General features: G+C 70.6%; 55 protein-coding genes, 2 tRNA genes, 1 other RNA gene and 1 pseudogene (2 of these 59 only partly in view). 36 read left to right on the top strand and 23 right to left on the bottom strand.

Translation table 11 applies throughout. The annotated features are described in order from the left end of the window. The 8 genes from QFZ75_RS18990 to QFZ75_RS18955 all read left to right on the top strand — a co-directional run. Positions 1 to 300, top strand: partial view of an antibiotic biosynthesis monooxygenase gene (locus QFZ75_RS18990; protein WP_307538469.1) — the 3' portion only. 165 nt of this gene lie to the left of the window's left edge; 300 of the gene's 465 nt are visible here — the last part of the coding sequence; the start codon falls outside the window, past its left edge; it ends in the stop codon at positions 298 to 300. Between the two features lie 2 nt (positions 301 to 302). Next, entirely contained in the window at positions 303 to 1208 is a 906-nt protein-coding gene (locus tag QFZ75_RS18985; RefSeq protein WP_307538467.1) for an amidohydrolase family protein, read from the top strand. Between the two features lie 134 nt (positions 1209 to 1342). Continuing rightward, on the top strand, positions 1343 to 2083 hold the full coding sequence (locus QFZ75_RS18980; protein WP_307538465.1) for a response regulator transcription factor: 741 nt from the start codon (positions 1343 to 1345) through the stop codon (positions 2081 to 2083). Then, the gene (locus QFZ75_RS18975) at positions 2080 to 3729 is read left to right on the top strand and encodes a cell wall metabolism sensor histidine kinase WalK (protein ID WP_307538463.1); all 1650 of its coding nucleotides are present in this window, start codon (positions 2080 to 2082) and stop codon (positions 3727 to 3729) included. Before QFZ75_RS18980 ends, QFZ75_RS18975 begins: the two co-directional genes overlap by 4 nt. Before the next feature lie 14 nt (positions 3730 to 3743). Next, on the top strand, positions 3744 to 5273 hold the full coding sequence (locus QFZ75_RS18970; RefSeq protein WP_307538461.1) for a bifunctional glycosyltransferase family 2/GtrA family protein: 1530 nt from the start codon (positions 3744 to 3746) through the stop codon (positions 5271 to 5273). Next, positions 5270 to 7498, top strand: coding sequence for a glycosyltransferase family 39 protein (locus QFZ75_RS18965; protein ID WP_307538459.1), 2229 nt, complete (start codon positions 5270 to 5272; stop codon positions 7496 to 7498). The genes QFZ75_RS18970 and QFZ75_RS18965 overlap by 4 nt, the downstream gene beginning before the upstream one ends. Before the next feature lie 99 nt (positions 7499 to 7597). Further along, complete coding sequence (locus QFZ75_RS18960; protein ID WP_307538457.1) at positions 7598 to 9076, top strand: MFS transporter; 1479 nt, start codon at positions 7598 to 7600, stop codon at positions 9074 to 9076. Between the two features lie 128 nt (positions 9077 to 9204). Beyond that, on the top strand, positions 9205 to 9984 hold the full coding sequence (locus tag QFZ75_RS18955) for a TetR/AcrR family transcriptional regulator (protein WP_307538455.1): 780 nt from the start codon (positions 9205 to 9207) through the stop codon (positions 9982 to 9984). Between the two features lie 147 nt (positions 9985 to 10131). Here QFZ75_RS18955 and QFZ75_RS18950 read toward each other — a convergent pair whose 3' ends face one another. The 4 genes from QFZ75_RS18950 to QFZ75_RS18935 all read right to left on the bottom strand — a co-directional run bounded on the left by QFZ75_RS18950 (position 10132) and on the right by QFZ75_RS18935 (position 14860). After that, complete coding sequence (locus tag QFZ75_RS18950) at positions 10132 to 10593, bottom strand: PPOX class F420-dependent oxidoreductase (protein WP_307538453.1); 462 nt, start codon at positions 10591 to 10593, stop codon at positions 10132 to 10134. A gap of 48 nt (positions 10594 to 10641) precedes the next feature. Further along, positions 10642 to 11466 (bottom strand): YceI family protein, encoded by an 825-nt coding sequence (locus QFZ75_RS18945; protein ID WP_307538452.1) that lies wholly within the window; start codon positions 11464 to 11466, stop codon positions 10642 to 10644. Positions 11467 to 11618: 152 nt separating this feature from the next. Then, positions 11619 to 14240 carry a DHA2 family efflux MFS transporter permease subunit gene (locus QFZ75_RS18940; RefSeq protein ID WP_307538451.1) on the bottom strand — a complete coding sequence of 874 codons (2622 nt, stop codon included), beginning with the start codon at positions 14238 to 14240 and terminating at the stop codon, positions 11619 to 11621. Positions 14241 to 14263: 23 nt separating this feature from the next. Further along, on the bottom strand, positions 14264 to 14860 hold the full coding sequence (locus tag QFZ75_RS18935; RefSeq protein ID WP_307538449.1) for a MarR family winged helix-turn-helix transcriptional regulator: 597 nt from the start codon (positions 14858 to 14860) through the stop codon (positions 14264 to 14266). Between the two features lie 419 nt (positions 14861 to 15279). Between QFZ75_RS18935 and QFZ75_RS18930 the strand changes: the two genes are divergently transcribed. After that, a complete protein-coding gene (locus QFZ75_RS18930) occupies positions 15280 to 15477 on the top strand; it encodes a hypothetical protein (RefSeq protein ID WP_307538447.1) in 198 nt (65 codons plus the stop codon). A 313-nt stretch (positions 15478 to 15790) separates the two neighbouring features. Here QFZ75_RS18930 and QFZ75_RS18925 read toward each other — a convergent pair whose 3' ends face one another. From QFZ75_RS18925 to QFZ75_RS18890, 8 genes are all read right to left on the bottom strand, one after another. Next, positions 15791 to 16690 (bottom strand): RNA polymerase sigma factor SigF, encoded by a 900-nt coding sequence (locus QFZ75_RS18925; RefSeq protein WP_307538445.1) that lies wholly within the window; start codon positions 16688 to 16690, stop codon positions 15791 to 15793. Between the two features lie 244 nt (positions 16691 to 16934). Next, the gene (locus tag QFZ75_RS18920; protein ID WP_307538444.1) at positions 16935 to 17801 is read right to left on the bottom strand and encodes an RNA polymerase sigma factor SigF; all 867 of its coding nucleotides are present in this window, start codon (positions 17799 to 17801) and stop codon (positions 16935 to 16937) included. A gap of 262 nt (positions 17802 to 18063) precedes the next feature. Further along, positions 18064 to 18357, bottom strand: coding sequence for a Dabb family protein (locus tag QFZ75_RS18915; protein WP_307538442.1), 294 nt, complete (start codon positions 18355 to 18357; stop codon positions 18064 to 18066). A gap of 86 nt (positions 18358 to 18443) precedes the next feature. Further along, positions 18444 to 18623, bottom strand: coding sequence for a hypothetical protein (locus QFZ75_RS18910; protein WP_307538441.1), 180 nt, complete (start codon positions 18621 to 18623; stop codon positions 18444 to 18446). Between the two features lie 298 nt (positions 18624 to 18921). Then, a tRNA-Ser gene (locus tag QFZ75_RS18905) sits at positions 18922 to 19006 on the bottom strand. Positions 19007 to 19226: 220 nt separating this feature from the next. Continuing rightward, positions 19227 to 19658 carry a tRNA adenosine(34) deaminase TadA gene (tadA, locus tag QFZ75_RS18900; protein WP_307538439.1) on the bottom strand — a complete coding sequence of 144 codons (432 nt, stop codon included), beginning with the start codon at positions 19656 to 19658 and terminating at the stop codon, positions 19227 to 19229. Positions 19659 to 19714: 56 nt separating this feature from the next. Beyond that, positions 19715 to 20269: a hypothetical protein gene (locus QFZ75_RS18895; protein ID WP_307538437.1), complete on the bottom strand. Its 555-nt coding sequence runs from the start codon at positions 20267 to 20269 to the stop codon at positions 19715 to 19717. A gap of 444 nt (positions 20270 to 20713) precedes the next feature. Next, the gene (locus QFZ75_RS18890; protein ID WP_307538435.1) at positions 20714 to 20896 is read right to left on the bottom strand and encodes a hypothetical protein; all 183 of its coding nucleotides are present in this window, start codon (positions 20894 to 20896) and stop codon (positions 20714 to 20716) included. A 162-nt stretch (positions 20897 to 21058) separates the two neighbouring features. Here QFZ75_RS18890 and upp point away from each other — a divergent pair, with 162 nt between their 5' ends. Further along, positions 21059 to 21694, top strand: a complete 636-nt coding sequence (gene upp, locus QFZ75_RS18885) for a uracil phosphoribosyltransferase (RefSeq protein WP_307538433.1) — start codon at positions 21059 to 21061, stop codon at positions 21692 to 21694. A gap of 130 nt (positions 21695 to 21824) precedes the next feature. On the opposite strand, the gene QFZ75_RS18880 is transcribed toward upp, so the two are convergent. The 5 genes from QFZ75_RS18880 to QFZ75_RS18860 all read right to left on the bottom strand — a co-directional run bounded on the left by QFZ75_RS18880 (position 21825) and on the right by QFZ75_RS18860 (position 25121). Beyond that, positions 21825 to 22466 carry a LytR C-terminal domain-containing protein gene (locus tag QFZ75_RS18880; protein ID WP_307538432.1) on the bottom strand — a complete coding sequence of 214 codons (642 nt, stop codon included), beginning with the start codon at positions 22464 to 22466 and terminating at the stop codon, positions 21825 to 21827. Positions 22467 to 22553: 87 nt separating this feature from the next. Then, a complete protein-coding gene (locus QFZ75_RS18875) occupies positions 22554 to 22850 on the bottom strand; it encodes a type II toxin-antitoxin system VapB family antitoxin (RefSeq protein WP_003955420.1) in 297 nt (98 codons plus the stop codon). 481 nt (positions 22851 to 23331) lie between these two features. Continuing rightward, on the bottom strand, positions 23332 to 23481 hold the full coding sequence (locus tag QFZ75_RS18870; RefSeq protein WP_307538430.1) for a hypothetical protein: 150 nt from the start codon (positions 23479 to 23481) through the stop codon (positions 23332 to 23334). Positions 23482 to 23542: 61 nt separating this feature from the next. Beyond that, positions 23543 to 24025 (bottom strand): hypothetical protein, encoded by a 483-nt coding sequence (locus QFZ75_RS18865; protein WP_307538428.1) that lies wholly within the window; start codon positions 24023 to 24025, stop codon positions 23543 to 23545. A gap of 295 nt (positions 24026 to 24320) precedes the next feature. After that, complete coding sequence (locus QFZ75_RS18860; protein WP_307538426.1) at positions 24321 to 25121, bottom strand: siderophore-interacting protein; 801 nt, start codon at positions 25119 to 25121, stop codon at positions 24321 to 24323. A 76-nt stretch (positions 25122 to 25197) separates the two neighbouring features. On the opposite strand from QFZ75_RS18860, the gene QFZ75_RS18855 reads away from it, so the two are divergent. From QFZ75_RS18855 to QFZ75_RS18840, 4 genes are all read left to right on the top strand, one after another. Continuing rightward, positions 25198 to 28182 carry a GNAT family N-acetyltransferase gene (locus QFZ75_RS18855; protein WP_307538424.1) on the top strand — a complete coding sequence of 995 codons (2985 nt, stop codon included), beginning with the start codon at positions 25198 to 25200 and terminating at the stop codon, positions 28180 to 28182. Positions 28183 to 28203: 21 nt separating this feature from the next. Beyond that, positions 28204 to 28683 carry a cupin domain-containing protein gene (locus QFZ75_RS18850; RefSeq protein WP_307544592.1) on the top strand — a complete coding sequence of 160 codons (480 nt, stop codon included), beginning with the start codon at positions 28204 to 28206 and terminating at the stop codon, positions 28681 to 28683. After that, positions 28680 to 29543: an SDR family NAD(P)-dependent oxidoreductase gene (locus QFZ75_RS18845; protein WP_307538422.1), complete on the top strand. Its 864-nt coding sequence runs from the start codon at positions 28680 to 28682 to the stop codon at positions 29541 to 29543. Before QFZ75_RS18850 ends, QFZ75_RS18845 begins: the two co-directional genes overlap by 4 nt. A gap of 145 nt (positions 29544 to 29688) precedes the next feature. Beyond that, the gene (locus QFZ75_RS18840; RefSeq protein WP_307538421.1) at positions 29689 to 31848 is read left to right on the top strand and encodes a copper resistance CopC/CopD family protein; all 2160 of its coding nucleotides are present in this window, start codon (positions 29689 to 29691) and stop codon (positions 31846 to 31848) included. Positions 31849 to 31921: 73 nt separating this feature from the next. On the opposite strand, the gene QFZ75_RS18835 is transcribed toward QFZ75_RS18840, so the two are convergent. Continuing rightward, a complete protein-coding gene (locus tag QFZ75_RS18835) occupies positions 31922 to 32995 on the bottom strand; it encodes an aldo/keto reductase (protein ID WP_307538419.1) in 1074 nt (357 codons plus the stop codon). Between the two features lie 110 nt (positions 32996 to 33105). Here QFZ75_RS18835 and QFZ75_RS18830 point away from each other — a divergent pair, with 110 nt between their 5' ends. Beyond that, a complete protein-coding gene (locus QFZ75_RS18830) occupies positions 33106 to 34155 on the top strand; it encodes an AraC family transcriptional regulator (protein WP_307538417.1) in 1050 nt (349 codons plus the stop codon). A gap of 22 nt (positions 34156 to 34177) precedes the next feature. Here QFZ75_RS18830 and QFZ75_RS18825 read toward each other — a convergent pair whose 3' ends face one another. Continuing rightward, entirely contained in the window at positions 34178 to 34321 is a 144-nt protein-coding gene (locus tag QFZ75_RS18825; protein ID WP_307538415.1) for a hypothetical protein, read from the bottom strand. A gap of 171 nt (positions 34322 to 34492) precedes the next feature. After that, complete coding sequence (locus QFZ75_RS18820; protein ID WP_307538414.1) at positions 34493 to 34894, bottom strand: hypothetical protein; 402 nt, start codon at positions 34892 to 34894, stop codon at positions 34493 to 34495. Positions 34895 to 35311: 417 nt separating this feature from the next. Between QFZ75_RS18820 and QFZ75_RS18815 the strand changes: the two genes are divergently transcribed. From QFZ75_RS18815 to QFZ75_RS18800, 4 genes are all read left to right on the top strand, one after another. After that, positions 35312 to 36388, top strand: a complete 1077-nt coding sequence (locus QFZ75_RS18815; protein WP_307538411.1) for an MrcB family domain-containing protein — start codon at positions 35312 to 35314, stop codon at positions 36386 to 36388. 366 nt (positions 36389 to 36754) lie between these two features. Continuing rightward, a complete protein-coding gene (locus tag QFZ75_RS18810) occupies positions 36755 to 37093 on the top strand; it encodes a type II toxin-antitoxin system RelE/ParE family toxin (protein WP_307538409.1) in 339 nt (112 codons plus the stop codon). A gap of 30 nt (positions 37094 to 37123) precedes the next feature. Continuing rightward, the gene (locus QFZ75_RS18805; protein WP_307538407.1) at positions 37124 to 38236 is read left to right on the top strand and encodes an ImmA/IrrE family metallo-endopeptidase; all 1113 of its coding nucleotides are present in this window, start codon (positions 37124 to 37126) and stop codon (positions 38234 to 38236) included. Positions 38237 to 38643: 407 nt separating this feature from the next. Then, entirely contained in the window at positions 38644 to 39582 is a 939-nt protein-coding gene (locus tag QFZ75_RS18800; RefSeq protein WP_307538406.1) for a hypothetical protein, read from the top strand. Between the two features lie 140 nt (positions 39583 to 39722). Here the strand turns inward: QFZ75_RS18800 and QFZ75_RS18795 are convergent, their stop codons facing one another. Continuing rightward, positions 39723 to 40970 carry an XRE family transcriptional regulator gene (locus tag QFZ75_RS18795; RefSeq protein ID WP_307538404.1) on the bottom strand — a complete coding sequence of 416 codons (1248 nt, stop codon included), beginning with the start codon at positions 40968 to 40970 and terminating at the stop codon, positions 39723 to 39725. A 158-nt stretch (positions 40971 to 41128) separates the two neighbouring features. Further along, the gene (locus tag QFZ75_RS18790; RefSeq protein WP_307538403.1) at positions 41129 to 41464 is read right to left on the bottom strand and encodes a winged helix-turn-helix domain-containing protein; all 336 of its coding nucleotides are present in this window, start codon (positions 41462 to 41464) and stop codon (positions 41129 to 41131) included. 225 nt (positions 41465 to 41689) lie between these two features. Between QFZ75_RS18790 and QFZ75_RS18785 the strand changes: the two genes are divergently transcribed. The 14 genes from QFZ75_RS18785 (at position 41690) to QFZ75_RS18720 (ending at position 51785) form a co-directional block, all read left to right on the top strand. After that, positions 41690 to 41992, top strand: coding sequence for a hypothetical protein (locus QFZ75_RS18785; RefSeq protein ID WP_307538401.1), 303 nt, complete (start codon positions 41690 to 41692; stop codon positions 41990 to 41992). Continuing rightward, complete coding sequence (locus QFZ75_RS18780) at positions 41989 to 42156, top strand: hypothetical protein (protein WP_267028830.1); 168 nt, start codon at positions 41989 to 41991, stop codon at positions 42154 to 42156. Before QFZ75_RS18785 ends, QFZ75_RS18780 begins: the two co-directional genes overlap by 4 nt. Then, positions 42153 to 42482 carry a hypothetical protein gene (locus tag QFZ75_RS18775; protein WP_307538398.1) on the top strand — a complete coding sequence of 110 codons (330 nt, stop codon included), beginning with the start codon at positions 42153 to 42155 and terminating at the stop codon, positions 42480 to 42482. Before QFZ75_RS18780 ends, QFZ75_RS18775 begins: the two co-directional genes overlap by 4 nt. Next, a complete protein-coding gene (locus QFZ75_RS18770) occupies positions 42479 to 43357 on the top strand; it encodes a DUF2637 domain-containing protein (protein ID WP_307538396.1) in 879 nt (292 codons plus the stop codon). The genes QFZ75_RS18775 and QFZ75_RS18770 overlap by 4 nt, the downstream gene beginning before the upstream one ends. Positions 43358 to 43374: 17 nt before the next feature. Further along, the gene (locus QFZ75_RS18765) at positions 43375 to 43758 is read left to right on the top strand and encodes an RRQRL motif-containing zinc-binding protein (RefSeq protein ID WP_307538394.1); all 384 of its coding nucleotides are present in this window, start codon (positions 43375 to 43377) and stop codon (positions 43756 to 43758) included. Between the two features lie 30 nt (positions 43759 to 43788). Next, positions 43789 to 44292: a hypothetical protein gene (locus QFZ75_RS18760; protein ID WP_307538392.1), complete on the top strand. Its 504-nt coding sequence runs from the start codon at positions 43789 to 43791 to the stop codon at positions 44290 to 44292. A 17-nt stretch (positions 44293 to 44309) separates the two neighbouring features. Beyond that, complete coding sequence (traA, locus tag QFZ75_RS18755) at positions 44310 to 44861, top strand: plasmid transfer protein TraA (RefSeq protein WP_307538390.1); 552 nt, start codon at positions 44310 to 44312, stop codon at positions 44859 to 44861. 70 nt (positions 44862 to 44931) lie between these two features. Continuing rightward, positions 44932 to 46938: a plasmid transfer protein TraB gene (traB, locus tag QFZ75_RS18750; protein WP_307544590.1), complete on the top strand. Its 2007-nt coding sequence runs from the start codon at positions 44932 to 44934 to the stop codon at positions 46936 to 46938. A 181-nt stretch (positions 46939 to 47119) separates the two neighbouring features. After that, entirely contained in the window at positions 47120 to 47431 is a 312-nt protein-coding gene (locus QFZ75_RS18745) for a hypothetical protein (protein WP_307538389.1), read from the top strand. Positions 47432 to 47520: 89 nt separating this feature from the next. Continuing rightward, positions 47521 to 48438, top strand: a complete 918-nt coding sequence (locus tag QFZ75_RS18740; RefSeq protein ID WP_307538387.1) for a bifunctional DNA primase/polymerase — start codon at positions 47521 to 47523, stop codon at positions 48436 to 48438. An 85-nt stretch (positions 48439 to 48523) separates the two neighbouring features. Then, entirely contained in the window at positions 48524 to 48787 is a 264-nt protein-coding gene (locus QFZ75_RS18735) for a hypothetical protein (RefSeq protein ID WP_307538385.1), read from the top strand. Then, entirely contained in the window at positions 48784 to 50019 is a 1236-nt protein-coding gene (locus tag QFZ75_RS18730; RefSeq protein WP_307538384.1) for a DUF3631 domain-containing protein, read from the top strand. Before QFZ75_RS18735 ends, QFZ75_RS18730 begins: the two co-directional genes overlap by 4 nt. A 188-nt stretch (positions 50020 to 50207) precedes the next feature. After that, the gene (locus QFZ75_RS18725; protein WP_307538382.1) at positions 50208 to 50426 is read left to right on the top strand and encodes an excisionase family DNA-binding protein; all 219 of its coding nucleotides are present in this window, start codon (positions 50208 to 50210) and stop codon (positions 50424 to 50426) included. Between the two features lie 81 nt (positions 50427 to 50507). Next, positions 50508 to 51785 carry a site-specific integrase gene (locus QFZ75_RS18720; RefSeq protein ID WP_307538381.1) on the top strand — a complete coding sequence of 426 codons (1278 nt, stop codon included), beginning with the start codon at positions 50508 to 50510 and terminating at the stop codon, positions 51783 to 51785. Between the two features lie 62 nt (positions 51786 to 51847). Here QFZ75_RS18720 and QFZ75_RS18715 read toward each other — a convergent pair. Further along, positions 51848 to 51935 (bottom strand) — tRNA-Ser (locus QFZ75_RS18715). A gap of 71 nt (positions 51936 to 52006) precedes the next feature. Here QFZ75_RS18715 and ffs point away from each other — a divergent pair. The 3 genes and pseudogenes from ffs to purD all read left to right on the top strand — a co-directional run. After that, an RNA gene (gene ffs, locus QFZ75_RS18710) (signal recognition particle sRNA small type) lies at positions 52007 to 52105 on the top strand. A gap of 105 nt (positions 52106 to 52210) precedes the next feature. Next, positions 52211 to 54705: pseudogene (locus QFZ75_RS18705) on the top strand (DNA polymerase III subunit gamma and tau). Positions 54706 to 54766: 61 nt separating this feature from the next. After that, positions 54767 to 55403, top strand: partial view of a phosphoribosylamine--glycine ligase gene (purD, locus tag QFZ75_RS18700; RefSeq protein ID WP_307538379.1) — the 5' portion only. The gene runs 623 nt beyond the window's last position; only the first 637 of its 1260 coding nucleotides appear in the window; its start codon is at positions 54767 to 54769; its stop codon lies beyond the right edge, outside the window.

The raw sequence follows: 55403 nt of genomic DNA, 5'->3' as shown, positions 1-55403 counted from the left end.
ATGGAGGAGCGGGTCAAGGGGATACCGGGGTTCCTCGGGATGGACATCGCGGGGTCCCCGGGCGGGCTGACCGTCACCGTCGGGTACTTCCGGGACGCCGACGCGCTCGAGGCCTGGCGGAGCGATGCCGAGCACCGGGCGGCGCAGAAGCGGGGGCGCGCCGAGTGGTACGAGCGCTACACACTGCACGTCGCCAAGGTCGAGCGGAGCTACGGCTTCGAGCGTGGAGAGCAGGACGAGCACGGGAAAAGCATCGAGCCGGGAGCAGGAGCAGGGGCAGGGGCAGAGGCAGAGGGCTGAGCGTGGACGCGGTCGACGAGGTGGCGGGGGCGCCGGGCGAGGCCGGTGACGTACGGCGGTTCTGGGAGGGGCTCGGTCTTCCCGGCCTCGTCGACGTGCACACCCACTTCATGCCCGAGGCGGTCCTGAGGAAGGTCTGGGCGTACTTCGACGCGCTCGGGCCGCTCACCGGTGGTGTCGAGTGGCCGATCACCTACCGGGCCGGGGAAAGCGAACGGGTCGGTCTGCTGCGGGAGTTCGGTGTGCGGGCCTTCACCGCCATGCTCTACCCGCACAAGCCCGGCATGGCGCGGTGGCTCAACCAATGGGCCGTCGACTTCGCCCGGCGGACCCCCGACTGCCTCCATACGGCGACGCTGTTCCCGGAGCCGGGCGTGGCGGCGTACGTGCGGGAGGCGCTGGACGACGGGGCGCGGGTCTTCAAGGCGCACGTCCAGGTGGGGGCGTACGACCCGGCCTGCGAGCTTCTCGACGAGGCCTGGGGCGTGCTGGCCGAGGCGGGGACGCCCGTGGTGATCCACTGCGGCTCCGGGCCCTCGCCCGGCAAGCACACCGGGCCGGAGCCGGTCGCGCGGGTGCTGGCGCGGCATCCGCGGCTGCGGCTGGTGATCGCGCACATGGGGATGCCGGAGTACGAGGACTTCCTGGACCTCGCCGAGCGGTACGGGGAGGTGCGGCTGGACACGACGATGGCGTTCACCGACTTCAGCGAGGAGTTCGCCCCGTTCCCGCGGCGGGCGCTCCCCCGTCTCTCCGCACTCGGTGACCGGATCCTGCTCGGGACCGACTTCCCGAACATTCCCTATGTGTACATGCACCAGCTGCGGGCGCTGGAAGGGCTCGGGCTGGGGGAGGAGTGGCTGCGGGGAATCTGCCATGACAACGGGGCGCGGCTGTTCGGGCTGTGAGGACGGAGCCCGGCGGAGCCCGGCGGAGGCCCGCGGAGTCGTCAGGTGTTCCCTGAGAGGTACCTGTGTGTTTCTCAGGGGATTCACAGGTCGGGGAAAGCGTGCTCTCAGACCGGCCCAGCAATGTGTCCGCTATGACCACGACCTCGCCCCAGGGGCGCACCGAACTGCTGAGGCCGGACGGGAGCCCCGTCCGCGTGCTGGTGGTGGACGACGAGCTGTCGATCACCGAGCTGCTGTCCATGGCCCTCCGCTACGAAGGCTGGCAGATCCGCAGCGCGGCCGACGGGACCGGTGCGGTGCAGACCGCGCGCGAGTTCCGGCCCGACGCCGTCGTCCTCGACATGATGCTGCCGGACATGGACGGTCTCGCCGTCCTCGGCCGGCTGCGCCGGGAGATGCCCGACGTGCCCGTTCTCTTCCTGACCGCGAAGGACGCGGTCGAGGACCGGATCGCGGGCCTGACGGCCGGCGGCGACGACTACGTCACCAAGCCCTTCAGCCTCGAAGAGGTCGTGGCCCGGCTGCGGGGCCTCATCCGCCGTTCCGGTGCCACCGACCGCCGCTCCGACTCGGTGCTCGTCGTCGGGGACCTCACCCTGGACGAGGACAGCCACGAGGTGGAGCGGGCGGGTGACGGCATCCACCTCACCGCGACCGAGTTCGAGCTGCTGCGGTTCCTGATGCGCAACCCGCGCCGGGTGCTCAGCAAGGCGCAGATACTCGACCGCGTGTGGTCGTACGACTTCGGCGGACAGGCCAACGTCGTCGAGCTCTACATCTCCTACCTGCGCCGCAAGATAGACGCAGGCCGTGAGCCGATGATCCACACCCGGCGCGGCGCCGGATATCTGATCAAGCCCGCGACGTCGTGAGCGGGCGACGACGGCCGCGGTCGCAGGGACGCCGGCAGCCCCGGGCCCTGCGCACGCAGCGGCGCCGGCAGCCCCGCACCCTGCGGACGCGGCTCGTCGTCTCGGCGGTGGCGCTGATCGCGGTGGTGTGCGCGGTGATCGGCACGGTCACGACGATCGCGCTCCGCTCCCACCTGTACGAGCAGCTCGACGACACGCTGAAGGACGCCGCCATGAGGGCGGCGGGTCCCCTGGACCCGGGAGGCGTCCAGTCCGGTCCCCGTGGCGACGACAAGCCGAAGAGGACACTGTCGGTGTTCGTCACCCAGGGCCCGCAGCCCAGCGGCACGGTGGCCGCGGAGGTCACCGGCGGCAGCATCACCGAGGCCCAGGTCGGCAAGAAGACCAAGGGCGACTACGGGATACCGGATGTCGATCCCCAGCCGCTCACCGCGGCGCAGCAGGCCGTCCTCGCTGACGTGCCGCGGGACGGCAGACCGCACACGGTCACCCTGCCGGGCCTCGGCGAGTACCACGTCCAGTACCAGAAGGGCGACAACGGCTCGTTCTACGTGGGCATGCCCACCGAGGACGTCACGAACACGCTCAACACCCTCATCCTCGTCGAGGTCAGCGTCACGCTCGCCGGTCTCATCGCCGCCTCGTTCGCCGGGGCCACGATCGTCACCGTCGCCCTGCGCCCCCTCCGCAAGGTCGCCGCCACCGCCACCCGGGTCTCCGAACTCCCCCTCCACACCGGCGAGGTGACCCTCAACGAGCGTGTCGCCGAGTCCGAGACCGACCCCCACACCGAGGTCGGGCAGGTCGGGGCCGCGCTCAACCGGATGCTCGACCACGTCCACGGCGCCCTGCACGCGCGCCAGGAGAGCGAGACGCGCGTACGGCAGTTCGTGGCGGACGCCAGCCATGAGCTGCGTACGCCACTGGCGTCCATCCGCGGATACGCCGAGCTCACCAGACGCGGCCGCGAGGAGACCGGGCCCGACACCCGGCACGCGCTGGGCCGCATCGAGTCCGAGGCCGGGCGGATGACGGGCCTCGTCGAGGACCTGCTGCTGCTCGCCCGCCTCGACGCGGGACGGCCGCTGAGCTACGAGCACACCGACCTCTCCCCGCTGGTCGTGGACGCCGTGAGCGACGCCCGGGCGGCCGGGCGCGAGCACAACTGGCGGCTGGAGCTGCCCGACGAACCCGCACTCGTGCTGGCGGACGCCGCCCGTATCCAGCAGGTCATGGTCAACCTGTTCGCGAACGCGCGTACGCACACACCCGCGGGTACGACGGTGACCGCGCGCGTGCGCCGCCAGGGGACCTGGGTGTGCGTGGACGTCCAGGACGACGGACAGGGCATTTCGCCCGACCTCCTACCGCACGTCTTCGAACGGTTCGCGCGGGGCGACTCCTCGCGCTCGCGTGCCTCCGGTTCCACCGGACTCGGGCTCGCGATCGTGCAGGCCGTGGCCACGGCGCACGGCGGTGCGGTGACCGTCGACAGCGTGCCCGGGCGCACCGTCTTCACCGTGCACCTGCCCGCGCCGGCCTTCCAGACGCCCCTTTCTCACGAGGCGTTCATCTCCGAAACGAATTCACAACCGTACTCACAGGCACAGCACAGCACGACCACATGGGTGCAACAGGGCGCTTGACGACAGTCGTCGTCATGCGAACCGAACCTTCTCCCGGCAACCTGCCGGCGCGGGAGCACCTCCCGGCCGGACATGCCGGTACGCCTGTCCTGGACGTAGTGATCCCCGTCTACAACGAGGAGAAGGACCTCCAGCCGTGCGTGCTCAGACTGCACGAGCACCTCTCCCGCACCTTCCCGTACGCGTTCCGCATCACGGTCGCGGACAACGCGTCCACGGACACCACCCCGCTGGTGGCGGCGCGGCTGGCGGCGGAACTGCCCGGGGTCCGGTCGTACCGGCTGGAGCAGAAGGGCCGCGGCCGGGCGCTGCGCACCGTCTGGTCCGCCTCGGACGCCCCGGTCCTCGCCTACATGGACGTCGACCTCTCCACCGACCTCAACGCGCTGCTCCCGCTGGTCGCCCCGCTGATCTCCGGTCACTCGGACCTGGCGATCGGCTCGCGGCTCGCCCGCAGTTCGCGGGTGGTGCGGGGCGCCAAGCGGGAGTTCATCTCCCGTACGTACAACCTGATCCTGCGGGGCTCGCTGCAGGCCCGCTTCTCCGACGCGCAGTGCGGCTTCAAGGCGATCCGGCGCGATGTCGCGCAGGTGCTGCTGCCGCTCGTCGAGGACACCGGCTGGTTCTTCGACACCGAGATGCTGGTCCTCGCCGAACGGGCAGGGCTGCGCATCCACGAGGTGCCGGTCGACTGGGTCGACGACCCGGACTCGACCGTGCACATCGTCAAGACCGCGACCGACGACCTCAAGGGCGTGTGGCGGGTGGGACGCGCCCTCGCCACCGGCTCGCTCGCGCTCGACCGGCTCGCCCGGCCCTTCGGCGACGACCCGCGCGACCGTGAGATCAGCGGTGTGCCGAAGGGCCTGGCCCGCCAGCTCATCGGGTTCGGCGTCGTGGGCGTCCTGTCCACGCTGTTCTACCTGGTGCTCTACAGCGGCTTCCGTACGTTCTCGGGCTCGCAGGTCGCCAACGCGCTCGCCCTGCTCGTCTCGGCGGTCGCCAACACCGCGGCCAACCGGCGCCTGACCTTCGGCGTACGCGGCAAGGGCGGTGCGGTACGGCACCAGGCGCAGGGCCTGGTCGTCTTCGGTATCGGGCTCGCCCTCACCAGCGGCTCGCTCGCCGCCCTGAACGCGGCGACCACCGAACCGGCGCACGCCACCGAACTGGCAGTTCTGATCGTCGCCAACCTCGCGGCGACCGTGCTGCGGTTCCTGCTCTTCCGGGCCTGGGTGTTCCCGGACCGGCACGACGGGTCACCGTCGACCGTCGTCGCCTCGCACATGCCCGCCACGCCCGCGGTGTCGGCGGTGCCGGCCTCGCCCGTCTACGCGGCGGCGCCGCGGTCCCCGTACGGCGGTCCGGACACGCAGTCCGCGGACGTCTACGGCACGCAGTCCGCGGACGCCTACGGCAGGCCGGCCGGCTCCGGTCCGTACGGCACGGCCGACGCTCCGCACGACCACCAGACCTGGGGGGACGCCGCCATGCAGATGCAGCCGGTGCGCCCGAACGACCACGATCCGAGGGACGCGCGATGACGACGACCCAGCACGGCCATCCGGGTACGGAGACCGCCGGCTCCGGTGAGGGCCCGACCGTCCCGCCGGCGACAGTCGTACGGGAACCGGCCGGTCCGGTGCGGTCCGCCGCCCCCGAGGACGGCAGCCCCGGGCAGCCCTTCGCGCGCCGCCTGTGGCGCGGGCGGCCCGAGGACAACCGCTGGGTACGCCCCGCGTTCCTCGGCGCGCTGCTGCTGATCGGCGCGCTCTACACCTGGAACCTCACGGCCTCCGGGTACGCCAACTCCTTCTACTCCGCGGCCGCCCAGGCCGGCAGCCAGTCCTGGAAGGCCTTCTTCTTCGGCTCGCTCGACTCGGCCAACGCCATCACCGTCGACAAGCCCCCGGCCTCCCTGTGGCCGATGGCCCTGTCGGTGCGGCTGTTCGGCCTGAACTCGTTCGCGATCCTGTTCCCGCAGGTCCTCATGGCCGTCGCCACGGCCGCGGTGCTGTACGGGGCGGTGCGCCGCCGGTTCCGTGCCGCGGCAGGCTTTCTCACCATGGCGGTCTTCGCGCTCACGCCCGTCGCCGCGCTGATGTTCCGCTTCAACAACCCGGACGCGGCCCTCGCCCTCCTGATGGCCGTCACGGTCTACTGCGTGCTGCGCGCCATGGAGAAGGCGCGGACGAAGTGGCTGGTCTGGGCGGGCGCGGCCGTCGGTCTCGCCTTCCTGGTGAAGACCCTCCAGGCCTTCCTGATCCTGCCGCCCCTCGCGATCGTCTACGTCGCCCTCGCGCCGACGACCCTGCGCAGGCGCATCGGGCAGGTGCTCCTCGCCGGACTGTCGATGGTCGTCGCGGGCGGCTGGTGGGTGGCGCTGGTCGAGCTGTGGCCCGCGTCCTCCCGCCCGTACATCGGCGGCTCGCAGAACAACTCCTTCCTCGAACTCACCTTCGGCTACAACGGACTCGGCCGCATCAACGGCGAGGAGACCGGCAGCGTCGGAGGAGGCGGCGGGGGCGGCGGGGGCGGCGGCGGCTGGGGCGAGACCGGCTGGGACCGGATGTTCAGCTCCTCCACCGGGGGCCAGATCTCCTGGCTGATCCCGGCCGCGCTGATCGTGCTCGCCGCGGGCATCGCGCTGACCTGGAGGGCGAGGCGGACCGACACGGCCCGCGCCGCGTTCCTCGCCTGGGGCGGCTCGCTGCTGATCACCATGGTGGTCTTCAGCTTCATGCAGGGCATCTTCCACGAGTACTACACCGTGGCCCTCGCCCCGTACGTCGCCGCCGTGGTCGGCATGGGCGCGAGCGTGCTGTGGGAGGAGCGCGGCCGGATGTGGATCGCGCTCACCATGGCGGCCGGGTCGACGGCCACCGCGGTCTGGGGGTACGTCCTCCTGAACCGCTCCTCCGACTACCTGCCCTGGCTCAAGTGGCTGGTCCTGGTCGGCGGCCTGGTCGCGGCCCTCGGCCTGATCTTCATCACGCGGCTCGGGCGCGGGCTCGCCCTCGCGGTGGTCGGGCTCGGCTTCGTCGCGGGGCTCGCGGGCCCGACGGCGTACACGCTGACCACGCTGAACGAGGGCCACAGCGGCTCGATCGTCACGGCGGGCCCTGCGGTCTCGGGCGGTCGCGGCGGTCCGGGCGGCGGCGGTGGCATGGGCGGTGGCCCCGGTGGCGGCGGTGGCGGTATGCCGGGCCGGAACCAGCAGGGCGGCACCGGCCAGAACCAGCAGGGCGGCGGCACGGGCGGGCCTCCGACCGGCGGCTTCCCCGGCGGCGGCCAGGGACAGGGGCAGCAGAACGGCCAGAACGGCCAGACCCGGCCCGGTGGCGGCACCGCCGGTGGCACCGGTGACGGTGGCGGCATGGGCGGCGGCGGTATGGGCGGCCTGCTCAACGGCGCGACGGTCGACTCCGAGGCCAAGGCGCTCCTGGAGAAGGATGCCGGTGACTACACCTGGGCCGCGGCGGCCGTCGGCGCCCAGAACGCGGCGAGCTACCAGCTCTCCACCGGTGACCCGGTGATGGCGATCGGTGGCTTCAACGGCAGCGACCCGTCGCCGACGCTGGCCCAGTTCAAGAAGTACGTGGCGGACGGAAAGATCCACTACTTCATCTCGTCCGGCTCCACGGGCGGCGGTGGCGGCAGCGACTCCGGTACCGCGTCCAAGATCAGCGAGTGGGTGCAGGACAACTTCAAGAAGGTGACGGCCGGTTCGTCCACCTTCTACGACCTGACGCAGTCCACCAGCGGCTGACGGTTCGCCCCGGCGGGGGCGGTGGCGGGGGCGGGAGCGCTCCGGCCACCGCCCCCGCTTTGCTGTACGCCGTACAGGTAATGTTCTACGGTGTATGGCATGCCCATCTCGCCAGGCCATCCCCAGCGGTGGCCGATCCTCGGTGTCATCTGCCTCGCGCAGCTCACCGTGCTGCTCGACAACACCGTGCTGAACGTCGCGATCCCCTCCCTCACCGAGGAACTGGGCGCGGGCACCGCCGACATCCAGTGGATGATCAACGCGTACTCGCTGGTGCAGTCGGGTCTGCTGCTCAGCGCGGGCAGCGCGGCCGACCGGTACGGCCGCAAGAAGATGCTGGTCGCCGGGCTCGTCCTGTTCGGCATCGGCTCGCTGACCGCCGGACTCGCCGGCACCACCGGGCAGCTGATCGCCGCCCGCGCGGGCATGGGCGTCGGCGGCGCGCTCCTGCTCACCACCACGCTCGCCGTCGCGATGCAGATCTTCGCCCCCGACGAGCAGCCGAAGGCCATCGGCATCTGGAGCGCCGTCAACGCCCTCGGCTTCGCGGCCGGCCCCCTCCTCGGCGGGTTCATGCTCGACCACTACCGGTGGGGTGCGATCTTCCTGGTCAACCTTCCGGTGGTGGCGCTGGCGCTCTGCGCGGTGATCGCCCTCGTACCGGAGTCCAGGAATCCGCGCGGCGACCGGCCCGACCTCCTCGGCGCGGTCCTCTCCACGATCGGTATGACCGCCCTCGTGTACGCGATCATCTCCGGCCCGGAACACGGCTGGACCTCCGGCCGCGTCCTTGCCGTGGCAGCCCTGGCGGTCGTGGTCCTGAGCCTCTTCGCCCGTTGGGAGAGCCGGATCCCGCACCCCATGCTGGACCTGCGCTTCTTCCGGAACCGGCGCTTCACCGGAGCCGTCGCCGGTGCCGTGCTGATCACCTTCGGCATGGGCGGCGCGCTCTTCCTGCTGACCCAGCACCTGCAGTTCGTCCTCGGGTACGGGCCCCTGGAGGCCGGTCTGCGCACGGCGCCGCTCGCCCTGACCGTGGTGGCCCTCAACTTCACCGGCCTGTCGGCGAGTTTCACCGTGAAGCTCGGCACGCCGGTGTCGATCGCGCTCGGCATGGTCCTGATGTCGGGCGGCCTGGTGTCGATCGCGACCCTCACGGCGAGCGGGTACGCCGGCACGCTGCTCGGCCTGCTGCTCATCGGCGCCGGCTGCGCGGTCGCCAACCCCGCCATGGCGTACGCCGTCATGAGCTCGATCCCGCCGGAGAAGGCGGGCGTGGGCGCGGGCGTCAACGGCACGCTGGCCGAGTTCGGCAACGGCCTCGGCGTCGCCGTCCTCGGCGCGGTCCTCAACGCCCGCTTCGCGGCGCTGATCCCGTTCGCCGCGGCCTCCCTCCCGGCGGCGCTGGCCGCGGCGGACTCGGCGGACGAGCGTACGCGGGTCACGGACGCATTCGTCTCGGGCCTGGAGACCAGCCAGTTGGTGGGCGCCGGGGCGGTGCTCGCCGGCGGGCTGCTGGCCGCCGCGTTGCTGCGGCGGGCCGAGCGGGAAGACTCCGCCGTGACGGTGCCGACGTGAGGCCCGCTTAGCATCAGGGCGGGGCGGACCCCGAAATGCCGGGAACCTCGAAATTCTGGGAACCCTGACATGCCGGGGCCCCGAAATTCCGGGACGCCCCTCCCCGAGAGTTCCGAGGAAGGTGCGCCATGGTGAGGGCAGCCGACCGGGCCGAGCGCCCGGCGCGGACCAGCGTCTGGCTGGAGGGCAAGGCCCCGCGGGGCGGTGGGGCCCGTGGCGGCCAGCCGCCGTCGCTCGACCGGGACCGGATCACCGCGGTCACGGCAGCGCTGCTCGACGCGGAGGGGCTGGCCAAGTTCTCCATGCGGCGACTGGCCGCCGAGCTGAACGTGACCGCGATGTCCGTCTACTGGTACGTGGACACGAAGGACGATCTTCTCGAACTGGCGCTCGACGCCGTGTACGGCGAACTGGAACTGCCGGATCCGGACGCCGGTGAGGAGGACTGGCGGGACCAGCTCCGGGCGATCGCCTCCGGCTACCGGGCGCTCCTCGTACGGCACCCGTGGGTGTCACCGCTCGCCGGTACGTTCCTCAACATCGGGCCCCGGTCGGTGGCCTTCTCGCGGACCGTGCAGCGGGTGATCCGCCGGACGGGGCTGCCGCCGCACCGGCTGGCGGGGGCCATCTCCGCCGTCTTCCAGTTCGTGTACGGGTTCGGCACGATCGAGGGCCACTTCACGCTGCGCTCGGCCGAGGCGGGGATGAGTCCTGACGAGTACTTCCAGCAGGCGTTGAGCACGGCCCGGCAGGCGCCCGAGCTGGGAGAGGTGCTCGACGAGTCCGCGCAGCTGATGCGGGCGCGCGGGGGGAGGACGGTGGAGGAGATGTACGAGCGGGACTTTCATTTCGCGCTCGACCTGGTCATCACCGGCATCGAGACGGTGGTGCTCCGCGGGGAGCCGTGAGGGCGCCTTGGCCGACGGGCCGGTGGGTGGGCAGGCCGCCGGGTGGGCGGACCGGTGGACCGGCGGGCCGGTGGGCCGCCGGGTGGGTGGGTGCGGGCCGGTAGGGGCCGGCCGCGCCGTTCCCCGCGCCCCCGAAGAACCCGCGTCCTACGCCAGCCGCGCCGGGAAGCCGCCGGTGGCCACCGGGCCCCACTTCCGCGGGGTGATCCGGATGATCGACTTGCCTTGCTCGATCATGGCCCGGCGGTACTCGTTCCAGTCGGGGTGTTCGCCCGAGATGTTGCGGAAGTACTCGACCAGGGGCTCGACCGACTCGGGGGAGTCGATCACCTCGGCCGTGCCGTCGATCTGGACCCAGGGGCCGTTCCACTCGTCGCTCAGGACGATGAGGCTGACCCGCTCGTCGCGCTTGGCGTTGCGGGTCTTGGCACGCTCCGGATAGGTGGAGACGACGACCCGGCCCGAGTCGTCGACCCCGCAGGTCAGAGGCGAACCCTGCGGGCCCCCGTCCGCCCGTCGCGTCAGCAGGATCGCGCGGTGACGGGGGCGTACGAAGTCCAGCAACTGATCCAGCGATACGGAGGTGTTCGTCGCGATGTTCGGTGCCATGCGGGCAGCTTAGGCGCTGGGCCGCGGCTGGTCCTGCTCCTGCGGGGCCTACGCCTGCGGGAGTGTCTCGCCCTGCACGGCCTGGATGTCCAGCTCGATCTTCAGCGTCGTACCGATGGCCGCGATGCCCGCCTGCACGACCTGGTTGTAGTTCATCGCGAAGTCCTCGCGGCGCAGCTCCGTGGTGGCGCGGAAGGCCGCCCGCGTCCCGCCCCAGGGGTCGGCGCCGGTGCCCAGGTAGGCGAGGTCCAGGTCGACCGGGCGTACGACGCCGTGCAGGGTCAGCTCGCCGTGGACCGTCCAGCGGTCGGTCCCGGCGGCCGGGGTCAGGCCCGTCGAGACGAACCTGATCTCCGGGTGGCGCTCGACGTCCAGGAAGTCGGGCGACCTCAGGTGGCCGTCGCGCATGGCGTTGCCCGTGTCGATCGAGTCGGCCCGGATCACCGCCTCCACCCGCGACTTGGCGACCTCGTCCGGCGCGATCTCGATCGCGCCGGCGAACCGGGTGAACCGGCCGCGCACGCTGGAGATGCCCAGGTGCTGGGCGACGGCGCCCACGGAGGAGTGGACCGGGTCCACGGTCCAGGGGCCGGGCGGCGGCAGCTCGGTGCCGCCCTGCCGGGCCAGGGTGACGGTGCCGATCTCGGCCCGGCCGCTCGCCGTGACGATGGCGCTCGACGCGACGGGCGCGTACCCGACGGCCGTGACGATCACCGTGTACGCGCCGGGCGCGAGGCCGACGACGTCCCGGACGGTGCCTTCCTCGTCCGCCTCGGCGCGCACCACCTGGGCGCCCGTCATGTCGGTCACCGTGACGACCGCGTGCGACACGGCCCAGCCGTCCCGCGTACGGATCCGCGCGGTCAGTCCCATTGCACACAACCTCATCTCAAGAGAACCGGCCCGTGGAGCACGCCTCCGCTCGGAACGCGCTCCACGGGCCGGGGTCTGTCATTACCGGGTTCCTACCGGGTTTCTACCGGGTTCGTACCGGTTTTCCGCCGGGTTCCTGCCGAGCCCTCGGCTTACGCGCCGGGGTGCGCGAGCCGGATGTCGTGGCCGTCCACGCCGCCGCCGCTCACGGTCAGCGCCGTGGCCACCGGCGGGTAGCCGGTCGCGATGACCGTGTACTCGCCGCTGTCCAGGTCGGTGAAGGCGTACGCCCCGTCCGTCCCGGTGGTGGCGGTGCCGACCACGTTGCCGGCCGCGTCGACGAGCGTGACGCGGGCGTCGCCCAGCGGGCCGCCGGGTGCGTGCACCACGCCCTGGAGCTGCGCTCCGGCGGTGAGTTCGACCTCGACCCGGGTGACGCCGGTGCCGCCGACCTCGACGGGCAGCGCGCGGGGCCGGTGTCCGGCGGCGTTCACCGCGACGGTCACGGCGCCGGGCACGAGCTCGGCGAAGGCGAACTCGCCCTGCGCACCGGTGGTGCCGGTGGCCAGCACGTCACCGCGCACATCGGTCACGATGACCATCGCGCCGGCGACCGGGAGCCCGCTGTCGGCGGCCTTCACCGCACCGGAGAGCCCGCTCGTGCCGCTCAGCAGGATGTCGTACGCGAGCGGCTCGTCGTTCACGACGACCGTCGAGGCCTGCGGCTGGAAGCCGTCCGCGGAGGCGATCAGCACGTACGAACCCGTGCCGGGCGCGTCCACCGCGTAGGCGCCGTCGGCCTGGGCGACCGAGCGGCCCAGCTGACGGCCCGCGAGGGAGATCAGCGTGACGGCGGCCCGGGGCACGGGCGCGCTCTCGGCGCCGCGCACGAACCCGTGGACCGGGATCCCGCCGGAGCCGGCGGCCGCACCGGTGTCGGTGCCGCTGTCGGCACTGGTACCGGCCGCCAGGGTGGCGACCGCCGCGAGCCGCTGGGTGCCCTCGGGACCGGACCCGTTGGCACTGCTGTCACCGCTGTTGTCGCCGGCACCGGTGTCCGTGCCGGTGCCCGTGTCGGAGACGGCCCAGCTCGGGGTGTGCTCGCCGGACCCGGCGGGGGAGGCTCCGTTCGTACCGGCCGCTGCCGCTGCCGGTACCGGGGCAGGAGCCGCGTTCTCCGCCTGGGCCTCGGCGGCCTGCGCCAGCCCGCCCGACGTACGCAGCGGGACCTCCTTGATGAAGAAGGTGACGACGAAGGCGATGAACGCCATGGCGGCGGCGATCAGGAAGATGTCCGCGATGCCGTGCCCGTAGGAGTTCTCGACGACGGTACGCAGCGGGCCGGGCAGCGAGTCCACGTCCGGGATGCCACCGCCGCCCGAACCGGCCGCTGCGGAGTACTTCGGGTCGATGCCGGCCAGGCCGTCCTTCATGTAGTGCGTGATGCGGTTGGCCAGCACGGCACCGAGCGCGGAGACGCCGATCGCACCGCCGAGGGACCGGAAGAAGGTGACCACGGAGCTGGCCGCGCCGAGGTCGGAGGGGTCCACCTGGTTCTGCGTGCACAGCACCAGGTTCTGCATCATCATGCCGATGCCGAGACCCATGACCGCCATGAAGACGGCGACCTGCCAGTAGTCCGTGTCGTACCGGATCGTGCCGAGCAGCCCGAGTCCCGCGGTCAGCAGGGCGCCGCCGGCGACCAGCCAGGCCTTCCACCTGCCGGTCTTGGTGATGATCTGGCCGGAGACGGTGGACGAGATGAACAGGCCACCGATCATCGGGATCGTCATGACGCCGGACATGGTCGGCGACTTGTCCCGGGCCAGCTGGAAGTACTGGCTGAAGAACACCGTGCCCGTGAACATGCCGATACCCACGAAGAGCGAGGCGACGGACGACAGGGTGATGGTGCGGTTGCGGAACAGGCGCAGCGGGACGATCGGCTCGCTGGCCTTGGACTCGACGAGCACGAACAGCAGGCCGAGGACGATCGCGCCGGCGACCATCGCGTACGTCTGCCACGAGATCCAGTCGTACTTGTCACCGGCGAAGGTGACCCACAGGAGCAGCAGCGAGACCGCGGCGGAGATGAGGAACGCGCCGCCCCAGTCGACCTTGACCTCACGCTTCACGGTGGGCAGGTGCAGAGTCCGCTGGAGGACGATCAGCGCGATGACGGCGAAGGGCACGCCGACGTAGAAGCACCAGCGCCAGCCGAGCCAGCTGGTGTCGGTGATGACACCGCCGAGCAGCGGGCCGCCGACGGTCGCGACCGCGAACGTCGCGCCGAGGTAGCCGGAGTACCGGCCGCGCTCGCGCGGGGAGATCATCGCGGCCATGACGATCTGCGCGAGGGCGGACAGACCGCCGACGCCGACGCCCTGGACCACACGGACGGCGATCAGCATCCCGGGGTTCTGCGCGAGCCCCGCCACCACCGAGCCCAGGACGTAGATGACCAGGGCTATCTGGACGAGGGCCTTCTTGCTGTAGAGGTCCGCGAGCTTGCCCCACAGGGGTGTCGTCGCGGTCATGGACAGCAGCGTGGCCGTGACGACCCAGGTGTAGGCGGACTGGCCGCCGCCCAGGTCGCCGATGATCTCGGGCAGTGCGTTGGAGACGATCGTCGACGACAGGATCGCGACGAACATGCCGAGCAGCAGCCCGGAGAGGGCCTCCATGATCTGCCGGTGCGTCATCGGGGCGCCGTCGGGGGCGCCTCCGTGCTTGGCGTGTGAGCCCCGCACACCGGCTGGTGTGGTCGTTGCCATGGGCTTCCTTTTCTTGTGATGCGTCATACGGGTGTACGGGTGGTCCGCCCGCCGGGAGCCTTTCCGGGCTTCCCGGGCTTCCCGGGTGGGACGGACGGTTCGCTCGGCGACGGCGACGGCGGCGGCGACGGCGCGGGCGCCGGGTGCGGCACAGCCGTCGCGGCGGGTGCGGCAGGCACGGCCGGTACGGTCCGGCAGTCGCCGAAGCCCGCGCGCAGTCGTCCGAGCAGGTGGTTGAGCTGGTCGACCTCGTCGTCGGACCAGTCCGCCAGGTAGTGGGCGAGCGCGTTCATGTAGCGCTCGGAGAGGTCGGCGAGCATGTCCCGTCCGGCGGGGGTGAGCCGCAGGATGCGGGAGCGCTTGTCGGCGGGGTCGGCGGACCGGTCGATCCAGCCGCGCTCGGCGACGTGCGCCACATGCCGGCTCGTCACCGACATGTCGATGGCCATCAGCTCGGCGAGTCTGCTCATCCGCATCTCACCGTGCCGGTCGAGCAGCGTGAGTACGGCGGCGGAACCCGCCGGGCACTCGTGCGGGAGTACCCGGCCCAGACCCCGCTTCACCGCGCCGATGGCGCTGAGCTGCTGGGCCAGCTCCTCGTACTGCTGTCGAGCGGCCATCGCACCTTCCTCTTTTGTTGCTTTAGGCAACCATAAGAACTGTTGGTTGCTGCAGGCAAACGAAATGAGGCCCTACGGTCTAAAACCTTGGCAAAGGCAAGTATTGGCAAACGTAAACCCGCAGGTGGGGAGGCTTTTGGCCGAGGTTCGAGGGCTGGGGGCTGGGGGCCGGGGGCTGAGGGCTCGGGGCTGGGAGCTGGAGGTCGGGGGCCGAGGGCTGGAGGTCGAGGCCGGGGTTTCCGGGGCCCGGGGGCGGAGCCGTCCAGGGGCACGGGGAACTGCGCACTCAGCCACACCGCACCCGTAGGTTCACACGCACGCCGCCACCCCGGTCCGGGCGCCCACACCGCAGCGCACCCGAACCGGAAGACGGCACCCGAAACTTGGGACCGCAGAACGCACCCGATAGGGTCACGCGCATGGCAAACACCCAGGGCCCCGAGGGCAATCACGACCCCGCGGGTAGCACCCAGATGTTCCGAGCGTTCGTCGACGACCCGCAGAGCCGTCAGCAGCAGCAGTCAGCCTCCGCCCGGGGCCCCCGGGTCGGCCTGATCGTCGGTGTGATCGCGGTCGTCGCGGTCATCGCCGTGGTGGCCTGGCTCGCACTCAAGTAGGAAAGGGGCGCCACCGGGCGCCCCGCTCCGACCGGGCGCCCCGCTCCGACCGGGCGCCCCGCTCCGACCGGACGGACCGGCCGCGCCGGACCGGCCTCACCGGACGGGACGGGTCCCGCATCCCGGCACTCATGCCGAGGGGAACGGTCCAGGCCCTTTCTTCCGGCTGCCCGGACATGGCGCGGCCGTCGAGGCATCCCGAGGGCGCCTCGACGGCCATGTATCGCCTGGACGGCCGGCGTATCGCCTGCCGGTCCGTCCGCATGACTGCCTGACCGACAGGTCAGGACAGGCCGGGCCGGGACGGGACGGATCAGTCGGAGATGAGCCCTTCCCGCAGCTGGGAGAGCGTCCGCGTGAGCAGCCGGGAGACGTGCATCTGCGAGATGCCGACCTCCTCGCCGATCTGTGACTGCGTCATGTTGGCGAAGAAGCGGAGCATGATGATCCGCCGCTCGCGGGGCGGCAGCTTGGCGAGCAGGGGCTTCAGGGACTCGCGGTACTCGACCCCCTCCAGCGCGGTGTCCTCGTAACCGAGGCGGTCCGCGAGGGAACCCTCGCCGCCGTCGTCCTCGGGGGCCGGCGAGTCGAGGGACGACGCCGTGTAGGCGTTGCCCACCGCCAGGCCGTCGACCACGTCCTCCTGCGACACCCCGAGCACGGTGGCGAGTTCGGCGACGGTCGGCGAGCGGTCCAGCTTCTGGGAGAGCTCGTCGCTGGCCTTGGTCAGCGCGAGCCGTAGCTCCTGGAGCCGGCGCGGCACCCGCACCGACCACGAGGTGTCCCGGAAGAACCGCTTGATCTCACCCACGACCGTCGGCATCGCGAACGTCGGGAACTCCACGCCCCGTTCGCAGTCGAAGCGGTCGATCGCCTTGATCAGGCCGATCGTGCCGACCTGGACGATGTCCTCCATCGGTTCGTTGCGCGACCGGAAACGGGCGGCCGCGTACCGCACCAGCGGGAGGTTCAGTTCGATGAGGGTGTCTCGTACATAGGCGCGCTCGGGGCTGTTCTCGTCCAGCGCGGCGAGCCGCAGGAACAGGGAGCGGGACAGGGTGCGGGTGTCGATCACTTCCGGGGTCGGGGGGAAGGCCGGGGCTTCCGCGGCCTGGATGGCCGGAACCTCGACAACGACACTGTGAAGCACGTCGGATGCGGATTCGCTCTTCTCGAGCGTGAGCACCTTCGAGCTGCCCTGGTCTGCGGACATGCCACCCCCTTTGGGTCGCGGACGGTCGCGGCGGACGCTCCCGTGTCAGGAACGCAGCCTCCACCTGAATACCGGAGGCGGGGCCGCGGCAAACGCTTCACCGGAAGAATGTCACATGTCGGCAACACGCTGTAGTGACATGTCGACACAAGAGGGGTGAATAGGCCCTGGAAAAAGGGGGTCTGACGCTTTTTCGACGTAGAAATGTCGGGAAAAGCTCTTGGAGGTGATTCGCTCTCCGGAGTTACGCCTCGATCCTGTTTGCGGACCGCAGCCTGGCGAAACTTCGGGCGAGGAGCCTTGACACGTGCATCTGCGAGACGCCCAGTTCCGCACTGATCTGGGACTGCGTCAGATTGCTGTAGTAGCGCAGCAGAAGGATGCGCTGTTCGCGTTCGGGAAGCTGGACGAGAAGGTGCCGTACGAGGTCGCGGTGCTCCACGCCGTCCAGGGCCGGATCCTCGAAGCCGAGCCGGTCGAGCAGGCCGGGCAGTCCGTCGCCCTCCTGGGCGGCCTCCAGGGAGGTCGCGTGGTACGAGCGGCCGGCCTCGATGCAGGCCAGCACCTCGTCCTCGCCGATACGCAGCCGCTCGGCGACCTCGGCGGTCGTGGGGGTGCGCCCGAAGGCCGTCGTGAGGTCCTCGGTGGCGCTGTTCACCTGCACCCACAGCTCGTGCAGCCGGCGCGGTACGTGGACCGTGCGGACGTTGTCGCGGAAGTACCGCTTGATCTCGCCCACCACGGTGGGCATCGCGAAGGTCGGGAACTGCACGCCGCGGTCGGGGTCGAAGCGGTCGATGGCGTTGATCAGGCCGATCGTGCCGACCTGGACGACGTCCTCCATGGGCTCGTTGCGGGAGCGGAAGCGGGCGGCCGCGTACCGCACCAGCGGGAGGTTCGCCTCGATCAGCGCGGCCCGTACGCGGCCGTGCTCGGGGGTCCCGGGCCGGAGGTTCTTGAGTTCGCCGAAGAGGACCTGGGTCAGGGCCCTGGTGTCCGCCCCGCGGCGGCGCTGCGGACCGGGTTCCTGGGAATCACCGGGTTCGTCGATCCGTTCGACCGCCTGCGGCTTCTGCTGGGGAGGTGCTTGAGGCGCGGTACTGGCCGGCACGGTCAACTCCACCTCTGGGTCCGTCAACCCGGGAAAACACAAGTCCGAACGATGCTCGTCAGACACATGCGTCAACTCATCGGTCAAAAGCGGTCATAGCATCACAAGACATGTGCACTGTGTGCAAGCACCCCATCACTCCGTGTTGAGATCCGGGCGAGGGTCGTACGGCCGCCCGGCCTGGCCCGGACACGCGACAGCCCTCCGCCGTTCGGGCGGAGGGCTGGTGGCAGCTCGACGGGCGGCCGGTGGCCGGCGGCGCTCAGTACTCGTAGTCGGCGATCACCCACGTGGCGAACTCACGCCACAGGGCGGCGCCCGCCTGGTGGGCGGGGTGTTCGAGGTACCGCTTGAGCGCGTCCGTGTCCTCGACCGCCGAGTTGATCGCGAAGTCGTACGCGATGGGCCGGTCGGTGATGTTCCACGCGCACTCCCAGAACCGCACTTCCGGGATCTGCCCGCCGAGCGCGCGGAAGGCGGCGACGCCCTCGACGACGCGGGGCTCCTCCCGCCCGACACCTTCGTTGAGCTTGAAGAGGACCAGGTGGCGGATCACGGACACTCCCGGGGCGGTGAGGCGACAGGGCGGTGAGGCGACAGGGCGGCAGCCCCGGTCCTCCGGTTCCCCGGTCCCCGGGCTCCCTAGTCCTTGGCGCCGTCGGCGATCCACGTCATGAAGTCACCGACGGACTGAGCGGCGTTCGAGATGCCCTCGAACCCTATCTGGACGTAGTCCGCCGCCTTCTCGGGATCGGTGATGATCACGTACAGCGCGAAGACCACGAGTACGTAGACGGCGATCTTCTTCGCATTCACCGCCACCGCGGCCTCCCCTGTGCCTGCCCGTGTCCGCGGCGCCCGCCCACCGTGCCCGCTGCGCCCGTTGTGCGCGCTGTACCTGCTGAGGCCCCTGTTGTCGGCGGTGAGTGTAACCCGGGCAACAGATCCGACGATCTTTCGATCCCATCTCGTACCTCATGCCTCGTGTCCCGCGGCTTCGCGCCCCGTGCCGCGCGGACGTCGGGAAAGGGCGCCGCGGCAGGGGATCCCACCCGGCCCCCCGACCTGCACGGAGAAGCGCGAAGGGCCCGATCCAGTGGATCGGGCCCTTCGTCTACCGCGGTAGCGGAGGGATTTGAACCCTCGGTGACTTGCGCCACACTCGCTTTCGAGGCGAGCTCCTTCGGCCGCTCGGACACGCTACCGAGAGAGATCCTAGCCCACGATGGGCCGTGCTCGGAAATCCGTATCCGGGGGCCGGCTCGGGGCTGATCCTGGGCTGGTCCTGGGTCGGCCCGGGGTCGGTCAAGGCCGGATCGAGGGCGGATCAAGGCCGGATCGAGGCCGGATCGAGGGGGGAGCGAGAGCGGTCCGGGCGGGTGGGACGTGGCGGGACGTGGTGGGGCGGATGGTGCGGGGGGATGTTCAGCGGTCGCGGAAGAAGTCCGTGAGCAGCCGGGCGCACTCCTCGTCCAGTACTTCCGCGATCACCTCCGGCCGGTGGTTGAGGCGGCGGTCGCGTACGAGGTCCCAGAGGGAGCCGGCCGCGCCCGCCTTCTCGTCCCGGGCGCCGTAGACGACCCGGTCCACACGGGACTGGACGATCGCCCCGGCGCACATTGTGCAGGGTTCGAGGGTGACGACGAGCGTGCAGCCGGTCAGCCGCCACTCGCCGGTCCGGGCGGCGGCCCGGCGGAGCGCCAGCACCTCGGCGTGGGCGGTCGGGTCACCGGCCGCCTCGCGCTCGTTGTGCCCGGTGGCGAGCACCGTCGTGCCGTCCGGGGACAGTACGACGGCGCCCACGGGGACGTCCCCGCCGCGGCCCGCCAGCGCGGCCTCGTCGAGGGCCCGCCGCATCGCGGGCCGCCACCGGTCGCGTACGGGGTCGTGTTCCTCCTGGGCGTGCGGGGTGGTCAGCGGACGGCCTCCAGGACCTCTGCCGCCCCGAGGACCTCGGCGATCTCGCCGAGTGCGTCGGTGCTGTCCAGGGCCAGCAACTCCTTCTTGTCCACGCCGAGATCGGCGAGGACCTCGCGGTCTCCGATGGGTCCGGACGGCACGATCTGTCCCTTGGAGGTGGTACCGACGTCGTCCTCTTCGTCGTCGTCGGCCTCGTCCTCGGGTTCACCGTCCTCCGTGCCGTCGAGGTCGAGGGATTCCAGGTCGACGACGCCGTCGTCGCCGGGATCCCTTCCGAGCAGTTCGTTCGTGAGCAGGATCTCGCCGTACGAACTGCGGGCAGCGGCCGCGGCGTCCGAGACGTAGATGCGAGGGTCCTCCTCGCCGTCCACGCGGACGACTCCGAACCACGCGTCCTCCTGCTCGATGTAGACGAGCACCGTGTCGTCGTCGACCGAGGCCTCACGGGCCAGGTCGCTCAGATCCGACAGGGTCTCCACATCGTCGAGCTCTGTGTCGCTCGCTTCCCACCCGTCTTCGGTGCGCGCGAGCAGTGCGGCGAAGTACACCGTGACTCTCCCACTGGTCCTAGGCGTGCCGGTTGGGGGTCCTCCCGGCGGAGGTCGTGGACGGGGGTTGGGTGCTCCGAGCCCCGCCCACTCGGAATCGTGGCAGAAACAGAGCGTTCAGGAGAGGTCTTCGGCTCGCTGTGTCCCGGTCGCGTTCTCACGCCGGGTCGCGTGGCGCGTGCGTCACGCCGCCGTACGGCCTCACCTGGGCGCCCGGCGCCCACCGACAGCGGGATCGTACGCCGCCGGAACTCCCGCCCCGCACGCGCCTGTCCGCACGCGCCCGTCCGGGTGTGCCCGGCGGGTCGCACGACGACCCCACGACGCCACCCACGACGACATCCGATGACGACACCCACGACACCCGCGACACCCGCGACGGGCTTGCCGAACCGGCAACGGCCTGTGGTCGCTGCCCGCGGACCCGGAGGGGGCAGCCGTTCTTCACCAGCGGAACGTGCGCATGCGCATCGCATGCCGCAGGCGGGCCGTTTTCGCACGGCGCGGCTGCACCCTGTCGCGCAGCTCGCGGGCCTCCTTCAGTTCCCGCAGGAACTGGGCCCGGCGCCTGCGGCGCTGAGCGTCGCTCTCCAGGTCCGTCCGGTTGCTCTGCTCCGAGTCCGGCATCGGCAACACCCCCAGTCAGGTCCCTCCCACTTTCCCTCCGGCGGGCGGTTTGATGCCAGCGGAGGTTTGCGCGGTGGCAGCGGCGAAGATTCCGGAACGTTCCGGAACCCGCTGGTGACGGGCGAACGGGCGGCCGGCACGGGCCCGGATACCCTTGGGAGCATGCGTCTCCACGTCGTCGACCACCCTCTGGTCGCTCATAAGCTCACCACGCTGCGCGACCGCCGCACCGACTCCGCGACCTTCCGCCGACTCGCCGACGAGCTGGTCACCCTGCTCGCCTACGAGGCCACGCGGGACGTGCGCACCGAACAGGTCGACATCGAGACCCCGGTGTCCGGCACCACGGGCGTCAAGCTGTCCTACCCGCGGCCCCTCGTCGTACCGATCCTGCGGGCCGGCCTCGGCATGCTCGACGGCATGGTGCGCCTCCTGCCGACCGCCGAGGTGGGCTTCCTCGGCATGATCCGCGACGAGGAGACGCTCCAGGCGTCCACGTACGCGAGCCGTATGCCCGAGGACCTCTCCGGACGCCAGGTGTACGTCCTGGACCCGATGCTGGCCACCGGCGGCACCCTCGTCGCGGCGATCCAGGAGCTGATCAAGCGCGGCGCCGACGACGTGACGGCCGTGGTCCTCCTGGCCGCCCCCGAGGGCGTCGAGGTGATGGAGCGCGACCTGGCGGGCGCCCCCGTCACGGTCGTGACCGCCTCGGTCGACGAGCGCCTGAACGAGCACGGTTACATCGTCCCGGGCCTCGGTGACGCGGGCGACCGCATGTACGGTGCGGCCGAATAGCCGAATAGCCGAATAGCCGAACGGACGGGCTGGAGGACGGACGGACCGAAGGACTGACGGGCCGGTGGGCTGACGGGCCGATGGGCTGACGGGCCGGGTGGCCAAGTGGGCCGCGGCTCTTACGCGCCCGTCAGCAGTCCTTCTTCGTCGTCGAGGGCGCCGGCGCGGGCTCGGCCAGGGTGGTCAGGGCGTTGTCGGCGTCCTTCTCCGTCGTCAGGGTCTTGAAGGCCTTGCCGAGGATCAGGTCGACCTCCGCGGGCTTCGCCCGGGTGTCGGTCTTCGTCTCGGCGCCGGCGAGCTGGGTCCCGAGGACAGGGAGCGCGGCGTCGGCCGCCGCCTTCGCACCGAGCACCACGCCCGGTCCGTCGACCTTCTTGTCGTACGTCTTGGTGGCGTTGCCCACCTCGCCGATCTTGAACCCGCGTTTCTTCAGCGCGTCCGCGACGTCCTTGGCGAGGCCCGAGCGGGTCGTGGCGTTGAAGACGTTCACGGTGATCTGGCCGGGCTTCGGCACGGCCTTGACCGGCTTCGCGGAGGACGAGGGGGAGGGCTTGCACCCCGGCGCCGAACCGACCGCCGACGCCTTGTCGCCGCCGCCCGTGAAGACATCGATGAGCTGCAGGGTTCCCCAGCCGGCCAGTCCGAGTGCGGCGACGGAGGCGACAGCCGCGAGCACGATCCGGCGGCGCCCCCGGTCCTTGCGCATCCGTGGGTACTTGTCCCCCGTGATCCGGTACTGGCCGCCCATGCCAGGGGGAGTGAGCATGCTCATGAGCGCAGCGTAATGCGCCAGGGCCGCAATGCCTACTAGATGATCATTGACTGATCGTCAGACCAACCCGAAAGGGTCAACCCGGGGTCAGCCCAGTTCGAGAACGCGGGCGTGCAGTACCTGGCGCTGCTGCAGCGCGGCGCGGACGGCACGGTGCAGGCCGTCCTCCAGGTACAGGTCGCCCTGCCACTTCACGACGTGCGCGAAGAGGTCGCCGTAGAACGTGGAGTCCTCGGCGAGCAGTGTTTCCAGATCGAGCTGGCCCTTGGTCGTCACCAGCTGATCGAGGCGGACCGGGCGCGGCGCGACGTCCGCCCACTGCCGGGTGCTTTCCCGGCCGTGGTCGGGGTACGGCCGGCCGTTTCCGATGCGCTTGAAGATCACACGGAAAGCCTACCGGTCAAGAGCTTCCGGGCGCAGCCATGGCGCCGGAGTGCGGCGCTGGAAATGACGTCGTAAATATGTGCAAACCGGTAATTCTCCTGGATCACCCGTTCATGATCGATTCGGAAACGGGCGGGAAGGGGCCCTGGATGGATGCGGGACGAGTGAGGGACGAGTGCGGGACGGCTCCGGGCGGACCGGGGGCAGGGCCTGAAGTGACGGATGTGACGGACGTGACGGACGGCGAGTCGCTGCTGCCGGGGCCCGGGTGCCCCGGGGCCTCGAACTGGAACCGCCCGAACTGCGGGATGAGCCGCAGCTCTTCTTCGGCGACGCGTCGAAGGCGTTCCCGAACTCCGTCACGCAGACCGTCCGGCTGATTCGCTCGAAAGAGGCCGAGGTTGAGGCCCAGGCCGAGGTCGAGGCTCAGGACAGGGGCGGAGACGGCGGAGGCGGATCGGTCCGCCTCCGCCGGACGGGCTCAGCCGCGTTCGGGTTTCCCGGACCGGGTCCGCCGCTCCGGGGCGGGCTTCGGCGCGCCCCGGCCGGGTTCGGAGGGCGGCTTCGGGGCGTTGCGGAGGGACTCGGCGCGCACCAGGGCGCGCAGGATCGCGTACGGGTCCTTCGGCATGGAGGGGTTCCTCTCGTGCTGCTGGCTGTAGGTGGGGGGTGTCCGGTCGGAACCGGGCTCCTCAGCAGCGGAGGACCATGCAGCGCCGGGCGCGCGGGGAGGGGGCGTGGTGGGACGCGGGGAGGGAGCGGACCCGCGGGCGCGGGCGCTCGGCGGCGGACCGGTGCGCGGGGCGCAGGGGAACGAGCGGGCGGTGGCCCTGGCGCGCGACCGGACGGAGAGCGGTGTCCAGGAGGTCGTGCGGGTGCTCCAGACCGGACTCGGTGGAGACGGCGGCGGGCGGCGCCGTACGGGAACCGGTGTGACCACCCGCGGACCCCACGACGCACAGCGCGCACAGCAAGGCCGCGAGCACCACGAGGAGCCGCTGCTGGGCAGACTGCGCGGCGGACCGCGGGGTGGGCCGCCGGGTGGGCCGGACGAGCCCGGCGGCACCGGAGGGCCGGGCGGGCCGGGTGTTCCGGGCGAGGCGGGCGGTCCGGGCAGGTCGGGCGGCCCGGGCGGGGCGGCGCGGTGTGCGCGGGGCGAGCCGGTGGGACCTCATCGAGGAGCTTGTCCCCGGCCGGGGCACCAGGTGCACCGGCCGCACCACGAGAACCGCTCACTTGGCGTACGCCGGATCTCGGCGACACCACCTCCGCCGCCCCGGCCTCCGGTCGTCGACGCCCGCCGGCCGAACGGCATTCCGACGGGTGCGGTGAACGACATCCCGACGGGTGTGGTGAACGGCATTCTGTCGGGTGCGGCGAGCGGGCCGCGCCCGGAGGGTCCGTCGTCCTCGGGCCGCAGGGTGAGACGGGGAGGGCGACGTCCGTGCGCCGGTCGTCACGCGTGCGGGTTCAGGCCGCCCGCCAGTACCCCAGCGCGTTCACCCGCTGCTTCGGCAGGGCCAGTTCCTTGCGGAAGTACGCGGACAGCGACCGGGTCGTCGCCGTGTCGCAGGCGATCCACACATAGGGGTCGGCGGTCTCCGCCAGCAGCTCCGGCACGGCCGCCCGCACCTGGGCCACCAGGTGCGCGCCCCGGTCGAGACGGGGGACCGTACGGAGGTCGTGGCGGGCCGGGTCCACCCGCAGGGGCAGGCCGTCCGTACCCCGGACGGCCCCGTCCGCGGTGCGGCCGGCGGTCTCGAACCAGATCGTGGCCGGCGCCGGCCCCACCGCCTCCAGGAGGGAGTTGAGGGCGGGGAGCGAGGCGGTGTCGGCGATGGCCAGCACACGGGACGGGGCCGGCGCCGGGTCCGTGAAGGCCGTGCCGTGGACCGTCGCCTCGATCGTGTCACCGGGCTTCGCGGCCCGCGCCCAGTCGCTCGCGACCCCGTCGTGCAGCGCGAACTCCAGGCCGAAGGTCCCCGCGGCCGGATCGGGGTCCACCAGCGTGTACGCGCGCTGGTGCGGCCGGCCCGCGTTGTCGAACCACAGCCGGACCCACATCGTCGGGTGCACCCCGGTCGCCGCGAGCATGCCGCCGTCGGTCACCCGCAGTCGCCGGTAGTGCGGAGTGACGTCCTCGGCCCGTGTGACCGTGAACACGAAGTCCTTCGCCCGCAGCAGTCTGAGGACGGTCCCCTCCCAGCCGTGCCCCTGCCCCGGCTTCTGTCTTTGTCCTTGCCTCTGTTCCTGTCTCTGCCCCTGCCCCATGAAGTTTTCACCCCTCGCGTACGATTTCGGCCATTGAGTTAGGTGAGCCTAACCTAAATGGAATGGGAGACGCAGGGTGACCGTCGAGATCCACCGTGACGCCTGGGGCGTACCGCACCTCCGTGCGGACGACGTGCTCGAACTGGCCCGCGCGCAAGGGCTGGCCACGGCCCTCGACCGCGCCTGGCAGATCGAGGTGGAGCGGCACAGGGCGCGCGGCACCTCGGCCGCGTTCCTCGGCGCGGACGCCCTGGCCTGGGACCGGTTCGCGAGACGGGCCCTGCTCGACGACACGGCGAGACGCTGCTTCACGGCCCTGGAGAGACGGGACCCCGGGACGGCCGCCTGGGTCCGGGCGTACGTCGACGGGGTCAACCAGGGCCTTGCCGAAGGGGCCCGCCGGGCACCCGAGTTCGGGGCCGTCGGGCTCGCGCCGGGCCGGTGGGAGCCGTGGACGCCGATGGGTGTCTGGCTCGCCACGCACATCCTGTTCGCCGGTTTTCCGGCCAAGCTGTGGCGGGAGGAGGTCGTACGCCATCTCGGGCCGGACGCCGTCGGGCTGTTCGCCACCGACGGGCCCGGGACCGCCGGCAGCAACGGCTGGCTCGTCGGCGGCGAGCGCACGGCCACCGGATTCCCGGTCCTCGCGGGCGACCCGCACCGTTTCATCGAGGCGCCGGGCGTCTACCAGCAGATCCGGATCGCCTGCCCGGAGTTCGACGTGGTGGGCCTGGCCGTGCCGGGCGTCCCCGGCATCGCCCACTTCGGCCACACGGGCACGGTGGCCTGGTCCATCACCAACGCGATGGCCGACTACCAGGACCTGTACCGGGAGCGGCTGCGGCGGACCGGCACCGGGACGGGACAACTGGTCGAGGCGCTCGGCCCGGACGGGGAGTGGCACCCCGCGTCCCACCGCACCGAGACGGTCGAGGTGGCGGGCGGCGCCCCCGTCGAGGTGGAGGTGATCGAGACCGACCGGGGACCGGTCGTCATCGGCGCCGACACCGCCGACACCGACACCGACACCGGTTGTGACACCGGCATCGGCTGCAATACCGGCACTGGCACCGGCACCGCGTCCGGCTCCGGCTCCGGCCTTGACGGCCCCGATCCTGACGACTCCGCCCCCGGCGGCTCCGCCGGACCCATCAGCCTCCGCTACCCGCCCCGGGTGACGGCGGACCTGGGCTTCGGCGCACTCCTCCCCCTCCTCCGCGCCCGCCGGGTCGCCGACGTGGACCGCGCCTTCGACGACTGGGCCGAACCGGTCAACGTCGTCCAGGCGGCCGACACCGAGGGCGGCCTGCTCCACCGCGTCGCGGGCCGGGTGCCGGTGCGGGACCCGGCGAACGGCATCCGGATCGTCAACGCCTGGGAGCCCGGACACGAATGGCACGGCTGGTACGCGCCCCTGCCGCGCGGCACGGTCGACGACGGCATCGCGGTCATGGCCAACCAGCGCGGCCCCGCCACCCCGCTCGGTGTCGAGTTCGCGCCGCCCCACCGGGCCGCCCGTCTGCGCGCGCTCCTGGCTCCGCGGCGGGACTGGCGGGCCGCCGACATGGCCGCCCTCCACATGGACACCCATCTGGCCTCCGCGGCCCCGCTGCTGGACCGGATCGCCGCCCTCGACGGCCTCTCCGCCGACGCTGTCGCCCTGCGCGAGCGCCTACGGAACTGGGACCGTCAGATGGCCGCCACCAGCGGGGAAGCGGCCGCCTACGCGGCGGTCCGCAGCGCCGTCGTACGCCGCCTCGCCGCCCACCCCGCCCTGGCGCCGCTCACCGAACCCCCGTCCTACCCGCCGGTGTTGAGCCCATGGCTCGCCCTCCTCCCGCGCGTCGCCCACGCCCTGGAGAACCTCCTGAAGGCGGAGAGCCTGTACGGGATCGACCGCGCCGAGATCGTCAGGGCGGCCGTGGAGGAGGTCGCCGCGGACCCGCCGCGGGGCACCTGGGGCGACACCCACCGCCTCGCTCCGTGGCGGGCGCTGCCGGACCCGGCGTACGACCGGAGGGAACCGGGGCTCTCCGGCGACCACGACTGCGTGCTGTGCACCTCGGCCGTGCCCGGCCTCACCGACCGGTCCGCGCGGGGCCCCGCCGCCCGTTACGTGTGGGACCTGGCACGGCGCGCGGACAGCCTCTGGGTGGTGCCCTTCGGCGCCTCGGGCGTACCGGGCTCACCGCACCACCGCGACCAACTGCCCCTGTGGCTCGGGGGAGAACTCGCCCCCGTGGTCACCGACTGGAACCAGCTCACCATGAGGGACGAGGACAACGACAGGATGCCGAGGACGACAGGGATGACAGAGGCGACGGGGACGGCAGAGACGACGGGGACGGCAGAGACGACGCGGGCGACAGGCACGGCGCGGGCGACAGGCACGGCTGGGACGTCGTACGCGGTCGGCCGCGACCGGACGGCCGTCCACCAGGAGGACGTCGAAGGGCTCGGCACCGTCCGTGTCGTGCCCGTGGACCCGGAGGCCGACCTGGACGTGCTGCACGACTGGGTGACGGCCGAGCGGGCCCGGTTCTGGGGCATGGGCGGCTTCAGCAGGCAACAGGTGCTGGAGACGTACCGCCACCTCGGCTCGCTCGACACGCACCATGCGTACCTCGCCGTCCTGGACGACGGGCCGGCCGCCCTCTTCCAGACCTACGAACCGGCGGCCGACCGTGTCAGCGAGTGCTACGAGGTGGAGCCGGGCGATATCGGCGTACACCTGCTGATCGGTCCGGCCCCCGGGGGCGCCGGCCGGGCCGGCTACAGCACGGCTCTGCTGACCGCCTTCACCACGTACGTCCTGCGCGTCCTGGACCGGCGGCGGGTCGTGGTCGAGCCGGACATCCGCAACGAGCGGGCGATCGCACGGCTGCTCCGCCAGGGTTTCGTGCTCGGCCCGCCGGTCGTGCTGCCGGAGATCGACCTCCCGGAGGTGCACCTGCCGGAGAAGAAGGCGCAACTGGCCTTTCTCGACAGGGACCGCGTCCGTGACAAGGACCGTAGGGACCGTGTCCGTGACAAGGACCGTGTCCGTCCGGAGGCCGTATAACGTCGGCGGGTGGTCAACGACATCACTCCCGAAGCCCTTGTCGCGCACTACCGGCTGGAACCCATCCCCGAGGAGGGCGGTCTCTTCCGCCGTACCTGGGCAGGCCCCGAACGGCCCGACGGCCGACCGGAGGGCTCCGCGATCGTGGCTCTCCTGACCTCCCGGCCCGGCGACTTCTCCGCCCTGCACCGCCTCCCGTCCGACGAGACCTGGCACTTCTACCTGGGCGATCCGCTGGAACTGCTGCTCCTGTCCCCCGACGGAACGTCCCGTACGGTCCGGCTCGGCCCGGACGTCCTCGGCGGCCAGCACGTCCAGTTCACGGTGCCCGCACGCACCTGGATGGGCGCGCGGGTCGCCGCGGACGGGGCCTGGTCGTTCTTCGGGTGCACGATGGCGCCCGGCTTCACCTACGAGGGGTACGAGCACGGGGACGGGACCGAGCTCGCCGCCCGCTACCCGGCGGAGGCAGCGCGGATCGCCGCACTGAGCCGCCCGTGACCGGCGACGCGGTCGACCCCCGCGCCGACCCCCGTGCCGACCCCCGTGCCGGCCTGCTCGACGGTCAGGTGGCGCTGGTCACCGGTGCCGGCGGCGGCATCGGGCGGGGGATCGCCCTGGGGTTCGCGGCGGCGGGAGCGGCCGTCGCCGTCCACTTCCGTACGGACGAGGAGCCGGCCCGTGACGTCGTCGCCCGCATCACGGACTCGGGCGGACGCGCGGTGGTCCTGCGGGCCGACCTGACCGTGGAGTCCGAGTGCCACCGGGTGGTGCGCGAGGCCGCCGACTGGGGAGGCGGCACGCTGACGGCGCTGGTCAACAGCGCGGGCGTACAACCGGTCCAGGAACTGCCCGGCATGACGGCGGCGGACTGGCGGGCGGTGGTCGACACCAACGTCTCGAGCGTGTTCGCCTGCACGCAGGCCGCTGCCGACGTGATGCGAGGCGCCACCGATGTCATGCGGGGTGCCGCCGACGTCACGCGGGACGCGGGCGAAGGCCATGTGCGCAGCATCACCCACATCGCGTCCATCGAGGCCACGCACCCCGCTCCGCTCCACGCGCACTACTGCGCGTCGAAGGCGGCCGTCGTCATGCACGCGCGCGCGGCGGCCCTGGAGTACGGTCCCTACGGCATCCGCGTCAACACCGTCTCGCCCGGGCTGATCGACCGCGAGGGCCTCGCGCAGGCGTGGCCCGAGGGCGTAAGGCGCTGGCAGCAGGCGGTTCCCACCGGGAGGCTGGGGCGCCCGCAGGACGTGGCCGACGCCTGCGTGTTCCTCGCCTCGCCGATGGCCTCCTGGATCACCGGACACGACCTGGTGGTGGACGGAGGGGTCTCGGCGCGGCCCACCTGGTGAGCAGGTGTGGACGCAGACGCAGACGCAGACGCAGATGCGGGTGCGGGTGCGAGCGCGGACGGTGTTGAACAACGTGCCGCGTACATCCGTACCTCCACGAACAGCACCACCAGTACCGCGAGGGTGAGAAGCAGGGAGAGGCGACGTGGGTCGACTGCGCCGTACACACCGGGTACCGCGGGCAGTACGGGCGTCGCGGTCGGTGCCACCGCGCCGGGCCGCCGTCCTCGTCACCCTGCTGGGCACGCTGCTCCTGCTCCTGCTGGGCGGCGCGACGTCCGTGTCCGCCCATTCGGCGGTGCGGGACACCGACCCCCGTGAGGGCTCCGTCCTGAAGTCCGCGCCGCGCGAGGTCACCATGACCTTCACCGAGTCGGTCGGCATCACGGACGACTCGCTGCGGGTCCTCAGCCCAGAGAACCGCCGGGTGAACGCGGGCGACACCGAGCACGTCCCCGGCCACTCGGACAGGGTGCGGGTCAAGCTCCGCGACGATCTGCGGGACGGTACGTTCACGGTCGCCTGGCGGGTGGTCTCGGCGGACAGCCACCCCATCTCCGGTGCCTTCACCTTCTCCATCGGCGAGCCCTCCGAGACGAGCGCCGCGATATCCGCCGAGCCGGCCGTGAACCCGGCCTCGGGCGCCCTCTACGACATCGCCCGCTACGCCGCGTACGCCGCCGTCGCCCTGCTCATCGGCGTGGCCGTGTTCGTCCTCGCCTGCCGCCCGCCCGGCGCGCGGCCGCTGCGCGGGCTCGTCCGCGCCGGCTGGTGGACCCTCCTCGTCACCACGGTCCTCCTCGTCTTCTTGCGCGGCCCGTACGAACGCGGCACCGGCCCGTCGACCCTCCTCGACCCCGACCTCATCGGGAACACCCTGACGACCAGGCCCGGCTGGGCGCTGCTCGCGCGGCTGGTGCTGCTGGCGGGGGCGGCGGTCTTCCTCGTACGCACGGAGGCCGCGCTGCGGCGGTCGCCGGAACCGGAACCAGAACCGGAGTCCGAGTCGGAACCGAAGCCGGAGCCGAAGCTGGAGTCCGAGCCGAAACCGGCCGTGCTGGCGGTCGGCGGGGTCCTGGCCGTCGCCCTGGCAAGCACCTGGGCGGTCGCCGAGCACGCGTCCGCGGGCATCCAGGTCCCGGTGGCGATGACCTCCTCCGTACTGCACCTGCTGGCGATGGCGGTGTGGCTGGGCGGTCTCGGGGCCCTGCTCACCGCGCTGAACCGGTCACAGACGCCGCTCCCGGCCGCCTGCGTGCACCGCTTCTCACGCCTCGCGTTCCTCTCGGTCACGGTCCTGGTGCTGACCGGCGTCTACCAGTCGTGGCGCGGGCTCGGCTCGTGGGACGCGGTGTTCGACACGTCGTACGGCCGGATCCTGGTCGCGAAGGTGTGCGCGGTGGCGCTGCTGCTGGCCGCGGCGGGCTTCTCACGCCGCTGGACGGCCCGGCTGGCCGAGGGGCACGCGGTACAGCCACTCGAGGCGCGCGTGCCGGAGCCGGCGGGGGTGGCGGCGGGCGGCGGCGGGACATCGGCGGCGGTCGCGTCCGCGAACCGGGTCCAGGCCGAGATCGGAGCCGGAGCCGGAGCCGGAATCGGAGCCGGAGCCGGAATCGAAACCGGAGGCGGGACCGGAACCGGAACCGGAGCCAGGGCCGGGACTGCCGGGCCCGGCGGTACGGAGCCGCCCCCGGGCTCCGCGGCGAAGGCCGCGGTGGAACCCGAGGCGGACCCCGCAGTGGACTCCGCAGCGGATCCCGCGACGGGGCCCGGCGCCGGCTCCGTACCGCCGGGCCCCGGTGTCCGCCACCGCGCCCTGCGCCGCTCGGTCCTCGCCGAGGTCGTCGTGGGGGTGGCGGTGCTGGTCGTCACGACGGTGCTGACCGGCACCCAGCCCGGCCGCGCCGAACTCGAGACGGCGGCCCGGTCCGGCGAGAGCGCGGACGCCGCCGGACAGGGCCCGACCGCGTCCACGACCCTGATCCCCTTCGACGTCGGCACCCCGGGCGGTCACGGCAAGGTCCAGATCGTGCTGGAACCGGGCCGCGTCGGCGAGAACAGGGTCGAGGCGGTCGTCATCGGCCCCGACGGAGGCATCGCCACCGTCCCCGAGATCAGACTCTCCTTCACCCTCCGGTCCCAGAAGATCGGCCCCATCGACGCCGGCCTCACCGACCAGGGCGGCTACTGGGGGACCCAGTCCCTCAGCCTGCCCCTGGCCGGCACCTGGACGATGAAGGTCACGATCCGCACGTCGGACATCGACCAGGTGTCGGAGACCCGCCAGGTGAGGATCGCCCGCTGACCTAGCTTGCTGACCTCGCCCGCTGACCTCGTGCGAGGGCCGCCGGACGCCAGACGCCAGACGCCGGGCGGTGTCACCAGGTCGGCATGATCGCCTCGGGGTAGCGGGACCCGGCCGCCCCCTCGGGCAGGATCTCCTGGACGCGGGCCAGGTCCTGCGCGCTGAGGGCCACGTCCGCCGCGGCCACGTTCTCGGCGAGGCGCCGCGGACTGCGGGTGCCCGGGATCGGCACGATGTCGTCGCCCTGGGCCAGCAGCCAGGCCAGGGCCAGCTGCGTGACGGAGATCCCCTTGCCGGCCGCGAGCGCGGTCAGTTCGCGGACGGCGGTCAGGTTCCGCTCGTAGTTGCCGGGCTGCCAGCGGTCGTCCCAGCTGCGCATGTCGTCGGCCGGATACTCGGCGGCGGGCTTCACGGCCCCGGTCAGGAAGCCCCGGCCGAGCGGCGAATACGGTACGAACCCGATGCCGAGCTCGCGTACCACGGGCAGTACGTCGGCCTCCACGGCCCGCTCGAACACGGAGTACTCGGTCTGCAGCACGGACACCGGGTGGACGGCGTGGGCGCGCCGGAGCACATCGGGGCCGGCCTCGCTCAGACCGAGGTACCGCACCTTGCCTTCGGCGATCAGTTCGCCGATCGTGCCCGCCACGTCCTCGATGGGTACGTCCGGGTCGACGCGGTGCTGGTACAGCACGTCGATGTAGTCGGTGCCGAGGTGGCGGAGGCTGTTCTCGGTGACCTTGCGGATGTGCTCGGGGCGGCTGTTCAGGGCGTACCCCTCGGCGTTCTGCGGTGCGTCCATGTCGAAGCCGAACTTGGTGGCGATCACGACCTCGGAGCGGATGTCCCGCACGGCACGGCCGAGCAGCTGCTCGTTGCTGCCGGTGCCCAGACCGTAGAGCTCGGCGGTGTCGAAGAGGGTGACGCCGAGTTCGTAGGCCCGGCGGACGGTCGCGATGCTGCCGGCTTCGTCACCGGTGCCGTAGGCCATGGTCATGCCCATGGTGCCGAGCCCGACGGCACCGACGGCCAGTCCCTGGCGCCCGAGCGCACGGACCGGCAGGCCGTTCCCGTCCCGCTGCGCATCGCCCTGCTGCCTGCTGTCCTGCCGCTTGTCGTCCTGTTGGTGATTGCCCTGCTGTGTCATGCGGTCAACGCTAGGAGCGGAGACGAGGCGGGTCATGGGCCGCCGACCGCATAGGATTGCCTGATCCTCTCAGGCATCTGACCTGGGGTGGTTCCCCGCAGGAGGCGCGCATGCTGGACGAGCTCGCCGCGGTCATCGCGCGGCACGGCGGCGACATGTGGTCCGACACGGCGGTGCCACGCCAGCGGCTGGTGACGCTCGACGAGCCCGTCACACCGCTCGACCTGCTGTACGAGCCGATGATCTGCTTCATCGTCCAGGGCTCCAAGAGCAGTGTCGCGGGCGATCTGAGCTGGACGTCGGGGAGCGGGGAGGTGTTCCTCAACTCGCTGGTCCTGCCGGTCACGGCCACGTTCGAGGAGGTGCCGTACCGTTCGGCGGTGCTGCGCCTGGACGGCGGCATGCTCGCCGAACTCCTGTTGCGACTGGACCCGGACCCGCAACCGGACCCGCAACCGGACCCGCAACCGGACCCGCAACCGGAACCGGAACCGAAGCTGGAGCTGGAGCTGGAGCTGGAGCTGAAGACGGTTCCGGTGCCGGCGCCGGCACCGGCACAGGCCGGTACGGACGCGGACCGGCACCGACGTGGGCCGGCTCCCGGCCCGACTCCCGGCCGGAGCGCCGCCGGCCGGCTCACCGCGCCGATGACCCCCGAGCTCACCGACGCGGTCACCCGCTGGGTCCGGCTGCTGGACACCCCGCAGCACATCCGCGCCCTGGCGGGCCCCATCGAGACGGAGATCCTCTACCGGCTGCTCGGCAGCACCCTGGGTCCGGCCCTGCGGCACTTCACGCTGGCCGACTCGGCGGCGGCCAGGGTCCGTACGGCGGCCCGGTGGATCTGCGCCCGTTACGCCGAGCCGCTCGCTGTCGACGAGATCGCGGCGACGGCCCACATGAGCACGGCGAGCCTGCACCGCCACTTCAAGGCGGCGACGGGTATGAGCCCGCTCCGCTTCCAGAAGCACCTGCGCCTCCAGGAGGCCCGCCGGCTCCTGCTGGCCGGTGACACCACGGCGGCCCTGGTCGCGGAGAAGGTCGGCTACGTGAGTGCGACCCAGTTCAACCGCGAGTACCGCAGGGCGTACGGTCTGCCCCCGGTCCAGGACACGGCCCGCCTGCGCGACCGGCTGGCGGGCGCGGGCCGGGGAGCGTAGACCGGCGCCACCCGGTCCACGCTCACCGGAGGCCCCAGTGGGCGAGGGTGCGCGGGACGGCGGAGGTCCGGGCGAACCCCTGGTCGCCGAGCAGGTCGCGCACCTCGCCGTTGAAGCGGTCGATCTCAGGCCGGGCGACGGACCCGGCCGCGCTGAGCCGTGCCACGAGCGCGGTGACGGCGGACTCGCACAGCCCCCAGGGCCCCGGTGGGCGGCCCGCTGCAAAACGACCGCGGTGCCGGACCGGACGCAAGGGGAGCAAGAGACGCAGGAGGCGGATGCCGCAGCCCCTCGGGCGACCCCGCACGGCGAGGACAGCGAGGACGGCGAGGACGGCTCACCAGTTCCGCCACTGGTCCGTGAGCTCGTGCCGACCGAGCCCGCGCCCGGCGGTCAGGGCTACGACGTCGACTCCCCGCCCGGTGAGCGCCTCTTCGATGTAGGCGCACAACCGCTCGCGTTCATCGGTCTCGAAGGCACACTCACCGTGAGCCTCGTTCACGGCGTTCAGAGCCAGGACGACGCGCTCCACCACGGCGAAGACCCGTGCGTCGCCCTCTTCGGCGAACGCGGACAACTCGGCCTCGAACACGTCGAGAACGGCATCGGTCTGCGACAGGAGCTCTTCGGGGAACAGCTCGACCATGCACGCGCGGTCGGGATCCAGAATGCCGGCGGCAAGCTCTGCGGCCTCCTCGGCCACATGCCTGCGCCAGTGCTCCGTCGGTCTCTCAGCCATGGAGCGGACCGTAACGCGCAGGTCTGACAACGGACCCGCGTTCGCGCGGCAGCCCGAAACCCTCTGATCCATGGATTCCTTCAAGAAACGTCGAAGGGCCCCACTGCGAACAGTGGGGCCCTTCGACGTTAGTGCCCGGTGAGGCACTGGCGGAGGATACGAGATTCGAACTCGTGAGGGGTTGCCCCCAACACGCTTTCCAACTGTCCGCACTGACGTACAGCAGCGTTCGCAGGGGTCCGCGGGGCAGGTCAGCGCTGCTACGTGGACGGTGGCGAACGTGGGTGACCGTCGGCGTACTGGACAACGATCAGGACAACGGACGCCGAAACTCCCGCCGTCCAACTCTCCCTCCCACAGGGGCAGGACGGTTATTTCGGTGTGGTGTTGTCAGTGGTCGCCCCTAGCATCTGGCGTATGGAGCTTGGTGACTACCTCTACAAGATCGGCACGACCTTTGGGGTTGGTGACGACCAAAGCATCAGCAGCGACGTAGCGCGCCTGATCCGGGCCGCCTCTACGGAAGTTGGGCACTTGGTACCTGGTGGCTACCTGGTTGTGGGGAGCCCCGGGAAGGGCAACCTTGCTGTCTGCCCCTGGGTTTCGATCTTCGACCCGGATGAGACGACGACAGCCACCCGAGGGATGTACCTCGTCTACCTCCTTGCTGAGGACAGGAAGACCTTCGCGCTCAGCCTGAACCAAGGCGTCACGGAGATCACCAAGGCACTTGGCGCGCGTGAAGCACGTATGAGGTTGGCCGCCGAAGCGGCGGCCATCCGCGACGCTCTTTCTACCGACGCCAAAGCCGGGTTGAGTACGACCATCGATCTTGGCGGGCGCTCCGGCCTGCCCCGTTCTTACGAGGCTGGGAACCTCTTGGCCATCACCTATGAGGTCGCCGCTCTGCCCAGCGAGCAGACCTTGCGTGCAGATCTAGCCCGCATGATCACGCTGTACCAGGAAGCCTTGGCCGTCCGCGAAGAGGTACGCCAGACCACGCGCGACACCATCGTCACCGTGGTCGCACAGCCGCCCACCAAGGCGACAGAACTGCTACTGCACTTCGCACCTAAAAGCGATGCCGAGTACACACAGACGGTCGTGGCCCGCAAGCTGCGCAAGAGCCGAAGTCACGAAACTCTCGTTGCTCGGTACGGCCAGTTCCTGCGTGACCGACAGGTGGACGTCGGAACGAACGTCCACCCACGCGACATGGTGATCATCAAAGACGGTGTGCACTGGCTTGCTGAAGCCAAGTTCATCAGGCGCGGCAACGCCACCGGGGCGGTACGCGAGGCTCTAGGGCAACTGGCGACCTACGCCTTCTGCCTGTACCCGCACGACGCTCAACCCCGGCAGTTGGCGCTGTTCTCCGAGCCGGTCGGCGAGGTCTACACACGGCTTCTGGAGCACTACGGTATTGCGGCTGTGTGGCCTACAGACGAGGGGTGGGCCGGGTCCCCGACTGCGCTAGCTGCAGGACTCGCGTGACGTCGCTCCCGGATCCGGGAGCGACGTCTTGAGTGTCTGTCGGCTTGTGCTGTGACGACGCGGTACCCCGCCTGTAGTCGACGGGCAGAGGGCTGTCGCAGGTTTCAAGACCAGCGAACGGCTGGGCAAAAGTAACCCGTGACCTGCTAATACACCTACCCCATCCACACTCTGCCCCGCCGACTAACCGCAGGCCTCATACGTCAACTCTGAGGGCGGTGTTGATGGTGAACGCCCAAGTTACTGTCGAGTTACATTATTACTCACCGCTATCACCCGATACGATGTAGTGATCTTGGGCCGCCGGCCGGCCCTGGTCTCGATAGAGTGAACGTTTACCGGTTCGGTAAACGTTGACCGGGGGCGGTGGGTACACTGGAAGTGCTGTATGCAGATCGGAAGCTGAGCAAGATCTGCGAATCGGAGCGGGAGATGTGTCGAACCTACGGCCCGTCCCTGTCAGGCAAGATCAGTCAGCGGCTCGCAGCTCTGCGCGCAGCAGAGACCCTGGAGGACATGCGTCCTCCGATGCCCGGGAAGTGCCACGCACTGCATGGCAACTACGACGGCTGCCTGTCTTTGCATCTGAATGCCAACTGGCGGCTGATTTTCTCGCCGACCGAATACGCAGAGGACGAGCAGGGCGGACTTGATTGGTCAAGCGTCACGTCAGTCACCATCGAGGAGATTGAAGACTATCACTAGCGAGCAGTATCCGGACTGGGGGTTGAGCAAGTGAGTAGTAGTGCTGTCCGAGAACTGTACGCCGCTGGCGAGCCAGACTACGCAGTCCCGCCCGGGGCAACCATTCTGGAGTTCCTAGAAGACTCCGGAATGACCCAGCGGGAGTTCGCCTTGCGAGCAGATTTGAGCACCAAGCATCTCAATCAGCTGGTTAAGGGAATCGTGTCCTTGTCGCCGGACGTTGCGGAACGTTTGGAGAACGTGACAGGGATCAAGGCCCGTTTCTGGAACCGGCTAGAAGCTGATTATCAGTCGACTCGGAAGCGGCTTCGGGAATCTCGCGATCCGGAAAAATTTGGCGCCTGGTTCAAGTCACTTCCTGTCAAAGAGCTGGTGAAGCGTGGACAGATTCCCGGCGAACCGTCCGACGGTGTGAGTCGCTGGGAACAGCTTTTGGCGTTCTTTGGAGTTTCTAGCCTAGAGGCATGGGCTGAGCTCTACGAAAAGCCAGCAGCAGCCTTCCGGCAAACAAAGGCATTCGAAGCCAAGGTGGGGGCTGTGGCTGCATGGTTGCGCCTTGGGGAGGTCGCTGCTCAGGCAGTAGCATGTGACCCGTTCGACAAGCGCGGGCTGATGGAAGATCTTCCTAAGTTGCGCTCGTTGACGGTCCTTCCGCCACAGGATTTTGAGCCTGAGCTAGTCAAGATTTGCGCTAGTCGCGGTGTTGCCGTGGTATTCGTGAAGGAAATCGCAGGGAGCCGTGCCTGTGGCGCAACACGATGGCTTTCGCCTCAAAAGGCAGTAGTTCAGCTCAGTCTAAGGTACAAGACTGATGATCAATTCTGGTTTACGGTTTTTCATGAGCTTGGCCACGTGCTTCTGCACGGGAAGCAGGAAGTTCGAGTAGAGGCCGACAAGCGTGCAGAGTCGGAAGAGCCGCAAGAGATTGAGGCTAACCAATTTTCTCGCGATCTTCTGATTCCTCCCAATCACTCCAAGAGGCTGGATTCTCTGCGCTCTATCGAATCTGTACGCAACTTCGCCCGAGAAATTGGTGTCGCACCCGGGATCGTTGTAGGGCGATTGCATCATGAGAAGAAATGGCCTCACCGTAACGGAAACGGGCTAAAGCGCAAGTTTGAGCTAGTGGAAGACTATTCCTGATCAAGATCAGGCTTAGGCTGCCACGAAAGATTTGAACGAGAAAAGAAACAGAAGGGCTCTGTCCAATGGGACCGAGCCCTTCTTCCGTGGCAACGGTCCGCGTGGCCGTGCGGGTGTTCAGGAGGAAATCGGCAGGTCAAGCGGGACGCGCGTACAGCGGTGAACAGCGGCGGCCGTTGGTGCACTAAACAAAGGGCAGGACAACGCGCAGACGTGAGTCGAGATCCCGCTTCGTACGCGATGTAGGGAGCGAGCCGTCGCGGGCACGCCGCTCCACGCCTGGGTGGTGGTGGCTGCTCGTAGGCTTGCCCCACTGTAGAAGCCCTGGGGGACACATGAATTCTGCCGGCCAACCGTCGTGGCGCCACCCGACTTTGAGGCTGCACTACCTACACGTCGAACGGCGCGTGACCGAGGCGCAAGCGGGAGCAACTGAGTTGGGGCTCCATCTCGACGCGGACACCATACGCTCCGCGCTGGCCTATGAGCGAGGCATGCTCCCTATCCTGGCATTTAAAGTTGCTGCCGTCTCGAATGCATTCCTAATGGTGTTGATCGCTGGGAATCGCGCGTCGTGCAGGCCCGGGGGATATTTGGAGCCGACTCCCACGGGGGATTGCGCAGGGGTGTGGGCGAGTTGGTCCGCCCAGTTGGTGCCGCTCAACTTCCTATTGGCGCTGGTTATTGTCACGGTGTGGTTCACCAGTGCATCCGAGGGTTGGAGTATTCCGCGCTGTTCAAGGCCGATATACCCGCTACTCAGCCTGCTGGCTGCAAGCGCAACCGTCGCTCGTCCTGCTACGCGATACACCGAAGCCATCAAGCTCAGCCAAAGGGTCTCCCTCTTGGGTCTTCCGTTGAGGACGTTCGCCGGCAACGCCGCTTCGGATTTCGGGAAGCGGCGTGCGCTGCGACGCGATCTGAGGACGCACCTGAACCGCGTTGACGCTGCATTCATTCAGGCGGCAGACCAGCTTGCCGGAAATCGCGCAGCGGCCGCACTCCGGCTGGCGGAACTTTCGGCTCTCACCGCCAACAACATCGCCGCTGGTCGATTCACCGCGGTACTGCCTACAGAAGCACTTCCCGAGGTGGACTCGATTGAGCCGGACAGGCTAGATGGGCGCCGTTTGGCAACCGCCTGCTTGTGCGCGGCAGTAATCGTGATTCTCGTCTTCTCTGCTCTGTCCCCGTTGGGGGTGCCCGTGGAACTCCTCGTGCCACTAGCCATGGTGATGTTCCTCATCCTCGTGTACACATTGCTCGCTTTCCGTTTCGGGTTGTCAGAGGCCACGCGGCTGACCCGGAGCATCGGCGGATTTTTCTCGGCGAGCCCACCTGTGTAGGCCGATTGCGCTGAAACGGGCGTTAGACATCCCAGCAGTCCGGCGCAACCTGAAAGTCAGATAGAGAGATCCTGAAAATTACTAGGCAAACCGAAACGGGCGCGTCTCGAAGTAGAGGGCGCGCCCGTTGTCTGTGCCGCTCAGGTAGGGAGAAATCCCGGCTTCTCTCTGCCCAGGTCTTGCAGATGGTTCAGGTAGTCCTGCGCAGCCGGTTCGGTGCTGTAGCGCTGCCTCATGACGGCCGAGAGTTCTCGGCTGGTCATGATCAGGGATGGGACAGACTGACGCTGGCCCTGTAGGGCGCGCTCGCCGTGAAGGACAGCTTGTTCGAGGTCGCCCTCTCGTGCTGAGGCGACCCCTAGGGTTACCCGCGCTTCGGCGTTCCGCATGGGCGACCGCTCCGTGCCGTCGAAGTCGGTTCCCGCACGCAGAACCTCATCCGCGAGGGTCCGCGCAAGTCGGTCTTCCCCGACCAGTCGATAGCAGTCCATCGCGTAGAAGTCGAACTTGGCGGGGTCGACGACAAAGTGGTTGTCCAGGTTCTCGGGATACGGCATTCCCTCTAGCAGCCGACGCCCCTTGTCGAGGGCCACCTCAACCTGTCGACGGTCTCCGAGTCGCGCCCAAGCCTTGGCTTCCTGGCCAGCGAGCTGCACGGCGACACCGTGATGTGCTGCTGTCTCTGCCCCGGCTTGCGCTGCCGCGATGACCCCGCGGTAGTCGCCGGTTGTGAGAGCGAACCACGCCCGCATCTCGTGTGCCCAGCCCGCCACCTCGGGGTGGTCGGACTCGGTTGCGAGCGAGAGAGCGGCACGCCGCGTTGACTCGGCCGCGTGGCGGTCACCTGTGTCGTACTCGACGCAGCCGACCAGCAAAGCGAGCCAACCCGACAGCGCGAGCACCTCGCGATGCTGGGCAAGCGTGAGGCTCTTCGTGTGCAGGTCAACAACGCGGCGGAGCCACTGCCGACCCTCGATAAGAAGCTGGGCACTCGGCATGAACGGGTACTCGGAGCAGAGTCGGTCCGTGGTGATCCGGAGCGCATCGAGCGTCGCGCTGTCGACGTCGGACCGGTTCAGGCGACTCACGATCTCTAGAGTCTCCATTCCGCTCGCTGCCAAGATCTCCTTGTCTCCGTCCCGACGAGACGGAGCAGGGAAGAGGGCGTGCGTCACTGTGCCGAACACGGCCGCGATGATCGGTTGATAGAAGTCGTTCGGTGCCTGGCCGGACTCCCAGCGCTTCCACTGGCGAATCATGCTGTCGTCTGCCGGCAGTTCCGTGGGGGCATGCGCACGCAGGGCCCTGACCGCGTCACGCTGTGACCAGTCGCGCGCCTGTCGTTCGGCAGCGATACGTCGTGCCCATGCGGGCCTGTCGTCAGTCATGCGCCCTCCTCCGAGTGCCTACTCCGAGTCTCACGCACGGGCAGGGGGGACAGGGAAGGGGACAAGGGGGTGTCACTGGGCATGTCCCCGCCCCCTTCCCGCCGTCCCCTTGCTGTCACTTACCTCACACACTCCGTTACTCCCATGCTGGTTACAGATCAAGCGCCACCCGGTGCGGAGCGGCTTTCCAGCGCTTCGAGTCGTTCGGTCAACGTCTTGAGTTGGGAGCGGATTTCCTTGATGTCATCACGTACGTCGTCACCCGGCGCAGACCCGTCATTGACGAAGTTGCCCAAGTTCCCCGCCGACACGATCAACCCCTCAGTCCGGAGTGCGGCTAGCCCGTTCTGGATGGTCTGGCTGGCGTACCCGAAGCGGTCCATCAGCTCTCGCTGAGACGGGAGTTTTTCTCCCGGCTTCATCTTTTTGATGTCGTTGCGGAGCGCGTCTGCGACCTGCACCGCTTTCGGCTTGGGCCCTCCCGTGACAGTCATCCCTAGAGGGTACCCACCACAGCGAACTAGTGCGCATCACTCCCTGAGGGTTGTGCGCTACAGCAGACTAGTGCAAGCTAGTTAGCAGGAAGTGGCCCCGCAACTTGAGGCTGTCCCTTGTTTCGTGGCGCCTCGCGTCACGGCTGAGTCCAACGGCGAGAGGTCCCCGGGTGGCACCCCGGGGACCTCGGTCGGGCCGTTCCGTCTGATGAGGAGAGACGACCCATGAAGTGCATCGTTGCTGGTCGTGAAGCCGTTACCGCGACGGAGTTCGCGGAACTGGCGTTCGGTATCGACCTGGAGTTGTTCACCGACCCGGCCACGGAGTCCGAGAGTGATCGGAGGGTGCGGCTGGACGTGGCGCGCGAGGTGCTCGCGGAGCTGCGGGAGTCGGACCCGCCGGCCGCGGCGTACGCGGAGACGCTGCTGCGTACGAGCCCGCTGAGGGACGCGCGGGCCGCGGCCCGCCGGCCGCGGACGCGCCGCACGGCGCGCGGCCCCGTGGTGCGTACGGCGGTGGCGGCATGAGGGAGCGCGAGATCCTCGACAGCTTCCCCGCCGGTCACCCGCGCGGCTCCTGGCCGGCTGAGGAGCGGGCCGCGGCGCTGCGGGAGCAGGGCGAGAGCGCCACGGTCGTCATGGACCTGGACACGGACAGCTTCCTGATCGTCTCCGAGGGGGCTGCCGTATGAGCGGGATGTTGACGCTGGACGAGGTGGCCGTGCCCCTGCGGGTCCTGCGTCTGCTGACCGTGGACTTCGGGCACCTGCCCGCTCCGTCCGTGCACGTGACGACGATCTACCCGGAGCGGCTGGAGTTGTCGTTCCACGACGACCTCGCCGGCTTCGAGGAGTGGCGGGAGGCCCTGGGGGTCGCTGCCGATGCGGTGACCTACCGGCAGCGGAGCGACGGCCGGACGGGAGTGCTGAGCGCGAGCGTCGACCACGCGGGCGCCACGGTGCACCTGATCGCTTACGCGGACGTCGTCACCCCTGCGTTGGTCGGGGGTGCGGCATGAGCGCCACGGCCCGCGTCGACGCATCGTTGACGCCCGTCGAAACCACGTCGACGCCTGCCGCGGTGGACCACGCAATCACCGCGCTCGCGGCCGTTCTCACGGTGCTGCTGACTGCGGTGGCGTTCTGGCTCTCCTACGAACACTTGCAGGAAGTCGCCGCGCGTCACGGCATGCAAGAGGCGGTTGCCCGGTCGTGGGCGTGGCCGGCCACGGTGGACCTGTTCATCGTGATCGGTGAGCTGTTGATCCTTCGTGCCTCGCTCGCTCACCGGGTGGACTGGTGGGCAATCGGCCTGGTCACCGCAGGCGACGGCGCCTCCATCGCGTTGAACGTGGCGGGAGTCGGGCAGGATGCCGGGGCCCTGAACTATGTGGTGGCTGCGGTTCCTCCGGTGGCCGCGCTGCTGGCGTTCGGTGCGCTCATGCGGCAGGTGCACGCCTACCTTGCCCGCCGCGCGTCGACGGGCGTCAACCCGCCTCCGACGGGCGTCGACGCACCCTCGACGCCCGTCACCGTGCACGTCGACCGCGCGCCGGAAGCACCGGCCGCCCCGGTGCTTCCCGTGCCCGATCCGGTGCCCGCCGCGGTGGCAGTGGAGGCCGCGTCGACACCCGTCACCCCGGAGCCGGTCCCCGTCGACGCGGTGTCGACGCCCGTCGACCTGTGCTCGCCGGTGGTTTACCCGAACCGGGTGGATCAGTTGGTGCGGGCCCTGTACGGCACCGACTTCACGCAGCCGAGCACGGCCCGCATGACGCAGGCCATGGCCGCGGCGGGACTGGGGACGTCGGAGTCGACGGCCCGCACCGCGCGCGGACGGGTCAAGACCCGTGAGCCGCACCTCGCAGACCTCCCGACCGCGCTCACCGGCTGAACGGGAGGACGGCTCCCATGTCGTACTCCTACGCCAAGTGCTTCGACCCCAACGGCGCCCGCCACGGGATCCCCACCTTCCCGTGGCGCTGCGCCCCCGACGGCTACGCCACCCGCCGGCAGCTCCGTGCCCGTGGCCTGCGTCCGGGCGGGCAGCCGGTCGCGGGGCAGGTGCTGCGTCCGCGCTACCGGCGCGGCCCGCTGGTCGCCTACCTCTACCGCCTCGACTGCGCCAAGCCCGTCCGCCCGATGACGCCGGCGAAACGGGCCGCGCTGGCCAAGGCCAACACCGCCCGCCGCACCTGCCCCGCCTGCCGGCGAGACGCGGGATACGTCATCCCCACCTCACTCGGCATGTGCGTGCCCTGCGTCTACCCCGACGACGAACAGCGCGCCGCCTGAACATCCCTTCTTTCACCTGGGAGTTTCGCTGTGACCAGCCGTACCCGACCTCGCCGCGCCGTGAAGGTGCCCGCCGGGGCCACCACCGTCCGTATCCCGCGCCAACGCGGGCGCCGCAACGCTCAGCCGTTCGTCGTCGTCATGCCCGAACAGCCCTCCCTCACCCGGGAGGCCCTGTCGGTCGTGGGCGGCCTGCTGTGGCACTTCCGCAGCGCGCTGGCCCCCACCGGCTTCGCCGTTCTCGCTCTCGCGGTGACTGCGCTCCTGCACGTGATCGCGTGGTGGTCGGGGCTGATCCTCGCCCCCGCCGCCGCGGCTCCGCTGGTGTGGCTGCTGGTCATGCAGCGCCGCCGCCCCGCCACCGGTACCGCCCTCGCCTACCGCGTCGCCCTCGCCGCCCTGGCCGCGTCGTCGCTGGCCTGGTTGGCGTTGGCTTCCGGGTTCGGGCCGCTGGCCGGAGCGCTTGAGGTGTGGTGGCTGCTCACCTGGCTCACCGCACAGACGGCGTGGCTCATCGTCCGCCGCACCCACTGACCCCAGGAGATTCTTCGATGGCAGCACACGCACGTCCTCAGCGCGCCGCCGGCTCCGGCGCCAACGGCGCGAACAACGGCAAGGGCAACAAGTTCGCCAACGCCGGCGCCGCCGCGGGCGGGTTCGTCGGCGCGATGGGCAGTTCGTTCGTCCCGCCGATCAACGTCACCGTGAACAACAACAAGGGCATGGCCCGCACCGGCGGCAGCAACTCACAGTCCCTGCTCCCCGCACCGGAGTTCACCTCCCCGGCGATGGTGCGCAACTACTGCAACACCCTCCGCGCCGCCGCCGTGACGCTGTCGATCGAGGTGGCCATGGGCGCCGAAATCCTCAAAGGCGTACTGGCCACCGTCCCGGACCCGGACGGCCGCCCGTTCGGCTCCCGGCTCCGCGCGGCGAAGGTCGCCCGGAAGATGCAGAAGTCCGCCGACGATCTGCGCCACGCGGCGAAGAACGCGGCTGCCTGCTACGCGACGTTCCAGCAGGAGTTCGAGGAAGAGATCAACCGGGTGCGCCACCGTGCCCGCAAGCCGCAAGCGCCGGTCATGAACTGGGCCCAGCAGTAGAGAGGGAGGCCACCGTATGAGCAGGAACAACCGGCGCAGCCGGAGCGACTTCCCCGACAACGCAACCGTCATGTCCCCCTACACGCTGGCCGACAACGGCTCCGGCGGCAGCATCGGCGCCTACCTCCTCAACCGGGCCAAGCCGCATCTGCCGCCGTGGCTGGGGGTCGGTGCGGTGGGTCTGGCCGGAGCTCTCGGCAACTGGCGCTGGGACGAATCCGCCGCCGCCGGGGTCGGTCTGACCCTCGCATCGGTGGCGCTGTCCGGCGCCACCTGGTGGATCGGCCGCTCCACCAGCACTCAGCGTCGTCTGCACTCCGCGATCACCGTGGCGTCCGGGTCGGCATGGGTGACGGCCGCGTGCCTCGCGGGTCCGATGGCTGGTCCGCTGGACGACCTGTACCTGATGGGTGGCCCCGTCCTCGCCCTGTCGTGGAACGTGCGGATGCTCCTGCGCACCTCCGACGCGTCGGGGGAGAGCGGCGACAAGGGCCTGCTGGAGAAGGTCGGACTGGCGCGGGCGCAGATCGGTGCGGCGAAGGTGGAGCCGAACCGGGTCACCGCTCCGGTGGCGTTGGAGCCGGGCGAGCAGACGAACGAGGACGTCACGAAGAGCCTCGCCCGTCTGGCGTCCGCGCTGGATCTGCCGCGCAACGCCGTGCGCTACACACCCGACCCGAGTTCGGAGCGGCGCGGGGAGCTGGTCATCGTCCCTGAGGACATGCTCTCTGAGGTTGTGGAGTGGGAGGGTCCGTCGAACGTGGGCGGCTCGATCGCGCAGCCGCTGGTGATCGGCCGCTACGACGACGGCGCCCCGCTGGTCATCTGGCTTCCCGGCGACCCGGAAGCGGGCCGCAACGGCACCCACGTCCTGGTGGCCGGCGGGACCGGCTCCGGCAAGGGCGACGCCGCCCTCAACCTGCTCACCGAAGTGCTCTCCCGCCGGGACGTCATCGTGTGGTTCTCGGACCCGAAGATGTACCAGGACTTTGCCACCCTGCGCCCCGCACTCGACTGGGCCGCGGAAGGCGGAGCGTCCACCGAAATCATGGTGGCTGCGGTGGAAGCCGTCATTCCCGCTCGTACCCGCTGGCTTGGCGCGCACGGCTACCGCCAGTGGGTCCCCGAAGCCGCCGATGTCCAGAACAGCCGGGAGCACACCTGCCGTCCGGACGGCACGGTGTGCGGGTGCGAGGGGATGCCGTTCCTGGTCACCTGGTTCGAGGAAGCCGCCAACACCCTGCGCGCACTCGGGGACGACGCGTTCACCGGCATCGCCCAGGAAGCCCGCTCCGCCGGCGTCTCCCTGATCGTGTCGCTGCAACGTCCCTCGTATGACCAGATGTCGACCAGCACGCGCGCGTCCCTGCCGTCCGTGATCGCGCTCGGCTGCGACCCCCGCGACGAGGGATTCTCGCTGCCTGACGAGGTGCTGGCCGCTGGCGCGCACCCGGGGGCGTGGGGCAACCGGCGGCCCGGCTACTGCTACGCCGTCTCCCCGGGCATCCCCGAGGACCGCTACGCCTCCCCGGGGCGCACCCGCCGCTTCACCCACCGGGCGGTGCCGGTCATGGAAATGCTCGCCACCTGGGCACAGCGCAACGGCGCCCTCGCCGACCCCGTCACCGCCGGCGCTGCCGTCAGCGTCGCCGGTACCGCCTACACCGGCCGCCCCGACGAGAACGACTCTGCGGAGCCGGCGGGGCTGCGGGTGATCGAGGAGGACGACATGGACGGTGACGGCCCGCGGGTGGACCCGGAAGACGTCGACATCGACCCGGAAGCCGAACTCCCCGAGGCGGAAGCCGGCGACGATGCGCCGATCTTTGGGCAGGAGTCCGGGCGCAAGCCATCGCCGGAGGAGGCGCGGGAGCTGTTCGCCCGCGCGCTGGAAGAGTTCGAGGACAACGGACAGATGATCGTGGGACCGGTCGACTTCACCGAGTGGTGCGACCGCAACCAGCTCTCCCGTTCCTGGGTCTCCCTGCGCCTCAAAGAGGCAGCCACCGACGGCCGGTTGCAGCCGACGAACGCCACCGGCCGGTGGCGGATCGTCCCCGCCCTGGCCGCCGCGTAACACCCCCTGACACCCCTAACGGTGTTACGGCCCCTAACACCCAAACCCCTAGGCAGACACACCGTTACGCGCCCTCACACCGGCCCGTAACACCCCTCTGACACCCGCCTGACACCTCACCCGCACGCGCCCCCGCAGCCCCTGCGGGCACCGGCGCGCGCCTCACCCGAGGAAGGCTCGAATGACCTACCGCGACCCGCCGGGGATCATCGCCCCGCACGTCCCCGCAGACGTCTACCGCCGTGCCGAAGCCACCGGAGCGCCGGTCGTCATCGTCGTCCACACCACCGACCCGAACGGCGTCCCGTGGCGCCGGATCCTCATCCCGCTCGCCATCGCCGGCGCCGCCGCACTCGGGGGCTGGGGGCTGGTCGTCGCACTGTGCGCGCTGCTCGATACCGCCACCCACACCTTCACCGTCATCGCCGGCGCCGCCGGACCCATCGGTGTCGGAGGGATCACTCTCCGACTCACCCGCTCCAAGCACCTCTAGCTACGCCCGGGGCGACCGCCCCTCTCGCCAAAGATTCGCGGTCGCCCCGGCCCAACCAGCCCACAACAGACCTGTTGGAGGTCTCCAGCATGACCCATGTCCCCCGTACCGCGCTGCTATCCGCAGCTCTGAGCGCCGCCGAACGCGGCTGGTCTGTCTTCCCCCTGCGGCCCGGCAGCAAGCGGCCCGCCCTGCACAGTGAGCAGGCGTGCCCGTGTACCGGGCCCTGTGTGAGCGGACACCGCAAGTGGGAGCAGCGCGCCACGACCGACCCGGACCGCATCCGTGCCGCATGGTCGCAGGCGCCATTCAACGTCGGCATCGCGACCGGCCCCTCCGGGCTGGTCGTCATCGACCTGGACAAGCCCAAAAGCCAGGACAACGGCAACAGCAGTGCGGACGCGCCTGACGGCGCGGCGACCTTTAAGGCGCTCTGCGAGCGCACCGAGCAGCCCGTCCCCCGCACCCGCACGATCCGGACCGCGAGCGGCGCGCATCTGTACTTCACCGCCCCCGCCGCGGTACGCCTCCACAACACCGCCGGGACCCTCGCCCCACTGGTCGACACCCGAGCGTGGGGTGGCTACGTCGTCGCGGCCGGCAGCGTCGTCAACGGCAGGACGTACGAGATTGAGGGTCCCGCGCTCCTCAACCCTCTGCCCCCGGCACTGCTGGCCCTGCTCATCCCGCCGCACCCGTCCACGACGTCCCCGCCCACGCTCACGCCGGCCGTGGCGCGCACCGGGCGGGCCGCCGAAGCCGCCCTCATTTGGGGTCGCAGGAACGTGCGGCAGGCGCCGGAGGGCACCCGCAACGTCCGCCTTTTGGAGAGCGCACGTGCCCTGGGCCGCTTCGTCGCATGGGGCGACATCCCCCGCCACGTGGTGGAAGACGCTTTTCAAGGGGAGGGCGAGGCTGCCGGGCTCACCGCTGCCGAGTGCCGGGCCACGATCCGCAGCGCACTGGACTGGTCGATCCGTACCTGCCGCCCGAGGGCGGCAGCATGACCAGCCGCCCCGCCCCCCTCTTGAAAAGCATGGGTGCCCCCACCGGGACCGGCTTCGGACCGGCTTCGCCGAACCGGCCGCACCCGTGACCGGCCGTGGCGCGCCGAAGGTCGTCGCCGAAGGCGTCCGCACTGCTCTTGTCCTTGATCCGGAGGCGGTTGCTGTCTTCGGCGTCTGCCCGGGGTTGCAGGTGCGGTTCACCCGCAATCCCGTGGCCGACTGGCTCTGTGCCTGCGGGCACCACGAACGCGCCCGAGGCCGCGCAGCCGTCACCGAACTCACCACCCGCGCGACGATCGGCGTCTGCCCGCACGGCGCCATCGCACAGGAAGGGAGGGCCGCCGCATGACCGCACCCGACACCATCGACGGCGCCGTACTGCTGGACGAGGTGGAAGCCTTCCACCGCCGGTTCAACATCTTTCCCACCGCTGCCGCGTACGTCGCGGTCACGCTGTGGGACGGACACGCCCACCTCATCGACTGCTTCGAAACCACGCCCCGCATCGCGTTCCTGTCCCCGGAGCCGGGATCGGGCAAGTCACGGGCCCTGGAGATCGTGGAGACCCTCACCCCCCGCCCGGTCGCCACGGTGTCCGCATCCGCCAACGCCCTCTACCGGCTGGTCGACTCAGCCGAGGGACTCCCCACCGTCCTGTTCGACGAGGTGGACACCATCTTCGGACCCAAAGCCGGCGCGGATGAAGCCCTGCGCGGGTTCCTAAACGCCGGCTACCGACGCATCGGCGGCGCCCTGCGCTGCGTCGGAGACGGCTCCAACCAAACCGCACAGATCTTCAACTCCTACTGCGCCGTGGCCATGGCAGGCATCGGCTCTCTCCCGGACACCGTGCTGACCCGCTCGGTCATCGTCCGCATGCGCAAGCGCGCCCCCAACGAGAAAGTGGAGCCCTACCGGCAGCGCACCCACGAGAAGCAGGGCCACGCCCTGCGCGACCGCCTCGCTAAATGGGCCGACACCGTCCGCGACCAAGTCGCGCAAGCGTGGCCGGAGCTGCCCGAGGGAGTCTCCGACCGGCCTGCCGACGTCTGGGAACCCCTGCTCGCAGTCGCGGACGCAGCCGGCGGGGACTGGCCAGCACGGGCCCGTACCGCCTGCCTGGAACTGATCAGCGCCTCCCACGACAACGACGAAGCCTCCCTCGGGGTCCGGCTGCTGACCGACCTGCGCGACAAGGTGTTCTGCGGAGACGACCGCATGCCCACCGCCGCGATCATCGAATGCCTGCTCCGCATGGACGACGCCCCATGGGGCGACCTGGACGACAAGCCGATCAACTCCCGCACCCTCGCCCGGCTGCTCGGGCAGTACGTCACCCCGGCCAACAAACCGATCAAACCGCGCGGCATCCGCACCCCCTCCGGCTTCCCCAAGGGCTACTACGCGGAAGACCTCACGGACGCCTGGATCCGGTACTGCTCTCCGTCCCCCGGAGAATCCGCCACGTCCGCCACGTCCGCCACACCCCAGGTCAGCGGGGGTGCATCCGTGGCGGATACCGCCACAGCCATCCGCCACACGTCCGCGGAAACCGCCACACAGCCGACTCTCACCGGCTGACCCAACCGGCCGCTCCACAAGCCGCCACACCCACCGGTGTGGCGGCACCCATCCGCCACAAAACCGCTATCCGCCACACGATCAAGGCTCTGACCTGCGATGTGGCGGCGTGGCGGACGTGGCGGATACCCCAGAAGGGGGCCGACGGGCCCTCGCTCCTCCCCTCGCGACGAAGGAGCAACACCCGAATGGAAACGGTCCGTCCCGCCGACGCATTCGACCCCACCCTCGTGCTGCTGACCGTTGAAGAGGCGGCCCGCCGCCTTCGAGTCGGCCGCACCTTCTGCTACCAGCTCATCCGCTCCGGAGAGTTGGAGTCCATCCCCATCGGCAGGCTCCGACGAGTTCCCGCGGACGCGCCCGCCGAATACGTCGCCCGTCAACGCGCGGCCCAACGAGCCGCTTGACCGCACCCTGGGCAGCGGACTGTCCCGGACAGGACAGTCCGCCGCGCCCGGATCTCGGTACCCAAAAACAGGAGTCTGGCTGTGGCAGAAGAGAAGAAGCGCACCCGCCGCGCCAACGGCGAATCCGCCATCTACTACGGGAAAGACGAGCGCTGGCACGCCCGCGTACCGATGGGCTACAAGGACGACGGGACGCCCTACCGCCGGCACCTGACGCGCCCGACGCGCAAGGAACTGGTCGACGAAGTCCGCAAGTTGGAGAAGCAGCGTGACGAGGGTTCGGCGCAACAGCCCGGCAAGCCGTGGACGGTCGACAAGTGGCTGTGGCACTGGGTCGAGAACATCGCCAAACCAACTGTGAGCGAGAACACCTACGACGGCTACGAGGTGGCCGTGCGCGTGCACCTCGTGCCCGGTGTCGGCAAGCACCGCCTCGACCGCTTGGAGCCGGAGCACCTGGAAAGCCTGTACCGCCGGATGCAGAAGAGCGGGAGCAAGGCCGGTACGGCTCACCAGGCGCACCGCACCATCCGGACCGCCCTCGGGGAAGCGGCACGGCGCGGCCACGTGGCAAAGAACGCTGCCGCGCTGGCCAAGCCCCCGCGGATGGAAGAGGCGGAGGACGAGGTGGAGCCCTACTCGCTGGACGAGGTGCAGAGTCTGCTGATCGAGGTGAACAAGCGCCGGAACAGCGCCCGCTGGATGCTCGCGCTCGCGCTCGGTCTGCGACAGGGCGAGACGCTCGGACTGCGCTGGTCTGACGTCGACCTGGACAACGAGTACCTCAAACTGCGCCGCAACCGTCTGCGCCCCCGCTACGAGCACGGGTGTCCGGAAGCCTCGCCGTGCAGCCGGAAGGCGGGGTACTGCCCGAGCCGGAAGCAGGTCCGGCGCGAGACCAAGAACACCAAGTCTCGCGCCGGCCGCCGCGCGGTGCCCCTGCCGGGTCCGCTGGTTGCCATGCTCCGCGCGCATGCCGAGGTACAGGCGCGCGAGCGCAAGACCGCGGGCAACCTGTGGATCGAGTCGGACTACGTGTTCACCAGGGCGCTGGGCGGCCCGTTGAGCCCGAACACGGACTATCACGACTGGAAGCGGCTCCTGGCGGACGCGCAGGTGCGGGACGGCCGGCTGCACGACGCTCGGCACACTGCGGCTACCGTGCTCATGCTGCTCGGGGTCCCGGCCAGGGTTATCGATCAGATCATGGGGTGGGAGCCGGGCACCTCCGCACGGATGCGGGCGCGCTATCTGCACGTGCCGGACGCCATGCTGAAGGACGTCGCTCGGAAGATCGCGGATGCCATCTGGGGGCCCGCGGCACCCGTTGTGGACAAAAACCAGGACAACGGGAGCTGAGAACCGTCGAAGGGCCCCACCGCGAACGGTGGGGCCCTTCGACATCGTGCCCGGTGAGGCACTGGCGGAGGATACGAGATTCGAACTCGTGAGGGGTTGCCCCCAACACGCTTTCCAAGCGTGCGCCCTAGGCCACTAGGCGAATCCTCCGCGGCAAACAATACAAGACGTTGAGCCGTGCTCGCGAACTCGTTCCCCCCGCTCGGATCGGGTACTGTGTGCGCAGCCCCTCACGTGGCGCTATCTGACTGAACTCCCCCAGGGCCGGAAGGCAGCAAGGGTAGGTCGGCTCTGGCGGGTGCGTGGGGGGCGCTTGCGTTTCCGGGGGCCGGGCGAGGGCCGGGCGGAGTGCCGGTGGCGGGGTTCGGCGGGAGACGTTCCGCGGGCGGTCCTCGATGTCAGTGGGCGCCTATAACCTCGTACGCGTGTCGTCTCTCGCGCTGTACCGCCGTTATCGCCCGGAGTCGTTCGCCGAGGTCATCGGGCAGGAGCATGTCACCGACCCGTTGCAGCAGGCGCTGCGGAACAACCGGGTCAATCACGCGTACCTGTTCAGCGGGCCGCGCGGCTGCGGGAAGACGACCAGCGCGCGGATCCTCGCCCGCTGCCTGAACTGCGAGCAGGGCCCCACGCCCACCCCGTGCGGCGCGTGCCAGTCCTGCCAGGACCTCGCGAGGAACGGGCCGGGGTCCATCGACGTCATCGAGATCGACGCCGCCTCCCACGGTGGTGTGGACGACGCCCGTGACCTGCGGGAGAAAGCGTTCTTCGGGCCCGCGAGCAGCCGCTACAAGATCTACATCATCGACGAGGCCCACATGGTCACGTCGGCCGGCTTCAACGCGCTGCTGAAGGTCGTCGAGGAGCCGCCGGAGCACCTCAAGTTCATCTTCGCCACCACCGAGCCCGAGAAGGTCATCGGGACCATCCGGTCGCGGACGCATCATTATCCGTTCCGGCTGGTTCCGCCCGGGACCCTGCGGGAGTACCTCGGCGAGGTCTGCGGGCGCGAGGGCATGCCCATCGAGGACGGGGTGCTCCCGCTCGTCGTGCGGGCCGGCGCCGGGTCCGTGCGTGACTCGATGTCCGTCATGGACCAGCTCCTCGCGGGGGCCCGGGACAACGGTGTGACGTACGCCATGGCCACCTCCCTCCTCGGTTATACGGACGGCTCGCTGCTCGACTCCGTGGTCGAGGCCTTCGCCGCGGGCGACGGCGCCGCCGCCTTCGAGGTCGTCGACCGGGTCATCGAGGGCGGCAACGACCCCCGCCGCTTCGTCGCCGACCTGCTGGAGCGGCTGCGGGACCTCGTGATCCTGGCCGCCGTGCCCGACGCCGGTGAGAAGGGGCTCATCGACGCCCCCGTCGACGTGGTGGAGCGCATGACGGCCCAGGCGAGTGTGTTCGGCGCCGCCGAACTGAGCCGCGCCGCCGACCTCGTCAACGATGGGCTGACGGAGATGCGGGGGGCCACCTCGCCCCGCCTCCAGCTCGAGTTGATCTGCGCGCGCGTGCTGCTGCCGGCCGCGTACGGGGACGAGCGGTCCGTCATGGCCCGGCTCGACCGGATCGAGCGCGGCGTGAACTTCACCGCGGCCGGCGCTTCCGGGGTGCCCCTGGGGTACGTGCCCGGGCCCGACGCCCACGCGGGAGCGGGCGCGGCGGCTGCGGGGGCGCAGGGCGGTGGGCCCGTCGGCGGTCCGGCCCCCTCCGTTCCGGCCGGTGGCGGGGTCGCCGCGGCCCGTGCCGCCGTGCGGGGTGCCGGACCGGGCGCGGGAGGGGGGCAAGGTGCCCCCGGTGGACCCGTCGGCCCCGGTGGCGACACGGGGTACGGGACGGTCCAGGCCCACAATCAAGCTCAAAACCCGGCCCAGCCCCTCGCCGCCCAGGCCGCCGCCGTGCCCGCCGCTGCCGCCCCCGCCCCCCAGGCCCCCGCCGTGGCCGCGTACACATCTCCTCCCGATCCTCCGGCCCCGGCTCCCCCCACCCCTCCGGCCGGCAGCGCGCCCGGAGCCTGGCCCGCCGCGACGGCCGCGGGCAGCGGGCGGCGTCCCGGCGGCTGGCCCACCGCCACGCCCGCCGGTGGCGGGCAGCCCCCGTCCGGCGTGCCCGCCACCCCCGCCCCGGGCGGTCCGGCCGGTTCCGGCGCGGCTCAGCCGTCCCCGTCGGTCCCGCCGTCCCCGTCGTACGCCCAGGTCCTTCCCCCCGCCCCCCAGAGCGCCGCGGCCCCCGCCCTCTCCGCTCCGCCGGGCGGTGGCCCCGACCCCAGGACGCTCTGGCCGAACATCCTGGAGGCGGTGAAGAACCGGCGCCGCTTCACCTGGATCCTGCTCAGCCAGAACGCCCAGGTCACCGGCTTCGACGGCACGACCCTGCAGATCGGCTTCGTCAACGCGCCGGCGCGCGGGACAACTTCGCCGGCAGCGGCAGCGAGGAAGTGCTGCGGCAGGCGCTGTCCGAGCTGTTCAACGTGCAGTGGAAGATCGAGGCGGTCATCGACCCGTCCGGAGGCTCGGCCCCACCGCCGCCCGCGCCGGGTGGCGGTCACGGCGGTTACGGCCACGGCGGTTACGGCGGCGGTGGCGCAGGCGCAGGCGGCGGCGGAGGGTACGCGTCGAGTGGTGCGGCGGCACAGCAGGGCGCGCCCCGCCCCGCCACGCAGCAGTCGGCCCCGGCCCCCGGACCGGCCGCCGGCCCCGCGTCCCAGGCCCAGCCGCCGGCCCAGGGCGGCGGCGCGCCGTCCGCGTCGGCCCACCGGCCCCCGCCCCGCCCCGCCGCCGCGGAGCCGCCCCCCATCTCCCCGGAGGACGACACCCCGGAGGACGACGATCCCGACCTCGACGAGTCGGCCCTGTCGGGCCACGAACTGATCGTGCGGGAACTGGGCGCGACGGTGGTCGAGGAGTTCACGAACGAGTAGCCGGCGGAGCCGCCCCCGCACCGGGGAACCGCCGGGCGGGCGCCCCGCTAGGCTGACCCCCGTGAAGGTCCTAGTAATCGGCGGCGGCGCCCGCGAACATGCCCTGTGCCGCTCCCTCTCCCTCGATCCCGACGTCACCGCGCTGCACTGTGCCCCAGGCAACGCGGGCATCGCCGAGGTGGCCCGGCTGCACCAGGTCGACGCCCTCGACGGCGGGGCCGTGGCCGCGCTGGCCAAGGGCCTCGAAGCCGAGCTGGTGATCGTCGGCCCGGAGGCACCCCTGGTGGCCGGGGTCGCCGACGCCGTGCGCGAGGCGGGCATCCCGGTGTTCGGTCCCTCGCGGGAGGCGGCCCGGCTGGAGGGCTCGAAGGCCTTCGCCAAGGACGTCATGGCCGGCGCGGGCGTGCCCACCGCCCGCTCGTACGTCTGCACCACCCCCGCCGAGGTCGACGAGGCGCTCGACGCCTTCGGCGCCCCGTACGTGGTGAAGGACGACGGCCTCGCCGCCGGCAAGGGCGTCGTCGTGACCGACGACCTCGCCGCCGCGGCGGCCCACGCCAACGCCTGCGACCGCGTGGTCATCGAGGAGTTCCTCGACGGCCCCGAGGTCTCCCTCTTCGCGATCACCGACGGCGTGACGGTCGTCCCGCTGCAGCCGGCCCAGGACTTCAAGCGCGCCCTCGACGGCGACCAGGGCC

It is taken from the genome of Streptomyces sp. V3I8 (genome assembly GCF_030817535.1).
Lineage (GTDB): Bacteria > Actinomycetota > Actinomycetes > Streptomycetales > Streptomycetaceae > Streptomyces.
This window is presented reverse-complemented; position numbering and strand designations above follow the sequence as displayed.

What these genes read in the sequence shown, in the direction of transcription:
- QFZ75_RS18980 (WP_307538465.1), top strand. Translation starts at nt 1,343, where the DNA reads ATGACCACGACCTCGCCCCAGGGGCGCACCGAACTGCTGAGGCCGGAC.
- QFZ75_RS18970 (WP_307538461.1), top strand. Translation starts at nt 3,744, where the DNA reads ATGCGAACCGAACCTTCTCCCGGCAACCTGCCGGCGCGGGAGCACCTC.
- QFZ75_RS18965 (WP_307538459.1), top strand. Translation starts at nt 5,270, where the DNA reads ATGACGACGACCCAGCACGGCCATCCGGGTACGGAGACCGCCGGCTCC.
- QFZ75_RS18960 (WP_307538457.1), top strand. Translation starts at nt 7,598, where the DNA reads ATGCCCATCTCGCCAGGCCATCCCCAGCGGTGGCCGATCCTCGGTGTC.
- QFZ75_RS18955 (WP_307538455.1), top strand. Translation starts at nt 9,205, where the DNA reads ATGGTGAGGGCAGCCGACCGGGCCGAGCGCCCGGCGCGGACCAGCGTC.
- QFZ75_RS18950 (WP_307538453.1), bottom strand. Translation starts at nt 10,593, where the DNA reads ATGGCACCGAACATCGCGACGAACACCTCCGTATCGCTGGATCAGTTG.
- QFZ75_RS18945 (WP_307538452.1), bottom strand. Translation starts at nt 11,466, where the DNA reads ATGGGACTGACCGCGCGGATCCGTACGCGGGACGGCTGGGCCGTGTCG.
- QFZ75_RS18940 (WP_307538451.1), bottom strand. Translation starts at nt 14,240, where the DNA reads ATGGCAACGACCACACCAGCCGGTGTGCGGGGCTCACACGCCAAGCAC.
- QFZ75_RS18935 (WP_307538449.1), bottom strand. Translation starts at nt 14,860, where the DNA reads ATGGCCGCTCGACAGCAGTACGAGGAGCTGGCCCAGCAGCTCAGCGCC.
- QFZ75_RS18930 (WP_307538447.1), top strand. Translation starts at nt 15,280, where the DNA reads ATGGCAAACACCCAGGGCCCCGAGGGCAATCACGACCCCGCGGGTAGC.
- QFZ75_RS18925 (WP_307538445.1), bottom strand. Translation starts at nt 16,690, where the DNA reads ATGTCCGCAGACCAGGGCAGCTCGAAGGTGCTCACGCTCGAGAAGAGC.
- tadA (WP_307538439.1), bottom strand. Translation starts at nt 19,658, where the DNA reads ATGCGGCGGGCCCTCGACGAGGCCGCGCTGGCGGGCCGCGGCGGGGAC.
- QFZ75_RS18890 (WP_307538435.1), bottom strand. Translation starts at nt 20,896, where the DNA reads ATGCCGGACTCGGAGCAGAGCAACCGGACGGACCTGGAGAGCGACGCT.
- upp (WP_307538433.1), top strand. Translation starts at nt 21,059, where the DNA reads ATGCGTCTCCACGTCGTCGACCACCCTCTGGTCGCTCATAAGCTCACC.
- QFZ75_RS18880 (WP_307538432.1), bottom strand. Translation starts at nt 22,466, where the DNA reads ATGAGCATGCTCACTCCCCCTGGCATGGGCGGCCAGTACCGGATCACG.
- QFZ75_RS18870 (WP_307538430.1), bottom strand. Translation starts at nt 23,481, where the DNA reads ATGCCGAAGGACCCGTACGCGATCCTGCGCGCCCTGGTGCGCGCCGAG.
- QFZ75_RS18865 (WP_307538428.1), bottom strand. Translation starts at nt 24,025, where the DNA reads ATGAGGTCCCACCGGCTCGCCCCGCGCACACCGCGCCGCCCCGCCCGG.
- QFZ75_RS18860 (WP_307538426.1), bottom strand. Translation starts at nt 25,121, where the DNA reads ATGGGGCAGGGGCAGAGACAGGAACAGAGGCAAGGACAAAGACAGAAG.
- QFZ75_RS18835 (WP_307538419.1), bottom strand. Translation starts at nt 32,995, where the DNA reads ATGACACAGCAGGGCAATCACCAACAGGACGACAAGCGGCAGGACAGC.
- QFZ75_RS18830 (WP_307538417.1), top strand. Translation starts at nt 33,106, where the DNA reads ATGCTGGACGAGCTCGCCGCGGTCATCGCGCGGCACGGCGGCGACATG.
- QFZ75_RS18820 (WP_307538414.1), bottom strand. Translation starts at nt 34,894, where the DNA reads ATGGCTGAGAGACCGACGGAGCACTGGCGCAGGCATGTGGCCGAGGAG.
- QFZ75_RS18815 (WP_307538411.1), top strand. Translation starts at nt 35,312, where the DNA reads ATGGAGCTTGGTGACTACCTCTACAAGATCGGCACGACCTTTGGGGTT.
- QFZ75_RS18795 (WP_307538404.1), bottom strand. Translation starts at nt 40,970, where the DNA reads ATGACTGACGACAGGCCCGCATGGGCACGACGTATCGCTGCCGAACGA.
- QFZ75_RS18790 (WP_307538403.1), bottom strand. Translation starts at nt 41,464, where the DNA reads ATGACTGTCACGGGAGGGCCCAAGCCGAAAGCGGTGCAGGTCGCAGAC.
- QFZ75_RS18785 (WP_307538401.1), top strand. Translation starts at nt 41,690, where the DNA reads ATGAAGTGCATCGTTGCTGGTCGTGAAGCCGTTACCGCGACGGAGTTC.
- QFZ75_RS18780 (WP_267028830.1), top strand. Translation starts at nt 41,989, where the DNA reads ATGAGGGAGCGCGAGATCCTCGACAGCTTCCCCGCCGGTCACCCGCGC.
- QFZ75_RS18775 (WP_307538398.1), top strand. Translation starts at nt 42,153, where the DNA reads ATGAGCGGGATGTTGACGCTGGACGAGGTGGCCGTGCCCCTGCGGGTC.
- QFZ75_RS18770 (WP_307538396.1), top strand. Translation starts at nt 42,479, where the DNA reads ATGAGCGCCACGGCCCGCGTCGACGCATCGTTGACGCCCGTCGAAACC.
- QFZ75_RS18765 (WP_307538394.1), top strand. Translation starts at nt 43,375, where the DNA reads ATGTCGTACTCCTACGCCAAGTGCTTCGACCCCAACGGCGCCCGCCAC.
- traA (WP_307538390.1), top strand. Translation starts at nt 44,310, where the DNA reads ATGGCAGCACACGCACGTCCTCAGCGCGCCGCCGGCTCCGGCGCCAAC.
- traB (WP_307544590.1), top strand. Translation starts at nt 44,932, where the DNA reads ATGTCCCCCTACACGCTGGCCGACAACGGCTCCGGCGGCAGCATCGGC.
- QFZ75_RS18745 (WP_307538389.1), top strand. Translation starts at nt 47,120, where the DNA reads ATGACCTACCGCGACCCGCCGGGGATCATCGCCCCGCACGTCCCCGCA.
- QFZ75_RS18740 (WP_307538387.1), top strand. Translation starts at nt 47,521, where the DNA reads ATGACCCATGTCCCCCGTACCGCGCTGCTATCCGCAGCTCTGAGCGCC.
- QFZ75_RS18730 (WP_307538384.1), top strand. Translation starts at nt 48,784, where the DNA reads ATGACCGCACCCGACACCATCGACGGCGCCGTACTGCTGGACGAGGTG.
- QFZ75_RS18725 (WP_307538382.1), top strand. Translation starts at nt 50,208, where the DNA reads ATGGAAACGGTCCGTCCCGCCGACGCATTCGACCCCACCCTCGTGCTG.